Below are 54662 nucleotides of genomic sequence, written 5' to 3' on the forward strand. Positions count from 1 at the left end.
CCGGTGTCCGGCACGACGATCACGCAGGTCCCGTAGGAGTCTTCGGGCTTGAACGCCTCGGGCATGCCGAAGAAGCCCAGCTGGAGATCCTCGCGCTTGAGCAACACGTACGGGTTCGGCCGAACCTGGTAGTAGATCCGGCGGAAACCGAGCATCGTGTAGAAGTCGACCATCTCGTCGATGGAGCGGCAGGGAAGCAGCGGTATGGCGATCTCGTTGGCCATCGGGAGAACTCCTATTCGCCGGCCATGGTGAACGCGCCCTCTTCCAGGCGGCGGATCATCCGGTCGGTCCACTGGGCGCCGGCGTCGGCGGTGCTCAGCCACAGGGTCAGCACCTCGCCCACCGGGCCCCAGGTCGCCAGATCCGTACCCTCGGGCAGGTACGCGGTAATGCTCGCGCGCCACTCGCGCATGGCGCGGGCCCGCCGGCGCAGCAACGCCAGGGCCCGCTCCCGGGGAAGGTCCTCGATGAGGCCGACAGCGGCGCCCAGCACGTCCAGGCTCGGCTCGCGGTCGGCCAGCGCCTGACCCAGCAGGTCGAGGTACTCCCGCTCGCCCTCCTGGGTCAGCTCGTACTCGATCCGCGGCGGCCCCCCGGCCTCGGAGGCGACCGTCTCGTGCGTCACCAGCAGGCCCTGACCGGCCATGCTCTTGAGCGCGTGATAGACCGAGCCCGAGGTGGCGGTCGACCACTCGTGCGCGCCCCACGACTCCAGATCCGCGCGGACCTGGTAGCCGTGGGCGCGCCCGCGCCTGCGCAGCGCGCCCAGGACCAGCAGCCGTACCGGCTTCATCGAACCCTCCCGAACCTTAGCTAGCCAAATTTGGCTAGTCGCTACCGGGAGCTTACCGCACTGATCTCTCGCTGTAGCCGAGCGAGAGGAGCACGGGTGTCTTGTTCGTACGGCGCACCGGGGTCGTCCGGGAGCACCTGCCGCAAGAGTTGGGCTACGGCTCGGGCATGACCTGCTGGCGACGCCTGGCCGAGTGGAACGCCTCCGGCGTCTGGTGCGCGAGCTGCAGATCCGCCCGCTGATCGCCCGCCGCGGCACCGAACACGGCTCCGGCTTGGGCAAACACCGCTACGTCGTGGAGCAGACCTTCGCCCTGCTGCGCGCCTTCCGCCGCCTGCGCATCCGCTGGGAGGTTCGCGCGGACGTCCACGAGGCCTTCCTCAGCCTGGCCTGCGCGCTCATTTGCCGGCGGCGACTTATCTCATTGCGTTAGGACCTCTTAGCGCTTGCTGTCTGAATTCGCTGGCCGAGATGCCGAAGGCACGGTGGAAGGCCCTGCTGAAGACCGAGGGGTGGGAGAAGCCCCACTCGGAGGCGATCGCGCGGATGGGGACATGACACAACGCCGGATCGGCCAGATCAAGACGCGCACGCTCCAGACGTTGCGCCTTGATCCATGCGGCCACGCTTAACCCCTCTTCCTGGAACAGCCGATGAAGGTAACTGGTGGAGATGTGATGCGCGGCAGCCAACGCCCGCGGTGTCAGATCCGGCTCACGCAGATGCCGCTGTACGAACGCCTGGATGCGCAAGATGAGGACATTCCGGTGGGACTGGCCGGTGGTGCTCACCCCGTCAACCTCCAGGGCGTGGAAAAGCAGCGCGGAGACCAAGCTGGCGAGCGTCATCCCCAACCGCGAGCCATCGACGGGCCGCAAGTTGTGCACATTCTTATTGATATTGGTGACGAAGTCGGTGAGCAGGCCGCCGATGCCCTCGGTGGCGGAGAGGGGACGGCCCAGCAGTCCGTCCAGGTGTTCGGCCGGCAGGTTCAGCAGGGCCTGGGGGACCGTGATGCACGTGGCCCGGAAGGCGGGTCCGTCGCCTGGAGGCCGCACGTCGCACGCGACCATGCGGGTGGGATCGTGGACGAACAGGTCTCCGACCCCCGAGCTGAACCGTCGGTGCTCCCAGATGATGTCCACTCGGCCCGCCAGAGGAATCAGGAGGTGGTAGGACTCTGCGGATCGTGGGCCAGTCTCGTGATCTGGCCGCGGGGTCTGCCGGATACGCATCGGGGCGACGGTCTTCGTCGTCAAGCGCAGGCCGCCGAGCGAGATCTCCCGTTCGTCCATGCGGACGCACTCGCTGCCCGATTCCATCACCGAGCCGGAGTCATGGCTCTGAGCACGGTATTCGCGAGGAAGTGCGGGAGCCAGGAGGGTGTCCTCGGTCATCTTGCCTCCCAAGGCTGGAAGGCCCACAGCACAGGGTGTCCCTCGCCGGGACCGGGCTTTTTGATCCCCGTATCCTTGACGTTGAGCAACCTAGGTCCGCCGAGTTCGTCGAACAACACTGCCCGGCTCTCTTCGCCCACATTCCCCCCTGTCTGCTCGAACATGGCGATGTCATCGCGCTGGAGCACCTGACCGCGAGCAGCCCGAATGCAGGTAGAGGCCGTACGCGACACCGTCGCCTCCACGACAGCGCCAGCCGGATCCTGGCCCGAGGGCAGGCCGTCCACCAGGTAGTCGGCCCACGGCCACGGGCCCGCCCCATCCACCAGGCGAAGCAAGCACGTGCGGCATGATGAGCGGCCGTCATTCTTCGCCTGGCGATCTCATCTCCTGCGGCGCTGCAACACTCGCATGCCCCCCGCTGAACTGGCATTTCCACGGCCACCACGCGGCTCAGTGGTATTCGTTGATCAAACCGGCGACTACTCTGCGGCGCGATCCGGCCTTTCCATCGGCACCACGATCGAGCCACAACGGCGGTCTGACGTTGCTCGGGAGAGATGATCAGGGGGCCAGGCGGTCGATGCGATCGCCCAGCCCCCGTACGTGTCAGATCAGCTCTGTCTTGTAGAAGATGCTGGCCAGGCGGGCCGTCTCGACGCCTGAGGCCAGGCCGAGGCACAGGCGAGGGGCACCGGAGACGATCTGGATGCCCATGCCCTCTGGCTCGCGATGGTCCAGAGACTGGCCGGCCACGCTGCGCGCCCGCTGGACCTGCTCGCCTGTACGCAGGTCCAGGCAGGTGATGTACGTGTTGCCGGGCGGCGGATTGTCATCCCCGTACGCCGTGCCGGTCAGCATGTAGACGAAATTCCCGTAGGCCGCGTACCCCTGGAAGGTGCCCAGGCCCGACGGTTGGGCGACGTCGAACAGCGCCTTTGGCGAGCCCGCTTTGACGTCCGCCAACGAGTAGACCGCGTAGCGGAAACCGCTCCCGTCCCAGTAACGCATGGCCAGCCGGTTCGTGGAGGGGTCGATCGCACACGTGGTGTTGTCCGAGTCCGCGATCGGTTTGTACTTGGTCAGCGCCGACGACGAGGTGGTCAGCGTCTGACCGTTGACGAACTTGAACCTGGCCAGCTTCGTGCCCCGGGAACTCTTGCCGTCACTCACCCCGTCCGTCTCCGTCCACAGGTAGGCCGACGTGCCCGACGGCTCGACCCCGAACTGGACGCCGTGGCCGAAACCCATCAGGTACATGTGGCCGAGGATTGTGCCGGTGAGGCTGAGCTTGGACAGGCACAGATGGCCCGCCGCGCCGGAGCCGGCACCGTTCTTCACTTGAAGCGTGTAGATGTGGCCGTTGCGGTTGTCGAAGGCGATCGACTGCAGGACGGTCTCGTCGTACAGAGCCTTCTTCCAGATCAGCGAGGTTGACGGGGCAGTCAGCTGGAACCGTCCCTCTGCGGCGGCCGCGGGCTTGGCGGCCAGCGCGGCGGCCGCGGCGACACCGGTGCCGAGCCTGAGGAGCCCTCGGCGGGAAACACGGACGTGAGAGGTCATCTCCCCTTGATCGCCTCCTTGGTAGCCGAGCCCTGCGTAGAGTCATGCCGGTTCGCCGGGCTGTGAGCGATCACAGCCCGTCCTGCCAGCCGAGGTTGACCGGGTCGCATTCGAGGTCGTCCGGCAGGCAGGAGTTGGACGGCAGAGCGAGCGTATGGAGGTGGCGGCTCCCACCCGTGGAGACAGCCCCATGCGCCACGCCGACGAGCACAGCAGCCGCAGCAAGCGACAGGATGGCTCTCTTCATAGAGGTAGAACTCCTCGCAATTTCCCGTGCCGGGCATCTGATGGAGTAGAGTTTCGGGCATTTGTCCCCGACGTGTCAGCATTTTCGGCTGGCGCGCACCGTGTCCTGCCAGCCTTGTTCCTCTCGGACCGTCAGCCGCAGTGGACGTTCGTCGCATACCGGATGGCTGAGCCGACGGCGCCCACCAGGTCGATGCACTTGCCCTTGGCGGAGGCGTAGACGGGGCCCGCGTAGTAGGCATAGTCGCCATCTTCATAGTCGGCCCAGCCGTTGCTCGAGGGCGTTGCGATGCCCACGGCCTTGTACGCCTTCTTGCCGTAGTTGCCGCCCGAGCCGTAGGCGAGGGCGCAGTTCTTTCCGGAACTGGCGTTGTAGTAGACCTCTAGCGTGCCCTGCTTCGTCCCGGACTTCGGGATGTTGTAGACACCGATCCGGCTGTAGCCGGTCCCACAGGGACCTGCCGCGGCGGCCGGAGTGGCGGAGGCGACAAGCCAGGTCGAGGCGACCAGCACGCCTACAACGGCGCCGATTTTTCTGCGAATAGGCATTTATCTTCATATTTCTGTTCGGGCCAGGGGTGACGGCGCGTCTCCCCGTCTTGCCCGAGCCATGATGACGACGGGCGCTGAAAAAACACTGAAATGGGGCTGAATCACCCTCCGTGTCCGCGGAGGGACGGGCGTCTCGAAGCTGAGCCGCGAGAAGAGTGCCAGTTGCCGGACGGGGCAGCGGGCGTGGGCAAGACCGCCCTGTGGCGAGCCGCCACCCCCATGTCAGATCCCTCGCTACCGAGCTGCGGCTCAGCACAGCGGAGTCCAGCGACGCGCTAACGCCGCAAATCCTCCGGAAAGCTGCGCAGACCCAGCCGGCGATTGATCATGGGCGCCATACTCCTCGTGGGAGACCTCGGCGCAGGCTTTCTGACAGGCCGCGTCACCACCGAAGAGCTGGATCTTCCCGAAGGGCAACGAAGATCATCTCGCCCCGGTAAGCCCTCCGCGCCGACCGGCCGCACGCCTTCCTCATCCGGGTCCGGAGCCGTACGACGCCCTGGAATTCCGTCCTGTCGTGCGCTTTCCCGCACTGCGGACTCTGATGTGACTCGTTTCGCTGGTCCGGCCTCTCACGCCAGGCCGACGACGGCGGCGGGTTGAAGTCCGGCAACCGGTCCGCGCGCGGTGAAGATATAATGCCGTCTCCGGAATCGCCGGACGCCAGCGAAGAGATCGTGGCTCGCATGCGACTCCCACCGCTCGGGTACCGACCGGGTAACGAGACTAGGCTCCGACATACTGGGATGTAGCCGCGAAGGGATCCGATCATCAGCAGCGACTCTGTCTCTCCGTGGGAAGACCGGTCAAAACCGGTGCGCCGCCGAGTCACCGAAGCAGCCGTCCTGAGCACCCAGGCCCAGAGCCCGGCAGACGTCGCCCAGTGGACCTGCCCGCATGGTCAGCATGCCGGGCACGGCTGCGTCGCCTGCTATCACGCCTGTGCTGACGTCGATCCGGCACAGCCACTGTGGGAGGTCGCGGCGTGGTTCACCACCGAGCGGCCGATCCCCATCAGGGCGCTGCAGGACGTGCACCGCCACGACCGCGACCTCACTCTCACCCAGCCGTCGACGCCTCTCGTCTACCTTCTGAGCGCACGTGTGAGAGCCGCCCTGGGCGCGGAGGCTGTGGCGGGAGTGGTGGGGTTCCTGGTGCAGAACCGGCACATCGTCGACGAGTTCACCGTGACGGAGATCCGCGCAGCCCACTCCTGAACGTCTCTATGCCAGGGGCAGCCGGCTGCTGCGGGTGAGCGCTGCGATCCCGGCCTTGGCGCCTCGGCGTTGATGAGGCGGTGCACCGCCTGGCCGACACGGTCGCCATGCTGCAGGGGGTAGGACAGGCGGCTGCGGCCGATGGCGGGACAGATGTCGGCGGCTGCGCGTACGCGCGCAGGCCCGGGCGCCGGTCGGCCAAGAAGACCGGCCCGCTCGTGCGGCCGGCCAGCAGCCGGGCCGTGGCCGTGGCCGTGGCGGTGGCGGTGGCGGTGGCGGTGGCCCAGACGCCCGGAGACGACCAGACTTCGCAACCCCCCAGGCGGCACACGGCCTGAAACGACCGGCTCCACGACCAGGACAAGCGCACGGCCCCCGGTCACCGCATGCGACGACAGCCGGGGAAGGGAACTGAACCGGTCGGCCCGGGGACGGGCAGGAAAGAATGGCGACCAGCGCGACAGCACGAACGGCACCTGCGGCAGCGGCGTCAGCCGAACGGCCTCGATCGCGTTGAACACCACCAACGGCGCGGCATCGGCCGGCGGCCGGCAGGCTCGAGCCCCGGCGACCTCAACGCACCAGCGCGCGGCCTGCTCGTGCGTCTCCTCCAGGCTGGTGAAGGTCCGACCGCGCCAGAAGCTGTCGCGGATATAGGGCGGAGGCTTACCCCGAAGTGTGGACACGGGTCGTCAGTGCCACCTGCGCACCATCGGCGCTGAGGCGCTGCCGGGCGTGCGGGAACGGAGATCGCCCGTCGTATGCCGGGGGCGGAGCCTGAGGAGCCCGCGTGGGCATCCGATCACGCCACCATCGGCAGACCGCGGTCCAGGCCAGTGATGCGCAGCAGCCGGGACATGAACGGTCGGGGCGCGGTCAGGGCCACGGTGATGCCCATCGACCGGGCGCGGTGCTGGATGCCGACCAGGACGCCCAGGCCACCGGCGTCGCAGAACGTGACCCCGGACAGGTCGAGAATGAGCAGGCTTGTGCTGTAGTGCAGCGTGTCCATGAGTTGCCGGCGAAGCGCTGCGCTGGTGAAGATGTCGATGTCGCCGGACAGGCGGACGGTGGTCGGCCTCGATGGGTCGGCCACGCCGAGCGGGGCGGTGTCGATGACGGTCATGGAATGTCTCCTCATTGGAGAAGCTGAAACGGGATGAGATGCCTGCCGGTCGGAAAGCCGGTCTGCCGCCGGAACGGGCGGTGCTTGAACCGTTCGATCCGGCTGGCAGGCGGCCGGGTCACGCCGGCGCTGACGGCCGTGCGATGGAGGAGGGCGCCTCCTGGCCGGTGACCGACCCGCCCTCGTTCTCCCAGCAGGCCAAGCTGCCGGCGGCAATCGCGCACACAAGCGCGGCGGGCTCGGGCGGCAAGCGCGCGTGGATGAGGATGTCATCGGCAGTCAAGCCGGCGGTGTCGTGAGCGGTGAGCTTGAGCGTGGCCTCAGCGGGGCCGGCGGCCGTATCCGGCGGGATGATCAGCAGGGCGACCGGCTCCGCGGCGGCGAAGAACAGAACGACCACGTGAGGGTCGTCGTGGCGGAACCAGCCGATGCGGACCTGCCGCCCGCGTGCCGGGATCCGACTCGGGATGTCCTGCCACGCGTCCCGGGACACGCCGACCATCAGCGTGGTCCGCCCCAGCCGCTGGTCGACGGCGGCGATGAGACCGGGCAGTTCGGCGGTCGCGTCGCGGGAGTAAGGCCACCAGGCCCCGTCCACCACGGCTCGCCGGTCCAGCACCGGGTGGAGACTGAGCCGTAGCACGGAATCCACCCGAGGGATCGCCGATGAGACGGGGCTGAGCGGTGCGGGTTGAGAAAGAAGTGTCGGCGTCATGGTCTTCTGACCTGTCCGGGCCCCTCGAAAGGGGCCGGTGGTGGTTCGCCGGGGGCGACGCCGACCCGGCTGCCAACGCTCGAAAAGACCTCGGTCTCTTCACTCTACCTCGTACTGAGCGAGTGGCTTCCGGAAAAACATCCTCAGAGGTCCCGCAGCCGGCCGGAGCGGCTTCCGGAAACGCAAGCCGGTCGCGGGGGCCGTGCCGCTGTCCGCGCCCTACGCCGCCATCCTGGCCGGCTACACCGCCGCACTCGAGCGCGCCCCGCTGGCCGACTCCACCAGGACCAAGTACGCCTCCCGGTTGCGCGGCGTACGCCTCCCGGTTGCGCGGCTACCTGGCCTGGCTGGCCGACCAGGCCGACGCCGGCACCCTGGACGGCGACCCGCTCACCGACCCCATCGCCGCCACCGGCGCGGTACGCGACTTCCGCCGTCACCTCAAAACCGGCCGCCGCGCCCCGAACACCATCGACACCTACCTGTCGGCCATCGACGACTTCTACACCCGCCGCGGCCTCGGCCAGATCCGTATGCTGCCCGTCCATGCGGACCTGCGCCAGGCCCTGACCGACTGGCTGACAACTCGCGCCGATCGGAAGGGGGCCGACACCCACGCCGCGCTGTTCCTCAACCACCGCGGCGCCCGGCTGAGCGACCGCGCTGCCCGCGACATCATCACCGGCTTCGGCGCCGCCGTCGGCCTCCATGACGACCCCGCCGAGCTCTTCAGCCCACATGTCCTGCGCCACACCTTCGCCACCCAGCTCATCCGCGACGGCAAGGACCCCATCCTGGTCGCCGAACTGCTGGGCCACGGCTCGTTGGACACCACCCGCCGCTACGTCCTGCCCGCCGAAGCCGACAAAGCCGCCGCCTTGGACACCGTCGTCACCGACCAATGGACAGCCCGCTCGGCGACGCTCGCCCTGGCGCTCCATCTCACGAGACCGCCTCACGACTCGTCATCACCGATCCTGCCCGGGCACGACGATACGGCCACCACGCTGCCGTCGGCCGTCACAGGCGCGGCCATCCCTATCAAACTATTCTCAGCGCCGATGGCTGTTCCTGGGTTCCGCGACCCCTGCGCCTGCCGAAAACTCCGTCAACGACGGTGAAGCGGCACGTTAATACCCGTCAAGGACTTCGCTGACCGATTCGATCGGGGCACTGCATCCACCCAGGACGAAGACAACGACGACCGCCGTTACACCGCTCATGATCAGGACGGACACCATCAGATCATGAACCGGAGCCACTAGTCCGAGTTAACCAGCAGAGCCCTACAGGGTTCGCTTGGTCGAACCCAGGCTACAGGCCAGGCGGCCGGTCTTTATAAGGTGTCGGAGCCATATCCGGCCCATGGTGCGCAACATTATTACGAAGAAGATACTCCTCGAAAACGGGCGTCGGGCCGAGAAGCTCCGCTGCGGTGGCCGCTGACCACTGCGCCTGTCGTTGTACGTTCCGCACGTCTACCACTGCAATGGCGCCGTAGCTCGTCGCCACGAGGCCCTCACGTTTCCACGTCTGGATGATCCGCGTGGTGGACGCGTCGCTGATTCCCAGCCAGCGTGCGAGGTCAGCCTGGGTCAGCGGCGGCGCCAGCACTGGAGTGTTGCTCCCGGGCACGTTCCGTTCCCCGAAGAGCAGCCGCAGCGCGAGCAGCAGCCAGGCCAGGCGGGAACGCGGTGTGTGGAACATCCGCAGGCGAAGGCCCACCTCGAGCCTCGTCGTCTCACGCACGAGCCGGGCGAGTTCGCGCCGTACCAGGGGGAGATCGCTGCAGAGGAGCGGTACGGCTCCCGCCGGGACGCGCAGCAGCTGCACGTCCTCGGTCGCGACCACGCGCATCCCCGCCGCTCCCTCTCCCGAGCTGTAGATATCGGGATCGAACTGGTGGGCTGGGATGGCCAGATCCCCGGGGCCGGCGACGGCCAGGACGACCCGCTCGCCTGCAACGACCTCCACCCGAACCCAGCCCGACAGGATGATGACCAGATCGTTGTCCCGGGTGCCGGGCAGTGCCTGTCGGCGCGGAAGCCGTTCCAGAGCGGCCGTCTCCAGAATGACTGTCTGATTGACCTGTCCCAGCCGGCTCCAGAACGGCATTCGCTGCGCCGGGAACGGGCGCGCCGCGGTTGCCATCACCCATCGCCGTAGAGAGCCAGCAGAATCGGTGGAATCGCCGCCAGCAGGAGACTCGCGGCCATGAGCGCCCGCACCAGCCGGGCGGGTGCGGTTTTAGCGATGCGTGTCGAAATAACTGCAATCATGCAGACGATCGCCAGGACCACAAGCCCACCGACGACCACAGAAAGGGACGAATTCATACTATCCTTGCCATTGGAGAAGGGATAACACCTCGATGCGCAGGCATTCGAACGGTTGCCGAGCGTCCAGTGCGGGTTGGTAAGTCCCGCATCCGGAGAATACCGATCGATTCGCGAGAATGCACCCTTTCGCCGTCGGAGATGACCTACGAACATAAAGTCGCCCGCAACCAGTGCACTTATGCCAGAATTCTCTCCTCTGAGAGGATTGTCGGGATCGACAAACTTGCACTGTGATGAATGAATGCCAACCCTGGGTGGAGAATTCTATTCCGCCATCAGATAGCATCTCGTCGTTCTCGATTGGAGAAACGCTTGCCGAGCGTCCACATCGAGGCCCGGTGGTCTGTCCGGTGTGGTGCCGGGCAGACCACCGGGCACAGCCGACCGGGCGAGACCCTCAACCCAGCTGTCTGGCCGGGCCTAGCCCGTCCGGCGGACCTCCCTGGCTCCTGATCGCTGATCCGTGAGGCGCGGCGGGCCAAAACACCCAGGCACGGCGAGGAGGTCCACGACTATCTGGTCGCACAAGTCCCGCAGCTGGAACGCATGTACGGCAAGCTGGAACGCATGTACGGCAAGCGGCGCCGTACTCTCACCCACCTCGGCTTCACCACCGCGGCATCCGGCTTCGATGGACGCCCACCGACCGCCGACGCTCCCTCGCACCTTTCCGGGCCAAGGACGCCACCAGAGATCGCACGGCGAAGCGACCAGCAACCGACCGTCTCGCAGGTGCGCGCGTGGGCTCGTGAACAAGGACTTCCGGTCGCCGACCGCGGCAGGCTCCGTCCCGAGGTCTGGGAAGCCTGGCATGCCGCCGTCGGCATCATGTCTGAGGAGAAACCGTGACACTACGCTGAGGGTGCGACTCAGGTAACGCGGCCGAAGGAGTCGAGCGACGGTGAGCGTGGACCTCGAACACGAGCCCATTCATGACCTCGCCCGCCGGGTCATCCGGTTGGCCGAGGAAACTCAGCACGCCGCTCAAGTGCTCGAACGCCGTCTCGATGCGATGGAACGCCGCACAGTAGCCGCTGGTAGAGCCGAACGTCTCCTGAGCATTGCTCTCTTGCCCGAGGGTGATCACAGAGGTTCCCTGCGGAAGTATCGTGTGCTGCTGACCCACCACCGGCCGGAGCCGAATGGATCCACGCGTTCCGCCGCTGGGCCGGGTGAGAGCATGAGCGAATACCAGTACTACGAGTTCCTGGCCATCGACCGGCCACTCACCGACCGGCAGCAGGTCGAGGTCCGCGCCCTGTCCACCCGGGCCCACATCACCGCCACCGGCTTCACCAACGAGTACCACTGGGGCGACTTCCGCGGCGACCCGTCCCGCATGGTGGAGCGTTACTACGACGCCCACCTGTATCTGGCCAACTGGGGCACCCACCGGATCATGCTCCGCCTCCCCAGGCCGTGCTGAACCCCAAGCGGGCCGAACGCTACTGCGTAAGCGACCAGGTCAGCGCCTGGACCAGCGGCGAACACCTCATCCTCGACTTCACCAGCTAGGCAGAGGAGGAGTACCGGGAAGACGACGTCGAACGCTCGCTGTCGGCGATCGTCGGCATCCGCGCCGAACTGGCCGCCGGCGACCTGCGGCCGCTCTATCTGGCCTGGCTGTCGGCGTACGGGACCTGGGAGCGTGACGAGGACGCCTTCGACTACAAGGAGGAGGACGAACTGGAGCCGCCCGTCCCGCCGGGGCTGGGCTCGCTCAGCGCGCCGCAACGGGCCCTGGCCGACTTCCTGCGCCTGGACCACGACCTGCTCGCGGCCGCCGCCAAGGCCAGCCGGCCGGCGCAACCCGTACAGCACGATCGAAAGGCCCTGGCCATCCGCGATGAGCACGCCGGTCCCTTCACCCAGCGCCTCACCCACCTCCGGGAACGACACCAGGGCAAGCCCAGCCTCATCAAGCGACTCAACGACGCGGGCCTCATGGCCGAGTGACCGGCGATTTCCAGGCCTGGCGATCAGCGATCCGAGCCACCGTGAAGGACGCCGTCAAGCCGGTCTCGCCGGTGGATGTTCAGGTCGATGATCCGCTCGGTAGCCGTGATCGGATCCGGGAGGGTACGCAGCGGGGCCGCTTGGGCCAGAGCTTGATGGGCTCGGTGCTGGTTGAGGAAGCATTCGTACTCGCGCAGGGTGTGACGCAGGTGGCGTTCGTTCCCCGCAGGCAGCGGTCCAGCAGCTCACGGCGGCACGAACAGCGACGCTCAGGCCGGCCGTCGGTAGCACAGCGGATCCGGGAGGGTACGCAGCGGGGCCGCTTGGGCCAGAGCTTGATGGGCTCGGTGCTGGTTGAGGAAGCATTCGTACTCGCGCAGGGTGTGACGCAGGTGGCGTTCGTTCCCCGCAGGCAGCGGTCCAGCAGCTCACGGCGGCACGAACAGCGACGCTCAGGCCGGCCGTCGGTAGCACAGCGGATCCGGCGGGTACCGGATCAAAGCAGCTCCAGCTCGCCAATCGAATGCAAAGTAAGGACGGTCAAGGGACGCCAGGGCATTGCGGTAGGCGCCATGAGCGCCGGGTTACCTGGCCGGCGCTCTGCGGTAGGCGGTCGCCAGGCCTCCTGCGGGTGCATGGTGTCCGCTGAATCAGGTGCCCGTCGGTGAGGGCTCCGTGGGCGTCGGCCCGCCGGGGGTTCCCGGATGCGGCCCTGGTGTCATGCCGGGCATGCCAGGCATGCCGGGCACTTGCGGGATGCAGGGCGTGTTCTGCTGTCCGAACCACTGGGCCAGGTACTGCCGCATCGCGCGGACCTCCGCCCACTGGTCGTCGCGCACCTTGCGGGCGAAGTCGGCGACCTCGGCATGCTGCGCCTCGCCGTGCATGAGGAGCTGCTGCGACATCATGATCGCCATCATGTGGTGCGGGATCATGTGCTGCAGGAACGTCTCGTCGAGCTGATCTCCCGACAGCCCCGACAGGTCGGGCATCGTGGTTCCGCTCGGGCTCGGCGCCGGGCTCTGCCGGTACCACTGCTCCAGCCAACCCTTCATCTTGCCGACCTCGGCAGTCTGCGTCGTGACGATGGACTGCCCGAGCTGCCGCATCTCGGGCCTGTTGGACCGCCGCAGCTGCCGGGCCGCGGTGATGGCGTCCTCGTGGTGCGGCACCATCTGCGACAGGTAGTCGTACTCACTGGTGATGGGATGCATCTGCCCCATGCCCGGGCACGTTGGCTGCGGACCCGTGGGAGAAGGACTTGGGGACGGCATCGGTGGAGATCCCATGGCCACCGCGGTGGCCCCCGAACCCATGGTGATGGCGCCCAGGAATGCCCCAGCGGCGATCGCGGTCTTCATGGAGCGTCGCTTCATGCGTCCCCCTAACGCTGATTCGACACCTACTTCCACGGTAATCCCGCTGCTCTGACCGGCCGATGTCAGGTCCGCCGACCCCTTATTGGTGTGCCCATCCGGAGCCGCCCGCTCCGACGCTGTACTCGGGGGCCAGGTAGACGCTGGTGCCGAGGCCGAACAGAACGCCGCGTCCGGACAGGTCGGTGAGGATCTGGTTGGCTTCGGCCACGTTGCGGGCGGAGCGGTCGGACTTGGTCACGGTGAAGGCACTTCGAGCCCCTGCTGAAGGAGGTTGATTTCACCGACGTCGAGCTAGCAGCTTGATCGCGGGCGTGGGTCGGTGCGCCGTGGCGAGCGTCATCGGGCGGCGCGTGGCCTGCCCGCCCATGGTCAGCTGCTCGGCCCCCTCTTCGACAACGGAGGTCCCAATAGCCCCAGGGGTTACAAGGTCGCGCTGTCGGTGAAGAACAGCAGTCCGGGCTGACGCGCGGCCGGTCAGCCCCTTTGACCGCTCGTCCTTAAGTCTCGGACCGGTCGCACAGGAAATGTCTATCGAAGGTGTGACGCATCCGTTGGCTGGTCCGCGACAGGCTCGGCACATGAACATCACACGCGCTCTGGCCGCGGCCATCACCCTGGTGGCCGTCTGTCAGTCTCCCGCCACGGCCACTGCCAGGGAAGGCGCTTTGAGCTGGGGTGACTGCCCGGGAGGTGGCGGCGCCATGGGCATGCGCTGCGTCACACTGCGGGTTCCGGTGGACTGGTCGAAGCCCGGCGGTCGCACGATCGAGCTCAAGCTGGGCCGGCTGGCCGCCACCGGATCCCGCCCGGCCAGGGGGACGGTGCTGGCGAACTTCGGCGCGGGCGCACCGGGGATCGCCTACCTTCGCGACGTGCCAGGCGTGTCGACCGCGTTCACGCAGCTCCGGCAGAGCATGGACATCGTCACCTGGGACCCGCGCGGCTACACCAACGGCTACAGTACGCACCTGCCCTGCCAGATCAAGAGCAAGACCGATCCCGAGCTGCCTGACGATCAGGCGGGATTCGACAGAATCGCGGCCGGCAACCGGGCGGACGCCGCCCCTTGCCACGACCCCGATCCCCAGCTGTTCGACAGCATCGGCTCGGTCACGCACGCCCGCGACATGGAGGCGATCAGACGCGCCCTCGGCGAGTCAAAGATCAATCTCTTCATGGGCTCGTACGGCGGCACCTTCGGGCAGGCGTACGCTCACCTGTTCCCGAAGCGCATCCGGACCATGGTCCTGGACGGGACAGGCAACATGAGCGATCCGGAAAAGGAGAACGCGGCCAGGGCGCGCGACAGCGAGCGGCGGCTGCGGCGATTCATCGCGTGGTGCGCGGACGAGCCCTCCTGCGTGCTGCGGGGCAAGGACGTACCGCGCCTGTGGCAGGATCTGGTGGCGCAGGCGGACCGCGTACCGCTCCAGCCCGGCGGCTTCGACGGCGTCAAACTGCAGGACTACCTCGGACAAGCGCTGATCTCCCAAGGACCCGAGCGGTGGCCGGCCATCGCCGAGGCCATCGCCGCCGCCGGACGTGGCGACGCGTCCAAGTTCGCCGCCTTCCCCGCGCTCGGTGGACCGAACCCGGACTTCATCGCGTGTCAGGACATGCCGCGACCTGCCAGTTATGCCGCGCTGAAGGCCGCCATGAAGCGGCTGCGCGCCGTCGCGCCCAACACCGGGACGGGTGGCACGACGGTGACCAGGCTTCGCTGCCTCGGCTATCCATCGCCGGTGACCTTCCCTACCGGGCCGCTGCCCAAGACCGTGCCGCCGCTGCTCGGCGTGGGCACCTGGGTCGACTTCCCGGGCACCGAGCGGGTCGTCCGCCAGGTACGGGGAAGCCGGACGATCTACCATGACGGGCCGGGCCACGAGATCTACCTCTCGGGCAACGCCTGCGTCACGGAGAAGGTGAACGCGTACTTCGTCGACAAGATCCTCCCTGCTCCCGGGACCGAATGCTGATGCCCGGGTTTGCCCTGGCAGGCGGGTGTGGCCCAGGGTGAGCCGCATGCCACCTGAGCACAGAGGCCGGCTCCGGGCGTTCCCCATGCCAGCAGGCACCCGTCGCCTTCCGCAGCCCACCCGCCGGCCGGCGGACGGGAGCCGCCGCCCGCGAAGGTGGCGGCTTCTGCCGGTGATCCCGGGCATCCCGTCGATGGCTGCGGATGCCCTGCTGGCGCTCGCCTCCGCGATCGCCGTCTACGCGGCGGCGAGCTGGGAGCGGGCACTGTGGGACCTGAGCGGGGCGAGTGGAGGAGTCACCGCGCCGCCCGTGCCAGGTGGGCCGGGCGTGGGCATTCCACTGGTGCTGGCCGCCTTCAGCGTGGGCGTGGCCGCGCCGCTGGCGCTGCGGCGCCGGTTCCCGGTGAGCGTGGCGCTCGTCTCGGTAGCGGTGGCACTGCTCGGCACGGGGGTGCCTGGATGGTCGGGGCGGCTGGTGGCGGCCGTCGCGCTCTGCTCGGCCACCTATCATCGGCCACGGCAAGCCCCTGTCCTGCTTCTCCTGTCCGTGGCATCGGCCCTGACGCCGATCCTGTTCGCCACCCCGCTCCCGGGCGGCGCCTGGCCACCCGGGTTCCCGGCCCGGGTCAGCCCCACGCCCCTGGCGCAGGGCGTGCTGATCGCCGTCGCGCCGATCGCCGTCGGATACGCGTTGTACCTGCACCGAGAACGTGCCGAGCAACAGGTCCTGCTGCACCAGGCCCAGGCCGCCCGCGTTGTGGCCGAGGAACGGGCCTGGATCGCCAGGGAGATCCACGACGCCGTCGGCCACCACCTGACCGCGATCCGCATGCAGGCGAACGCCGCCCGCCACGTCCTGCCCGACGCGCCTCCACCGGCCGCACGTGCCCTCGGTACCGTGGCGGATCTGTCCGCCTCCGCGTTGCGCGACGTACGCCTCCTCCTGGCGGCGTTGCGCGACGAACACCGGCCCACCGGCGCCACCCTCGCCGACGTACCCGCACTCGCCGACCGGCTGTCGGCCCCCGGCTGCCGCGTTCACGTCACGATCGACCGGCACGTAGCGGCCGGCCCCCTACCGGCCCTGGTCGACCACGCCGGCTACCGCCTCGCCCAGGAAGCCCTGACCAATGCGGTACGGCACGCCGCCGCGACCCGCGTGGACGTGCGGATCCACCAGGGCCTGGACACCGTGACCATCCTCATCGAAGACGACGGCCAGGGCCGCCCGCCGTCCAGCCGCCCTTCGGCCGGGAGCGGCCTGCGCGGCATGCGGGAACGCGCCGACCTGCTCGGCGGGCGGCTCGACATCGGCCCCCGCCCGCCGCACGGCTGGCGCGTCGAGGCCGTCCTGCCCACCCACAGCGGAGGATGACATGACGATCCGGATACTGATCGCCGATGACCAGCCCGAGGTCCGCTCCGCGCTGCGGCTCGTACTCGACGCCGAGCCGGACATCGAGGTGGTCGCCGAGGCGGGCGACGGGTCCCAGGCCGTGCGCGCGGCTCACCGGCATCGACCCGACGTCGTCATCATGGACATCCGTATGCCGCGCATGGACGGCCTGGCCGCCATCGAAACCCTCACCGGCGCGGGTACCGTACCCACGATCATCGCCCTGACCACGTTCGACCTCGACGAGTACCTGTTCGGCGCGCTCCGAGCAGGAGCCGCCGGCTTCCTGCTCAAGGACACCGACCCGCGCCTGCTGCTCGACGCCGTCCGCGCGGCCCACCAGGGCCACGGACTCATCGATCCCCAGGTGACCAGACGGCTGATCCATCGCTTCGCCGCCCTCAGCCCCAAACCGGTCACCCCGGCGTACGACCAACTCACCGCCCGCGAGCGGGAAGTGCTCCACCACCTGGCGCAAGGGCTCAGCAACGCCGAGATCGCCCGGGAACTCTGGATCGAGGAGGGCACGGTCAAGACGCACGTCAACCGCATCCTCGCCAAGCTCCGCCTGCGCACCCGCGTACACGCCGTGATCTACGCCCACCAGCATCGCCTCTGACCCCTGCCTGCGGCCGATCACGTGGGAACGGCTTCACAACCGCAGCAGCCCGCGCCCGCGATCATCCTCCGCCGCACCGCAGGTGGTCTTCATCCAGCACACGCGCCACGAGGCCTCCCGTCCGCTCACCGCGGGCCTGATCACAAGCGCTGGGCGGACAGTACGCTGGGATCCAGACCGATGCAGGTCCGCCACCCCGCTGACGGCCAGCGACACCGATGAGACGTCGTGGCCATGGCTGCCGGGACTGGTGGTGGGCATGATCGCCCCGGGCGAGTGGGAGATGCCCCCGAACCGCATCCCGAACCTCGCCAACCAGCCGAAAACCTGGACCACCGAGCCGAATACCGGCGGCGCCATGCCCTCGACAGGGGCTCTGGCTTCTCATCCACAGCCTGTGGGGAACCGTGCCGGCCCCCGGTCGGCACTCGATCATCCCACTGACGTCGGTAGACATGCTGAGATCTTGTCTGCGTGCCCCAGCCTTGGGCACCTGCATTTCGGCCCCGCTGCCCATCAGTCACCCCACCTTCAGTGAGAATGCTCAACCTTCGCTGCGACAGAACACCCGGTGTCGGTTGCAGTTGAAGCTGTCGGTGTTCGCGTGTTGTTGTTGGTGCTCGTGTCGATGTTCAGGTGGAGTTGCCGGATTCCGCCTTCGGTGTCAGTCCCGGGCGGTAGCGTGCGCATCGCATATGCCACCCACTCGATTCCGTACCGGAGCTGATATGACCGACGCCTACTCGCCCATTCCCGAGCTGAACCTGCTCAAGGAGTTCTCCGACGGCCCTGGAGATGCCTACTTCTCGAACGGGTTCGAGTTCTACGAGTACGACCGACCCAACGCCGGCTTGGTGGAGTGGCTGTGCTTAGAGGGGCGGGAAGAGGAGGTACGAGCCCACCTCGACCGGCTCACGCCCTTCGCGCAGGCCACCGGCTCGGGTTCGTTCTACGCCCTGTGGCACTGCGACGACCGCACCGACTTTGCCACGCTTCCTGTCATCCGCTTCGGCGACGAAGGTGATCTCGACATCATCGAGGGCCTGCGCAACCTGTTCCGGCTGCTCGCGATCGACGACGAGTCGTTCACCTCTTGGGACGAGGAGCGCGAGGCGGACCCCGACGAGGAGCACTCCCCTGGGCACGAGGCGTACGTGGCTTGGCTGAAGGAGACGTTCGGCCTGACCCCGCCCACCGAACCGGAAGCGGACGAGATCCTTGAGTCGGGAGGCAAGAAGTACGGCGCCCGGTTCGTGGACTGGCTGGAGAAGTTCGGGTCCCAGGAGATCGACTTCGACTCGTGGCGCAAGGAGCTCCGCGGCTCCTGAGTAAGTCTGCGACCCGTTCGTGATGACCACGCCACACCAGTCACAGGGCTCAGGACCAGGCGACGACATTCAGGTGCTGAAGATCCCGCCGCGATCGCCTCGCGCGAACGCGTTCGCCGAGCGATGGGTACGGACGGCGCGCACGGAGTGCACCGATAGGCTGCTGATCTTCGGCTTCGCTGCCGGTGGGCCGGATCGAGCGCCGTCAAGTCCTCGGCGGGCTGATCAGTGAGTACCAGCGTGCTGGGCGCCACCAGCTCGCCCAGTCCCATCGCCTTGTCCGACCGATGTTCAGCCGGTGGCGCCTACGCCGGGCGTACGGATGCCGCTCCGCGCTGGGTGACCACCACGAGCACGATCATCACCGCCGCGATCAGTGGCAGCGGCAAGCCGGTGAACGGCGTCGCCAGCACCGTGGCCACCCCCGCGAGATAGGTGCCGTCCACCAGTGTGCCCGGACGATGCGGCCGCACATGCACCAGCCACAGGCTGGCCAGGAACACGGCCACCGGTACGGCGACCACCGCCCCGGCACCGAAGGGACCGATGTGGGCCTCATGCGTGTCGAAGTCGACGCTCACCGCCAGGCCGGCGCCGATCGCCGCAGCTGAGGAGAAGATCAGATAATGGCCGTAGCCCCAGGAAAACGCGGCCTTGCTCGATGTCAGGAACAGGTGGGCGGTCCGAGAGAAGTACAGCCACCACATCGCGAAGACGATGACCATGCCGCTGCAAGCCACCAACAGCAGCGGGACCACGTCGAGCCGCCGGTCCAGTCCGGTCTGGATGGCGATGGTCGCGGCGAGGATGGACTCCCCGAGGACAATGATCGTGAACAGGCCGTAGCGCTCGGCGATGTGATGCGGATGCCAGGAGGTCGACCAGAACCGCTCCGCCCAGACCGGCACCGCCAGTTCGGCGAGCACCAGCACGAGGAAGGCCGTCAGTCCCAGCTGCTCCGGCAAGGCGAGCCGGGCAATCCAGCCGACCTGGACCACCGCCACGCCGAACGCGTACCGCAGCGCGCTACGCCGCCCTTCGGCGTGCCCGTGGGCGGCGCGCAGCCAGAGCAGGACCAGCGCCACACGCATGATCACATAACCGAGCGTGACCAGCTCGAAGTCCCTGTCCTGGAAGGCCCGCGGGGTGCCGGCGGCGAGGAGGAGCACCCCTGCCATCTGCACGAAGGTCAGCAAGCGATACGACGCGTCGTCGGTGTCGTACGCGGAGGCGAACCAGGTGAAGTTCATCCACGCCCACCAGATCGCGAAGAACACCATGGCGTAGCCGAGCACGCCCGTGCCCGCATGCCCTTCGGACAGCGAGTGATGGAGGCTGGCGGACGCCTGCGCCACGGCCACCACGAAGCACAGATCGGACAGGAGCTCCAGCGGGGTGGCGACCCGATGCGGCTCGGCGGGGTCACGCCCGGCCATCCTGCGCCAAAACGGCGCCCCGCTCCCACCATCATGTGTACTGGTCATCACCGCGTTCCTCCTGGTATTGCGCCTCCCTCATCGTGGCGTAGCGCGGGGAGTCCGCGAGCCATCCGATCTAGCCGGGCTGGTAGGGAGCACGCACGACAACCTGGCCAAGGCCATCGCCGGCGAGCGGTATGAGTCCCAGACCATGTATCCGACCTTCGCCAAGCGCGCCAAGGCGGCGGGCGACAGTCAAGCGGCGGAACGCTTCTCGCACAACGCCGAAGACGAGGCCGGACACGCCCGCGCCTTCCAGAAGGCACTGGATCAGCTGTCCTGAACAGCCTCCCAGTACGGGCTCACCCGCGAGGAGGTGACCAAGGCCCCGGCCGCTCGATGTCAGACGCCGATGGCCGCCAGCACCGCCTGCGACCATCGGCACTTCTCATCAGCCGCGATCGCCGGCGCCTGGCGCCGGGCCGGGCAGGAGGCGGACATGTTCTTCGGCCTGCCCTTGCACCCGCTGGTCGTCCACGCCGCCGTCGTATGCGTGCCGCTCGCGGCGCTCGGCACCATCTTGATGGCGTTCTGGCCCGCCGCGGCGCGCCGATTGTGGCCGGCGGTGCTGTTCGTCGCCACCATCGCACTGGCCGCCGTGCCGCTGTCGATCAGCAGTGGCGAGACGTTGAAGGACAAGGTCGGAGAGAACGCACTCATCGAAGCCCACGAAGAGAAAGGCGAGCAGGTATTGCCGTTCGCCATCGTGCTCTGGCCGGCTGCGCTGGGCATCTCCCTGACACCCCGCAGCCGCCGTTCTGATCGCGTAGCAGAGTCCCAGCTCACAGCACAAAACCGTGTTTTCGAGCGGGATGCCCTAGGCGCGGTAGATCTCGGACAGCTTGACTTAAAGAATCCACCTGCAGGGGTCTCGCCCGCACCCAGGACAGATGTAGACAGAGAGCGTGAAGCTCCCAAAGGGACTCCCGCGCCGGCTGCCAGATCTCTCATCGTTGGACAGTCGGAAGCTCGTCGGCGTCCCGCTGATCCTGATCGCCCTGATCGTGCTCACCGATCTCGTGACCCCTCCGAACGTTCACCTCGGACCGCTGCTGGTGGTCGCCCCCGCGATCACGGCGTCCTTCGCCAGCCCTCGGCTCACCGCCGCCATCGGCGCCCTGGCCATTGCGGCCGAAGTCCTCGTCGGCATACACGATAAGGCGTTCGAAAGCTTGAACGTCCAGGTCGGGTTGGGCGGCCTGGTCGTGGTCTCGGCCCTCGTCGTGCTGTTCGCCGTGGTCAGGGATCGCCAGCGGCGCGAGCTGACGCAGGTCCGCTCCGTGGCCGCGGTGGTGCAGACGGCCCTGCTGCGGCCGGTTCCTGAACGTCTCGGGCCGCTCCACCTGGCCTCCGCCTATCTGGCCGCCGAGGCCGAGGCCCAGATCGGCGGTGACATCTACGCCGCCGTCCGAACACCGCACGGCACCCGGCTGATCATCGGGGACGCTCGCGGCAAGGGCTTGCCCGCGATCTCCGAGGCCGCCACCCTGCTCGGCGCGTTCCGCGAGGCCGCCCGCCGGAGCACGGAGCTACCCGATCTCGTCGCCGACCTGGAAGACAGCTTCGACCTCACGCAGAGCCAGTCCGAGGCGGCGGAGCAGGTGTACGCGGAGAGCTTCGTGACGGCCGCGGTCATCGAGATCCCCGACGAGCGACCGGTGCTGTCGATCGTCAGTTGCGGCCACCCGCCGCCACTCCTGCTGCGCCAGGGAGGGGTCATCTCCCTTGAGGCCAGCCGGCCCGCGCCACCCCTGGGCCTTGCCGCGCTCTGCGACCCGCGGTACGTGCCCACCGACTTCCCCTTCGAGCAGGACGATCTCCTCCTGCTCTACACCGACGGCGTCATCGAGGCCCGCGACACCACGGGCGCCTTCTTCCCTCTGGAGCAAAAGGCCGCCTGCTGGACCGGGGAGCAGCCGGCGGGCCTGCTCAAGCGCATCTGTGACGACCTGCTCGAGCACGTGGGCGGGCGCCTCGGCGACGACGCCGCCCTCATCGCGATCCGCCGCATCCCCGAGGCGTGACCCCGGCCCGCCGGAGTCCGGGCATCCGCATCACCCCGACCGCGCGCCGGCCGACAGGGCTGGACCAGGATGGTGCCTCGCCTTTCTCGGTCCGGGAAGCGATTGGGCCCAGATCAGAGCAAGGATGAGCAGCCGACCTCGACCAGGCGCACGCCGAGCTCGCCGCCGGCGACCGGGGGTAAGGCCCGTCGACCGGGTGGGAGCCCGTTCTCGCCGCGATCGGGACGCCGGAGGCGCACCTGACCGCGTCGCTCGTCAGCCCCTGCCGGGCTGCAGCCGGGTCGCCAGGCCCCGGCAGCGATCGCGTGCGCCGGCTGCACCGCTCCAGAACCGAGGGCGTCCGCGTCGATTGCGGGACGCTGGCCGTACCGCTGGACTGGAGCAACCCCAGCGGCGAGAAGATCGGACTCGCGCTGGCCCGGCGCAAGGCCACCGACCCCTCTGCGCGGATCGGCTCACTGCTCGTCAACCCCGGCGGGCCCGGCGGCTCGGGCAAGCAGATCGTGCTGCGCGACCGGCTTCCCTTCTCCTCGCAGATCACCAGCCGCTTCGACATCGTCGGCTTCGACCCGCGCGGAGTGGCGGGCAGCCACCCCATCCCGTGCTCACAGGAGCTGGCCGCCCAGGCCTGGACCACCCGGGACTCCTTCAACGAGTTCGTGAAATGGTGCAACAAGACCTCCACCTGCGCCCTGCACGGCACCGACATCCGCACCCTGTGGGCCGACCTGCTGGCGGCCTGGCCGACTTCCTGGCCACCGTCGACAGCGGCGAAGGCCAGGCGAAATCGCTGCTCACCCCGCTGGTCGGCCAGGACGTGGTCAACGACGCCACCCAGGTCTTCTGCCTGGACTACCTGCTGCCGGTTCGCGACTATCGCGAGCACGCGGCGCACCTGGCCAGTTCCCGCCGCATCGCCCCCGACATGCAAGCCGAGCCCGAGGCACTCGCCACCATGGCCGCCTGCCTGGGACAGCAGGGCCCCATCCCCAACCCCCAGCATCCCCTTCGCGTCTCCGGCCCCACCCTCCTGATCGCCAACGCCCTGCACGACCCCGCCACCGGCTACAACTGGGCGGTGAGCACGGCCCAGCAACTCGGCCGCGCCGGAAGGCTGTTCACCTACGGAGGCTGAGGCCACCGTATCTACGACCACGGCCAATGCGCCGTAAACGGCATCGACCGCTACCTCGTCTCCCTCGAACTACCCGCCCCAGGCGCTCGATGCCCCGCCATCCCACCCACCCAGTCCAAGGTCTCCACCTGCAAGCCACTCCCCGGCCCCGTTCCTGGCCTCCCCGGCTGGGTCCGGTCCTGACCCCATGACGCGTTCAGGGGAGAGGCAGCGGTACATCAACCGGCTCACGCCCGTATCCGGGCCATCGGTGAACGTGCCGTTGCGACCTTGAAGTCCTGGAAGGTTCCTACAAGCGCTTCCCCGAATTGGCGGATCGAGGTGAGCAGGATCCATGCCACCAGGATGACCACGAGCGAAGTTGTCAGCAGCCCCTGCCACGATCACCTCGATACGACTTCCGTGGAAGGCGCAGGGATGAGCAGCGTGATGGCGGCGACCTACGAATGGCTCTGCGAGGAGTTCACCGACGGTGCCGACGAGATATGGCTCTGTGCCGGCTTCGTACGGGAGCTGCCCCCGCAGGAAGCCTTGCGACGGATCCACGTCACCCCAGGCTCTCCGAGCGGTTCGGGGCAGGGCGTTGCGGCCTACGCGGCCAGCGGCGGAACCGTCCTGATCGAATACGGCTGGGCGAGAACCGTCTACGACAAGACCCAGCTGCTGTCCGCAGGCACCTCCGCGGCCGCGATGTACGTGAACATCAACAACGACGGCTTCACCTACTGCGTCGACGGCCGGCAGATCACCACGTTCAGCTTGTACGCCTATTCCCTTCGGAAGGGGGCCGGCCCTGACCGGCTCCAGACGGATGTCGAGGACCTCGGCATGGACATCGACGGCGACCAGCTCGAATTCCCCGACGATCCCGTCTCCAGCGCTCTGGCCCTTGCCGCACGTGCCACAGGCGTTCACCTACCCTCCTCCCGTTTCGCCCGTCCGGTTCTGATGGGATCCACCGACCACCTCTACCCCTCAGCCGCTGGCGCCCTTGGCTCATGAAGATCCGGAATTCTTCCCATACTTCGACGGTCGATATATAGTCGGGGCCGTGATCGGCATGACGGAGGCGACGTACTTCATCCTCGTCGCCTTGATGGAAGAACCGCTCCACGGATACGGGATCATCAAACAGGCCCGAACCCAGTCGCTCGGCGAGGTGGACCTCGCCGTCGGCACCCTCTACAGCGCCCTCGACCGGCTCTCGGAGACCGGCTGGGTGCGGCTGGACCGCGAGGAGACCGTCAACGGGCGTCCGCGGCGCTACTACCGGATCACCGACGATGGCGTGCGAGCCGTCCGTGCTCAGGCGGCCCGGTTGCAGCGTGCCGCCGCACTCGTCCTGCGGCCGAGCGGGGTGACGAGCGTATGAACGACGTTCTCGAACTGCGGTACCGCCGCCTCCTGCGCGCCTACCCCAAGGAGTACCGCGCCGAGCACGGCGAGGAGCTGATCGGCACGCTGATGGAGGCGGCCCGGCCCGGGGCCCGACGGCCGTCACTCCGCGAGACGCTCCATCTCCTCGCCGGCGGGTTCACCGTCCGCGTCCGGGCCACCCGCACGTCCGGCGTGCCGGCGTGGACCGACGGCCTGCACCTCGGCGCGCTGATCGTGGCGGTTGTCACCTTCGCACAGCTTCCCGTCCTGCCGTACATCAACTACCCGGCGTGGGCGGCGCTCGGGATCGTCCTGATGGTGGCGCTCGTGCGGGGATGGCTGCGCCTCGCGGCTCCCCTTGCGGCGATCGCCGCGGTGGCGGCGAGCTGGCCCATGATCCCGTGGCTCGGCATCCCGGTGTTCACCATGGGTCCGATGTACGGCGACCTCGCGCCGGTCGCGCCCTACTGGGTGGTCGCGGCCGCGTCGGCGGTGCTCGCCGTTCGGCGGGCAGGGAAGGGCCGATGGTGGGGCGCGACGATGCCCGGCCGGTCCCCTCGGTGGCTGCTTGTCCCGCTGGCCGGCTGGGCGCTGCAGCTCGCGCAGGTGCCGACGTACGAACCCGTCTGGGTCGTCTCGCGGGCCGGTGCAGAGGTGGCGGCCCTGCTGCTGGTGCTGGCCGCCACGCTGGCCGCCAGGGACGGCCGCTGGGCGCTGGCGGCGGCCGTCTACCTGCTTCCCGGCCTGGTCTACCTGGCCGAGAACCTGCTTGTGACGAGCGCCCGGGGCTTCCTGTACTGGAGCGTGCTCACCGCTCTCGTCGTGGCCTCCTTGGTCGCCGCCCGTCGGGTGCACGCCAAGGCGTGACCGCCGCCTCATGCACCACACAGGTTGGTGGAGCCCGGACACGCGATCGCCTACGGTTCCCGTTATGCGGACTCCCGCGTTCACAACCGATGTGCTCGTCGGCAGGCAAGAGTTACAGCAGCGCGTCGACGAACTGACCGGCACTGCTCGTACGGGACAGGGCGGCGCGCTGGTGCTGGAAGGCGAGGCGGGCATCGGCAAGAGTGCCCTGCTGGAATACGCCCGACATGCGGCGCCCGGGTTCCGGGTGGTCCGGACGTCCGGGTCGGAGTTCGAGCAGGAACTTCCGTACTCCGCGCTGCACCAACTGTGTGTGCCGATGCTGAAGCACCTCGTCGAGCTGCCGCAGCTGGCCGTCCGCGGTCTGAGCGACGAGGACGCCAAGGTTCTGCTGACGACGCGGAGTCCATTCCCCCTCGATGATCAGCTCCGGGACCGGCTCGTCGCCGAGGCCCACGGAACCCGTTGGCGCTGTTGGAGCTGCCCCGCGCCGGTGGTTTCGTCCCGCCCGAGGTGTCCTCGGTGCCGACCCGGATCGAGTACGGCTTCCGAGCCCGGCTGGCCGGTCTGTCCGCCGAGGCCAGGCTGCTGCTGATCGTGGCGAGCGCCGACCCGACCGGCGACCCTGGCCTGCTCTGGCCGGCCGCCGGTCAGCTGAACCTCGATGTGGCACCGGCCGGAGCGGAGGCGGACGCGACGGGACTGGTCGAGTTCGGTACCCGCGTCCGCTTCTGCCACCCGTTGGCACGTTCGGCGGTCTACCGCGCCGCCGACGCCGGCGAACGCCGCGCGACGCACGAGGCGCTGGCGGCGGTCACCGACCCGATCACGGCGCCGGACCGCCGGGCCTGGCAGCGCGCCCAAGCCAGTCCCGGCCCCGATGACGACGTCGCCGACGAGCTGGAGCGGTGCGCGAGGCGTGCCCAGGCACGCGGCGGCGTGGCAGCCGCGGCGGCCTTTCTCGAGCGCTCTGTGGCGCTGTCGCTGGATCCGGAACGCCGGATCGTACGAACTCTGCGCGCCGCCCAGGCCAGTTTCGCGTGATGCCGATCGCCGACACGGTGAGAAGACTCCACAGGGCCCACCGCCAGCGGCGGCGAACGGCCCGTGACATGGTCGCAGTGGACACGCGAACTCCAATACCTGCGCGGGAACGAGAAGGAAAGGGCGCAATGCGCGAAGTCGGCAGCGGCTGGCCTTCGCCGGCGCGGAAGGTATGACCCTACGTTCGGCACCTATGAACGGGAGCATGATGATCTACCACAGCATCCGCATGAAGGCCAAGGCGGGCGTGACGCAGGTTGAGCCGCCGCTGTGCGTAGGCGTCTGCCGTGGGACATCTCGGGAGTGACTCAGCGCTGCCGTACGCGCCACCGCCTGGCCGTGCACTTCCTCATGCTGTCGTACGCAACGGGCCGCCGTACCGGTCGGCCAACCGGCGGCCCAGCTGCTGCATCGGCTGTTCCAGGAAGCGGTGGCTCAGCCAGCTGAGCGGCATCACGACCCCGAGCACGACCACGCCGATGCCGATCTGCGCCGGCAGCGGCGCCCAGCGCATCTCCCCGACCAGGTGCATGACGACGAGGAGGACCGGCAGATGCACCAGGTAGAGGGAGTAGCTGATGACGCCGAGCCGGACCAGCACGGCGGGCACGCGACGGGCCCGCAACGCCATCGCACCCGCGAAGGTGACGCCGGCCAGCACGATGGTCAGGCTCCACACCTGCGGCCGCACCCACCACCAACCCGCGTTCAGCGCCCACATGGGAGTCGACGCCACCAGCACCGCGGCGATCGCCACCGGCCACAGCCGGCCCTGCCCGCGCTCCCACCGATGAACCGCCGTGCCGACGAACATCACCGCCAGGACCGCCGCGCCGAACCACGGCACGCGACTGCTCATCAACAGCAACGCCAGCGCCATCACACCCAGCACCACCACGCCGACTCTGACGGCACGCCCGGACAGCACGCACGCCATGCCGACCGCGAAGACGGCCAACGACGCCCAGGCCGGCCACGGCCCCGACAGCGGCGCCCCGGACAGGACGAGACCGGCCACAGCGCCGATCAGCGCGAACACGACCGGAAGCAGGCCCTGCCCGTCGCGCACGCCAACGACGAACAGCGCGGCCGTCAGCAGGTAGAAGACCATCTCGTACGACAACGTCCACATGGTGTTCAGCACGCCGCCCATCCCCACCACGTCCATCAGCATCGTGGCGTGCGCGGCCACCGCCGAAGCGTCCCTGGGCACCTCCGGACGCAGCGGGATCCACGGCGACAGGACCGCCACCAGGCCGATGACCGCCAGGTAGAGCGGATACAGGCGGAACACGCGGCCGATCCAGAACGCTCGCACGTCACCGTGCCGTTCGAGCGAGTGGGGGATGATGTAGCCACTGACCAGGAAGAAGACCAGCACCCCGTATATGCCCAGGTTGAACGCAGTCGGGCGTAACCAGGGCATGGCCCAGGTCGTCAGATGCTCACCCACCACCGCGAGGGCGCCGATGCCGCGCAGCGCGTCCAGCCATGCGAGCCGAGAAGGCGTCGGCTGAGTAACTCGGCGGGCATCCGGAGGGGCAGTCACCATACGGCCAACGTATCGGAGGTGGCGATTCCTCGAACGGCTCATCGACCGCAGCCGGTGCTGCCCTGCGTCGTGCTGTCCGGGGTTCGCGGGGTCCTCGACGGCAGCTTCTCGAGGACGGCTGCATGAGCGTCAAGTGATCGGGTAGGCCGGGCGTTATGTCGGTTTCGCGATATGAAGGCTGGTTGCTGGCCGGGCGCTACCGCCTCCAGGCCGAGCTGGGACGCGGCGGCATGGGCAGGGTCTGGCGCGGCCACGACGAGTTGCTGGACCGCCCGGTCGCCGTCAAGGAGGTCACCCTCGATGAGCGGCCGCCGTCCGAACGCGAGGCTCTGCTCAGCCGTACCATGAGCGAGGCCCGCCTGGCCGCCCGCCTGTCCCACCCGCACATCGCCACCGTCTACGACGTGGTGGAAGCCGACGAGCGGCCGTGGATCGTGCTCCAGCTCGTCTCGGCCCCCACCCTGGCCCGCGTGCTCGCCGGGAGGGGGCCGCTGCCGCCCGCCGTGGTCGCCCGGATCGGCCTGCAGATGCTGGACGCCCTGCAGACCGCGCACGCCGCCGGGATCGTGCACCGCGACGTCAAACCCGCCAACATCCTGCTGGAGGCAGGTCAGAGCCACGCCGTGCTCACCGACTTCGGCCTGGCCACCAGCCTGGAGCGGCCGGTGGATCTCACCGGGGCGGGCGTCGTGGTCGGCACGCCCGCCTACATCTCCCCCGAACGCGCGCGCGGCGGCCCGCCGACACCGCAGACCGACCTGTGGTCGCTGGGCGTGACGCTGTACGCGGCGGTGGAGGGACGCCCGCCCTTCGAAGAAGGTGGTGCGCTGGCCACGATCAGCGCCGTGCTGACCGCGGACCCGGCCCCGTTCGAGCGCGCCGGGCCGCTGGCACCTCTCCTCGCGGGCCTGCTGCACAAAGACCCGGAGCGCCGCATGAGCATCGGCGCCGCCCGCCGGCATCTTGAGCAGATCTCCGCCTCGCCTCCTGACGGCCTGCCACAAACCGGGGACATCGTGCCCGCCGCCGTACCGGCAACCGGTGCGCCGGGCCTGCCGTCGTACCCCGGCTTGCCTGCGACGAGCGGTGGCGCCCTGCCTGACATGGGCCACCGCCGGTCTCAGCGCACCCGCCTGCCCGGCCAGGAGCGGCGCGCGCAGATCCGGTCTCAGCGCGCCCGTCTGCCCGGCCAGGAGCGCCGCGCGCAGCTACGGCACGTGGCCGTAGCGGCCGCGCTCGCGGTCGGCGCGCTGGCCGCCGGCTTCTGGGCGGACGCCCCACCCGGGCCGCCCGCAGCCGTACAGCAACCCAGCGACCGGCTTCGGACCACACCTGCCGCGCCCCCCGCCACACCGGCGCCCGAGCCCACCACAACGGTCGCGACGGCATCTCGCCCCGGAGCGTCGCAAGCTCAGCAGGTCTCGATACGGCGCCGCGCCGCGCACGCCGGCGCGCCCGCGGCTCAAGCCTCGGTGCCCCCGGGCCAGGCCAAGAAGGCGACCACCGTTAGAGGTCACGTCCCAGCCGGGCACAGCGCCGAGCACCCCGGCAGAGGCAAGGGCAAGGGCAAGGGCAACGGCCGACACTGACGCGAGGTGAGGCAGGAGTTCCGGGCCGTCACGGTCGACGGCATGCAGCGGCAAAGGCAAGGCCCTGCCGCCGGCGAACAGGCCGGACCGGCCTGTTCAGGCGACGACAGGTTCGCCGCTCAGCGCGACACCGGCCCGGCGCAGTTCGTCCAGTGCGGTGCGCGTGGTGTCGGCAGCGACGCCGGCCGTGTAGTCGAGCAGGACCCGCACCGCGAAGCCCGCGCGCGCTCCGTCCAGTGCCGTGGCCTTCACGCAGTGATCGGTCGCGATGCCGACGACATCGAGTTCGGCGATGTCACGGGCCTTGAGCCAGGCGGACAGTGTCGTGCCGTCCTGGGTCGAGCCCTCGAAACCGCTCTTGGAGGCGGAGTGAGCGCCCTTGTAGAAGACCTCGTCGACGTACCCGGAGTCGACGGCGGGCGCGAACTCCGGATGGAACTCGCCTCCCTCACTACCGACGACGCAATGCACGGGGAATGAGTCCCGGAAGTCTGGGTTGTCGGAGAAGTGGGCGCCCGGGTCGATGTGGTGGTCACGGGTGGCGACGACGACGGCATACTGCCCGTCGGCGCTCCGGACCAGCTCGGCGATGGCGGCGGCTCGATCCGCGCCGCCCTTCACCGGAACGCTGCCGCCCTCGCAGAAGTCCTTCTGCACATCGACGATGATCAGTGCACGACTCACGGAAAATCCCCTTTCCTCTGGTACGCCTCTCCGACGGACACCCTTCCGCCGGCGGGCGGGCACACCACTCGCCGACCGGCGGGGCGCGCCCGGCAACGCGGTTCACCGCTCCAGATCCGGGCCACATCCGCCTGATTATGACAGTGAGTGCAGTTAGCATCACTATATGTGTTCACGCCTGGGAACAGAAGGCAGAGTCTTCCGGCCGCCGTGACGGACCCTCCGCGCGCGAAGCCCTGGCCGCGATCTCCTCCACGCGGGCCCGGGTGGCTCGCAAACGAGCGGCCGGGGTCGCGCTCGACCGCTACAGCGCCACGCCCGGAGCCCGCCGGGTGAGCACGGTCCACGCGCTGACGGGCCTCGCCCTGGTCCTCTCAGCGGCGGTGCTGGAGTGGGGCTTTGACGTCATCGGCGCCCTCGCGGTGGCCGGCATGTTGCTCGGGGTCCTCACTGTCGTCATGGGCCATCGCGTCGACGAAGCGGTACGGCGGGATTTGCGAGCAGGGCATGACCAAACCGCTGTTTGACGAGATCATCCACGCCCCCAACCGAGCGCGGTGCTGGTTTCGCTCGATGATCGAGTCCATCCGTGGCATCCGAATCCCGGTCAGCGCGGTGTGGATGCCGGCCTCGGCGAGGTGCCGAGCGCGGTGAGCTGGTCGGCTGCGGGGAAAGACTGCCGTAGGTCGTTCATATCGGCCATTTCTCGTTCGCATGAACAACGGTGGTGCCGGGCCGACCGGCCCGGCACCGCGGCTTTTGATCCCTTCCCGCAGGTGCGTCCCCTCCGGTCAGCCGAGCTGCGTCGGGTCGTGCACCGGGACGCACGGCTTGACAGTGCCCTCGATCACCGACGCCTTGAGCTGCGACTTGAACGGCCCCTTCGGGTTCTCGGTGAACTCCAGCGCCACCGTCTGCCCCTTCCCGACGTGGCGGGGATCGATGACGAAACCCTTCGGCCCCGGCCTGGCGACCTTGTAGTGCACGGATTCGCGCCACTCCTCCGGAGTGTCGTATCCGCCGCCGACGAGCGTGCCCCGGTCGTTCTGGCACTTCATGTAGGGCTTGAGGTACGTGACGTCGGCGTTCACGCCCAGATCCTTGAGGTCCTGCTCCAGCTTGTCGGCGTCCCTGAACTCCTTGAGCTCCACCGTGATGGTGCCGTTGGCGTTCTCGCTCACCGCGTACGCCGGCTCAGGCCCGGTCAGCAGCGGCACCGCCACCGCCGCCACGGCCGCCAGCCCGGCCACCGCCGCCCCCGCGAGCAGGCGGCGGCCGACGCGACGGCTGCGTTCGTTCCGCGCGGTCATCTCCGCTTTGAGGTCCATCAGCAACTGCTCCTCGAATCTCATCGTGGGATTCCTTCCGTGACGAAGGGCAGGTCGCGAAGCGTCTTGCGGGCGCGGTGCAGCCGCACCATGGCGGTCCCCGGCCGGATTCCCAGCGCTACCGCCGCCTCTGACGGCGTGAGCTGCTCCAGAACCACCAGTTCCAGGACAGCGCGCTCCCCTTCGGGTAATCCGGCCATGGCCTCGAAGGCCGCCCGGGCGGGCCGTTCCGCGTCTATCTGCTCTTCCAACCGGGACACGTCGTCTCCGTCGAGCGGACGCCGCCCGCTCACACGATGTGTGAGCTGGGACTCCCGCAGCGCCCGCCGCCGCTCGGACGACAGCGTGTTGCGCGCGACGCCGTACAGCCACGCGATCTCGCTGCCCTTGCCCGGGCGGTACGTGTGCGCGGAGTCGAACACCGCGAGGAACACGTCGGCCGCCAGGTCGGCGACCGTGTGCGGGTCGTCGACCCGGCGTGACAGGAAACGTGTGACAGCGTCGATGTGCCGCCGATAGAAGGCCTCGAACGCCACAGGGTCGGTAGCGAGCTTCCCCCGTTTGAGACGCACCGGCCTTGCTCCCTTCGTCGATCTACACCCGTACTTGGTGAGAACCGGCTGAAGGCTTACAAATCAACGGGCCAGGACATTCTGGTTGTCGATGGCGCTGCCCCGAGATGCGACGGTGAGGGTCGGCGGCGAGCGCAGGTCGGCCTCGGGCTTACGTGCTGCTGGGCTGGGGAGGACGGGGTCAGCGAGGGTCCAGTAGGGCCGGCTCCGTGCCGAATCCAACTGCCAGGCGGCCGTCCGGCGGCACTGCGACCGCGTGCACCGAGCGGTCGTGGTCGATCAAGGGCTCCCCGACCTGCTGCCCCGTTGCTGCGTGGCCGCGATCGGGCGGCGGCAGACGTACGTGCGCGCGGGCGGCAGGTTGCGCCAGACGGTTCTGGTCGTCAGCACCTCGTCGAAGGCCGCGCCCAGCCGCCCGCGGAACCGCCTGCCCGGGCCGAAGCGGGTGCCGGTCAGGTAGGCGATCGTGGTGAAGCTGCCGCCGGACGCCAGGACGCGCGAGATCGCCTCGAGGATGCGTCCCTGGGCCCGTTCCGGGATGAGCGTCCACGGCAGCGCGCTCACCACGGCGTCCACCTCGCCCTCGCCGATGCGTGAGCCCAGATCGGCGGCGTCCATGTGCAGCACCTCCAGCCACGGACGGGTCTCCGCCAGATGATCGACCATCGCGCGGTCGGTCTCCACCGCCACGAACCGCGCCTGGGCCGGCAGCCGCGATCTGATCAGCTCGCTGATCGCACCGGTCCCTGGACCCAGCTCCAGCACGGTCGGCGCGCCGCGCTTCGGCACCACCTCGACCAGTTGCGCGGCCAGCGGTTCCGAAGTGGGGGCGAACGCGCCGATCACCAAGGGCCTGCTCACAGCCGCCTTCAGGAAGACGCCAAGATCAGATCGCATGCTTCGACGCTAGTGACGCGGCGGTCCGGCCGACTCCTGCCTGGTGGCGATCTCCCTCCTCCGTCCATGAGCCGGGCTCGGCGGCCGACAGGCCGGACTGTCGTCCTCCAGGAGGACGTGCCTAGCGATCGTCAGCGTGCCTGACCTCGGGAATCCAGCCACCCGCCAGGACCATGGCGCGCTGGCGGGCGGACAGGCGGTGCCGGAGGATCACGCCACCGGCGTCGATCTCGTCTCCGGTCTCCACCGCCTTGCGCAGCCCGTCCAGCCGCAGCTCGTCGCCCTGGGCGATGCGGTCGTAGCCGGCTTCGTCGGTGAACTCCAGCGCCAGGACGCCGAAATTGGCGAGGTTCTGCCAGTGGATGCGGGCGAAGGACTTGGCGATCACGACCCGGAGCCCGAGGTAGCGGGGGACGATGGCGGCGTGTTCCCTGGAGGAGCCCTGGCCGTAGTTGCGCCCGCCGACGATGGTGTGCGGACCCGCGGCGCGGGCCCGCCGAGGGTAGGTCTCGTCGAGCTGTCCGAAGGCGAAGTCGGCCAGCGCCGCGATGTCGCTGCGGTACGGCAGCGCCCGCGCCCCGGCAGGCAGGATCTCGTCGGTGGAGACGTCGTCACCGACCTTGAGCAGGACCGGCAGGGTGAGCGAGTCCGGCAGCGGGTCCAGCTCGGGAAGCGAGCCGATGCTGTCGGCCTTGACCAGGGTGACCTGGCGGGCCTCCGCGATCGGCAACGGTCTCTGCAGCGGGGTCGTGACGGCGCTGGCGATGCGCGGCTGCCGTATCGCCGGGAGAGCCAGGTCGAGGTCGCGCGGGTCGGTGATGGTGCCGGTGAGCGCCGCCGCGGCGGCGGTTTCCGGCGAGCAGAGCCAGACCAGGTCGTCGTGGGTGCCCGAGCGGCCGGGGAAGTTGCGGGGGAAGGTGCGCAGGCTGTTGCGGCCGACGGCGGGAGCCTGGCCCATGCCGATGCAGCCCAGGCAGCCGGTCTGGTGGATGCGGGCGCCGGACTCGATCAGCGCGGTGAGCGCGCCGGTCTTGATCAGGTCGGCCAGGACCTGTCGCGAGGTCGGATTGATCTCCAGAGACACCTGCGGATGCACCTGCCGGCCGCGCAACATCTCCGCCACCACGGCGAAGTCACGCAAACCCGGATTGGCCGACGAGCCCACCACGACCTGGTGGACCGGCTCGCCGACGACCTGCCGCACCGGAAGCACGTTTCCCGGCGAGCCGGGGCCGGCGATGAGCGGTTCCACCGCGGACAGGTCGATCTCGTCCCCTATGTCATATCCGGCGTCCGGATCGGCCGCCAGCTCCACGTAGTCGCCGGCCCGTCCCTGGGCGTCCAGGAACTCCAGGACCCGCGCGTCGGAGGGAAAGACGGACGTGGTGGCGCCCAGCTCGGCGCCCATGTTGGCGATCACGTGCCGGTCCATCGCGCTCAGCGCGCCCAGCCCCGGGCCGTGGTACTCGATGATCTTGTGTACGCCGCCCGACACCCCGTGGCGGCGCAGCAACTCCAGAATGACGTCCTTGGCGCTCACCCAATCCGGCAACGCGCCCGCCAGCCGTATCCCCCAGATCCGTGGCATGGTCACATGCAGCGGCTGCCCGGCCATGGCCATCGCCACCTCCAGACCGCCCACGCCGATCGCCAGCATGCCCAGCGAGCCGGCGGCGCAGGTGTGGGAGTCGGCGCCGGCGAGCGTCCGTCCCGGCACGCCGAAGTGCTGCATGTGGGTGGGGTGGGAGACGCCGTTGCCCGGCGGCGAGTACCAGATCCCGTAGCGCCGGCAGGCCGAGCGCAGGAACAGGTGGTCGGCCATGTTGCGCTCGTCGGACTGCAGGAGGTTGTGGTCGACGTACTGCGCCGCCACCTCGGTGCGTACCCGGTCCAGGCCCAGCGCCTCCAGCTCCAACATCACCATCGTGCCCGTGGCGTCCTGGATCAGTGCCTGGTCGACGCGCAGCCCGATCTCCTCGCCCGGCCGCATCTCGCCGGCGGTCAGATGCGAGCTGATCAGCTTCTCGGCCAGATTCACGCCTCCACGCCCCCATGGATGGCTTTGTCGGGAAAGCTCCAGGTCACCCTGCCCTCGGGCGCCGGTGTCAATCGGCTTCCGGCGTGTGACGTGCTGTCATGGCATGCGCGGCGCGCGGTTCTCCAGCTGCAGAACGCCCAGAGCATGAGCGACACCCCGGCGATGAACTCGCGCGGCACCACGCCGACGCCCGGCGGAAGGTTCAGCAGCTGCGCCCCGGCCAGGACGCTGATCGCGGCAGCGCCAGTGCCCCGCCGGGGAAGAGCCTGGCCGGCATCGCCGTGGCGACCGCGACGGACTGGGTGCCGACCACCCACACGAACCAGTTCCCGTCCGCCTGGTGACGTTCGCCGGAGACGATCAGCCGGAGCGGCACGCCGTAGCTCAGCACCGCCAATACCGCCGGTGCAGCAGCCTCCATCCGTACGCCAGAGCCAACGTCACGAAACCGGCTCCCGCCACCACCAGCAGCGCCGCGGAAGCCACCCGCGTGCCGCCCTTGTCCAGCGCCTTGGACACGATCCCGGTGGCCATGACGAACGCGAACGCCTCCGTACGGAAGCGCTGCGCCAACAACCCCAAGCCCGCCCGGCGCCCCGGCGGGCGCCGTCCATCGGTCGCTGAGTCCACCGTGTCACCTCGGTCCCCGCTGCCCGGACGGTCGGGAGTCGCCGGGCGGAATTGCACGATACACAGAGTCACGCGCACTCGGCGAGGTAGCGAAGCCCCGGTTCCCAGCAAGAAACCATATTTCCGGGCGGGACACCCATCGGTCCGATTGCTACGTTGATCGTGATCCACCGAATCAGCCGAACGACTGGCAGGGTGATGCACTTGCGCGAAAATACCCCACTCGACGGAGCATCTGCCGTAAGTCGTCGCACGCTCCTCCGAACCGGTACAGGGATAGCGGCCGCCGCCGTCAGCGGCGGCCTTTCCTTGTTCGCGGCCGAGCCGGCGTCCGCGACCGTCCCGACATCCCAGCGTTTCGTGTTCGAGGGGGCCGGCGGCGATCCCGTTGTGCGGGCCACGCTTCACCAGCCTTACTGGGCGATGCAGTCCTTCGCCTTCGACCACGTCCACGGGCACATCTACTTCGCGCAGAGCAAGGTCGGGAGCACGAACGGCGACCTCTGGCTGACCAGGACCGACCTGAGCGGCAAGGTGCTGGGCGCCATGGCGCTCCACGGGTTCGACCACGGTTCGTCGATGGCGATCCAGCCGGACACGTCCGGCTCTCCGTATGTGTGGCTCGCGGGCGACTGGAGGAGCCTGTCCCCCGGTACGGCCCCGAACAGCCACACGATCTGCCGCATCAAGTACAGCGACGGCGGCCTGCTCGACTACGCCGAGGACGCGGGGATCCGGAACTTCCCGGTCCGCCTCTCCGATTTCCGGGACTGTCCGAGGCCGTCGATCGATCCCTACACCAACCGGCTGCTCGTCCGGTACATGGGGACGACGAGCCCGTGGCGCCTCGCGCTGTTCGACCTCTCCGCCGTCCTCGACAAGGGCATCAGCGACAGCACTCCCGTCCTCACCATGCGCGCCCTCCCGACCAACGCCCAGCTCGGTCTCTCCGACTCCGACCTCTTCCAGGGCGTGACCTCGTACGGCCAGTACGCGTACCTCTCCTACGGTGGTCCGCCCGCGCAGCCCTCGGACCCGGCCAAGCCGTCCTACCTGGTCCGTCTCGACATGAACAAGACCGGGGGTTCGGTCGAGGAGGTGTACCGGACGAGGGCGGGCGAGTCGCTGCCCGGTCGCGAACCTCAGGGAATGGCGATCTGGCGATCGCCGGACGGCCCGCGCCTCGCGTTCGGCTTCTCCAGCAAGATCAGTGGCAGTCCTGACCAGTTCCAGGCGACCGTCTTCTACAAGAGCCAACTCACCGGGTAAGCCGCGTCCGGCGGGTGGCGGTGAGGTAGGTGACCGCCGCCCCGAAGACCAGCAGGGCGGTCCAGACGTTGAAGCGCAATCCCAGGAGGAGAGGGGCGGGGTCCACGCGCAGCCACTCGATCCAGGCGCGGCCGGTGGTGTAGGCCGCGGCGTACAGGGCGAACACCCGGCCACGGTCCAGCCTGAAGCGGCGCTCGGCCCAGAGGACGAGCCCGGCCACGCCGAGGTTCCACAACGACTCGTAAAGGAAGGCCGGGTGGTAGGTGGCCGTGGATTCCATGCCCGGCGGCCGGTGGGCGGGGTCGATCTCGAGCGCCCAGGGCAGGGTGGTCGGTCCGCCGTACAACTCCTGGTTGAACCAGTTGCCCCAGCGGGCGATCACCTGCCCGAGCGCGATCCCGGGCGCGACGGCGTCGGCGAAGTCGCGCAGCGGGATGCCGCGCCGGCGGCAGGCCAGCCACGCGCCCAGCGCGCCGCCGGCGACGGCGCCCCAGATGCTGATCCCGCCCTCCCAGATCGCGAAGGCGCGCAGGGGGTTCCTGCCGGGACCGAAGTACTGCTGCCAGTCGGTGGCCAGGTGGTAGATCCGCGCACCGACCAGGCCGAACGGCACGGCCCAGGTGGCGATGTCCCCCACCGCGCCGCGCTCGCCGCCGCGGGCCGTCCAGCGGCGCTGGGTGACCCAGATGCCGACGGCGACGGCGAGCACCATGAGCAGGGAGTAGGCGCGGATGGGCAGCGGGCCGAGGTGCCAGACGGCCTGGGACGGGCTGGGGATGGCTGTCACGCCGTCGAGTCTCGCTCCGGTGCGGCCGCGCGCACATCGAGCGGGGCACCGATCGCCCGGTCAGTCGACTGGTTGATGCCGGACTGGCAGGCGACTGATTATCGTCGGTGCTGTGGAGTCCTGGGAGCGGTCCCGGCGCCGGTGGCAGCACGCCTTCTTCGCCTCGTGGCTGGTGCTGACCTCGGCCGGGCCGCTGATGGAGGTGGGCCAGGTCCTGCCGGTGGCGCTCGTGGCCGGGCTGGCCGCCTGGTACGCGGTGTGGTTCGTGCTGCGCACGCCTCCCGCGGGTGAGGTGCCCCTGCCGTACGTGGTCGGCGGCGGGCTGCTCTGGCTGGGGCTGTTCGCGATCGACTCGTCCTTCCTGGTGGTCTGCCTGAGCGTGCTCGTGCCGTACTGCCTGGACGCCGTGCGCATCGGGCTGGTCGCGGTGCTGTCGTGCGCCGGGGGCTGGTTGTGGCACAGCTACCACGAAGGCGGGTCGATCACCTGGACCGAGATCGCCATCACCGCGCTGATCGCGATCAGCGCGGCCGCCTCGGTCGGATACTTCCATTCGGTGGCCCGGCAGAGCGCCGAGCGCAAGGAGCTGATCGACCAGTTGCAGGCCGCGCAGGAGGCGCGGGCGGCGGCCGAACGGCAGGCGGGCGTGGCCGCCGAGCGGCAGCGGCTGGCCCGCGACATCCACGACAGCCTGACCCAGGGGTTCGCGAGCGTGGTGATGCTGCTGGAGGCGGCGCAGGAGCGGTTGCCGGACGACCGGCACCTGACGCAGGCGTTACGGGCGGCCAGGGAGAACCTCGCGGAAAGCCGCCGCGTGGTGCGGGCGCTGCGGCCCGGGGAGCTCGACGACGGCGGCCTGCCGGAGGCGCTGCGGCGGCTGTCGGGCCGGCTGTCCGACGAGACCGGCATCGACGCCCACACCGTGATCACCGGGGCGCGGCGGCCCCTGGACGCGCACGTCCAGGTGGAACTGCTGCGCGTGGCGCAGGAGGCGGTCGCCAACGCCCGCCGCCACGCCCGCGCCGAGCAGGTCACCCTGACCCTGTCGTACATGGAGGACCTGGTCGTGCTGGATGTCCACGACGACGGCGACGGCTTCGATCCCGAGCGGGCCACCGCCGGCCACGGCCTGCTGATCATGCTTGAGCGGATGGAGCAGCTCGGCGGCACGCTCCTCGTGGAAAGCGCGTCCGGGGAGGGCACCACGATCGTGGCCAGCCTCCCGGTGGCGGCGCGATGACCGCGCCGGGCGCGATCCGGGTCCTGATCGCCGACGACCACCCGGTGGTCCGTGACGGCATCCGGGCGATGCTCGGCACCCAGGACGATCTGGAGGTGGTCGGCGAGGCGGTCTCAGGCTCGGACGCGGTACGGCTGGCGCGTGACCTGCGGCCGGACGTCACGCTGATGGACCTGCAGATGCCCGAGCTCGACGGCGCGTCAGCGATCAGCCGGATCCGCGAGCACGACCCCGGGGCAAGAGTGATCGTCCTGACCACCTATGACACCGACAGCGACATCTCCCGCGCCATCGACGCCGGGGCGATCGGTTACCTGCTCAAGGACACCCGCCGTGAGCAGCTGTTCGACGCCATCAGGGCGGCGGCCCGGGGGGAGAGCGCCCTGTCGCCGGCGGTGGCGACCCGGGTGTTGTCGTGGGCGCGCGCCGACGCGCCCGGCGCCCTCAGCGGCCGGGAGATCGAGGTCCTGGGCGCGGTCGCCCAGGGGATGAGCAACAAGGCCATCGCCGCCCACCTGTGCATCAGCGAGGCCACGGTCAAGACCCACCTGCTGCACATCTTCGCCAAGCTCGACGTCGACGACCGCACCGCCGCCGTGACCGTGGCGGCCACGCGGGGGATCATCCGGCTGGGCGGCTAGAAGAGGTCCCTTCGTACTCGCTGCTGAGCGGTCGGGGCCCCGTAGAGCGGGGCCGCCCTCGTAAGTGGCCGCCGTGGACAACTGTGGGATCAGCTTGACCGGGCGCGGGCCGCGTATCGCCTCTGAACTGGCGTTTCTCGCCGTCGGACGGCGCGTCCGCCCGTACGGACAAGCCTGTCGAACAGGCTGACAACACCGATCTCCTACCGGACACGCGGGCGAACCGAGACGTTGGATCCCGCCACCCAGGAATCGCCCCACCCCCTGAACCAGGAGTACCAATGAAGCTGCCCTCACGCGCCGCTGCCCTCATGGCGGCCGTCCTGTTCGCTTCGCCGACCGGAGTGTCCGAGGCGTCGGCGGCACAGAGGGCTGACGCTGAGGCCCTTCCGAGCCTGAACATGGAAGCCGCCGTCAAGGCGGCCCAGATCGACCCGCGGCGGCCCGACAGCACGCTGACCCCGGGTGCCAAGGCCAGCGTGCTCCTCGTCGAGCAGGCGCTGCGAGACCTGCGTCTTCTCGACGCGAAGTGGGTGGACGGCTACTTCGGCACCACAACGGTCACCGCCTACGCGAACTACCAGAAGTCGCTCGGCCTCAGCGGGCTCGACGCCAACGGCCTGCCGGGCAAGACGTCGCTCACCAAGCTCGGTACCGGCCGCTTCAAGGTCACCGACGTCATCGATCCGGGCGCCCGGGTGTCCACCGGCGGTTTCGTCGTCAACGCCCGCACGCGAAGCATGCTGGCGGAGGCCAAGCGGCTGCTCGGCCGCGACCTCAAGCTGGACCAGGGTTCGTACAACCCCGGTGGCGACCCCACGTCGGCGGGCACCCACGACGGCGGCGGTGTCGTCGACATCTCGGTGAAGGGGATGAGCTCCGCCACCCGCACCGCCGCCGTCCGCACGTTGCGCCAGGTCGGCTTCGCGGCCTGGCTGCGCAACCCCCAGCAGGACGACTGGCCGTGGCACATCCACGCCGTCGCCATCAGCGACACGAGCCTCTCCGGCCAGGCCCAGCACCAGATCGGTGACTACTACCTCGGCCTGAACGGACTCGCCGGCCGTGGCCCGGACGACGGCCCGAAGGTGAGCATCCGCACCTGGGAGGAGTACCGGCGCCGCTGACTCGTCCGTCCGAAACCACACTCCGCAAACAGAAAGAGAGAACAACATGAGAACGCTCGCCAGGATCCTCACCGCGACGACCGCCGCGATGGCACTCAGCGGGACGGTCCTCGCCACCGCGACGCCCGCCTCGGCCGCGGAGCGCGACGGCGTCTGCGACACCGGCGAATTCTGCTACTACTTCAACAGCAACAACCAAGGATCGGTCTCCGACTTCACCGGATCGATCGACGACTACGCCACCACCCAACCCACCTGCTACGACTTCAAGGGCCCCGGCGAAGGCAAGGGCAAATGCATCAAGAACGCCGCCGCCTCCGTCTGGAACCGCAGTAGCAAAACCGTCCGCGTCTACTTCAACAGCGGCCACACCGGCACCTACCAGGACTTCGCCGCAGGCGCCAAGGGCAACCTCAACGCCACCCTCAAGAACCAGAACGCCTCGCACCAGTTCAGCCCGTCGTCATCACCGACGCGCAGCAACATGTCGACCTCGCTCTACAAGGCCAGCGCCTCGATCACCTGCGGCTTCGACGGTTACACCTCCACCTCCGGCCGGCACGAAGGCATCGACATCGCCCGCGGCATCGGCTCGAACGTCTACAACCTGGTGGCCGGCAAGGTCATCAACGTCGTACGCGGATCCACCGGCAGGGCGGGACTTTCCACGATCGCCGTCTACAACGCCGCAGCGAACAAGACGGTGATCTACCTGCACTCCGCTCCGGTGTCCTCCCTGCGCGTGGGCCAGCAGGTCAGCCGCGGCCAGGTCATCGCCACCGAGTCGTGGCGCGGAGTGTCGAGCAGTTCATCCGCGCACACCCACGTCGAGATGCGTCTCGGACAGCAGACGCGTGCGGCCAAGAGCGTCGGCGACCCGCACCTGGAGAACCCGAACCCGACCTCGTTCTGGAACTCCCAGGGCTACACCGTCCGATAGCGCTTCGCGGTCACCGACATGAAGAGGAAGACACCTGTGCCTTTACGAACTGTCCGGCTGATCTCGCGGCTCGCCGCGGCGACCGCCGCGATGACGCTCGGCGGGACGGTCCTCGCCACCGCGACGCCTGCCTCGGCCGCGGAGCGCGACGGCGTCTGCGACACCGGCGAATTCTGCTACTACTTCAACAGCAACAACCAAGGATCGGTCTCCGACTTCACCGGATCGATCGACGACTACGCCACCACCCAACCCACCTGCTACGACTTCAAGGGCCCCGGCGAAGGCAAGGGCAAATGCATCAAGAACGCCGCCGCCTCCGTCTGGAACCGCAGTAGCAAAACCGTCCGCGTCTACTTCAACAGCGGCCACACCGGCACCTACCAGGACTTCGCCGCAGGCGCCAAGGGCAACCTCAACGCCACCCTCAAGAACCAGAACGCCTCGCACGAGTTCCTGAGCTCCACATCGCCGACGCCGACCGGGTGCAAGACCGACGGCTCGGACACCAAGCTGCCCACGACGATCCTCGTGTACCGGAAGTCCCTCGATCGCGTGGAGCGGGTGGAGTTCAAGACCTACGTCAAGAACGTCCTGCCCAACGAGTGGGTGTCGAGCTGGCCGAGCGAGTCCCTCAAGGCCGGGGCGATGGCCGTGAAGAACTTCGGCTGGTACTGGGCGCTGCACTCCAACCGCAAGACGGCGGACGGCCGGTGCTTCGACGTCTATGACCACACGTCGAGCCAGGTGTACAAGCCCGGCTCCGCGAAGGCGGTGACGAACGCCGCAGTGGACGCGACCTGGGGCACCCGGCTGACCCGCAGCGGGAAGATCTTCCGGGCCCAGTACTGCTCCACGACGACGGCGTGCGGCAATTGGGTCGACGGCGACTGGATGTCGCAGTACGGCTCCCGCGACAAGGCCCGAGCCGGCTGGAGCTACTCCAGGATCCTCCAGCACTACTACACAGGGATCGTTCTCGGCTCCTGACTCCCCTGAGACCGTCCGACTCTGGTTCCCCGCCGTGCCACGCGCGTCGGGGAACTAGAGTCCGTCGACGATGATCTGGAAGTTGATCGGCCGGCTTCCGGGGAACACGACCGCTCCGGAAGCGTCCACCATCTTGAATCGCACGTAGCACAAGCCAGGCTTCCTGGCCGTGGTGATGTCGGTCTGGATGTCGACCGTCTGGCCAGGCAGCGTGTCCTTGATCGGCACGTCGGCGATGGTCTGGCACTGGTCGGCCTGCTGCGTGAGGTCGAGGCGACGCAGCGAATATCCCTTCCACGGCACGGTCCCGGTGTTCTTGAGCCGCCAGACCTTGGTCATGGTCTTGCCGGGACGGACGCGCGTGCAGTCGTTGAGCGTGACGTCCTCGATGAACACGGCCGCGTCGCCCTTGTACAACGGCGGGGCCCAAGGCGGGTTGGTCGAACGCACCGGGCAATCGGCTGGGGTCAGCGCGGCAGCCGAAGGGCTGCCGGTCGGATGCAGGGTGTGCCCGCCGGGCGTGGAGCCGCGATTGACGACGGCCACGACGAGGGCCGTCGCCCCCAGGATGACACCCACTGCCGCGAACGCGGCCGATCGGCTCAGCCGTAATCGTCGCCTGCTTTCCGGCGCAGCCGGCAGAGGCTGGACGTCGCCCGCGAACTCGCCGGACGGTGGCGGTGGTGGAGGGGAAGGAGGCACGGATGCCGAGGTCTCGCCGGCCGGCGGGAGGACTCGTGACTCGACGGCGAGGCGCACGGCACTACGCTCCACGGCGCCTGCGGCCAAGACTGCGAGTTCACCGGACGGACGGTCCAGCGAGGGGTCCCCGGCGCTCGTCGATCTGACCGCCCGGTTCGCGCTCTCCCAGAGTTCGCGGTACGCGGCCGGGTCCGCGTCGCACGCCTTGACGAATTCGACGGTGGTCTCCCAACTCGGGAGCCGATTACCCTTGGTGGCTTCATGCAACGTCGTGTGAGAAATGGCCCCCGACCGACCGGACATCTCACGGAAAGGTGGGTTGCCGACCGCGTTGCGTAACTCCCGCAGGATCGCCGCAAAGTCCTCGATTATCTCCGCCCGTGCACGCCTGTCGTCCACCGTGCGAAGGTAACAGCACCCCCGGGCGTCACTCAACTCGAACCGGAATCGGCCCGAAGCCGGGCAAGATGAGCCTGCAATAGGCCGAACAGGCCCGCAACCTGCCCAAACTCTCTGCCCCATCCAATAATGATGGACATAGACGATTACGGTATGAATCGAGTCGGTCTCGGCGGCGTATGGTCAGGTCGACCATTCCCCAGGGTCCGTGACCGCGCCGGGACAGTACGTAACAGAACGGCGCGGGACAGGCTTTAAATACGGTGCGACAGGAGTGGATATTTCTGTCGGCTTTTAACCTGCTCGCACTGCCGTCCCACCTCGCCGCAGCGCTCTTCGGGCACCACTTCACCGACCTCCACGAGCCCTGGCGCGCCCTGTTCGCCACTCCCGCCTTCGCCCCGCAGCCGCACCTGCCCTTCGCCGAACGCGTCGAGCTGACCTACCGGCGGCTTCGCGACGTCAACGCCGCCATCGACGACGTCGCCAAATTCGTCGACGATCCCCAGCGCCTTGCCGCCTTCCACGAATGGGCGGGCGCGGTCGACGGAGGGCTGGCCGCCATCGCCGGCATCCACTACAACCTGTTCCTGGGCAGTCTCGCCGATCACGGGCGCCCCCTGATCGGGTACGAACGCATCGGCACCTTCCTGTGCACCGAGCTCGGCTACGGCAACAACGCCGCCCAGCTCGAGACCACCGCCGTACGCGACCGGCACGGATTCGTCCTGCACACCCCCGGTACGGCCGCCGCCAGTTCATGCCCAACACCAGCCCCGCCGGCGGACCCAAGACCGGCGTCGTCTCCGCCCGGCTCCTCGTGGAGGGCGCCGACGAGGGCGTCATGCTGTTCCTCGTCCCCATGGACGCGCCCGGCGTGCGCGTCCAGCTCCTGCAACCGCGCATCGGGCCCCCGATCGACCACTGCCTGACCACGTTCACCCACGTACGCCTCGGCCCCGACGCGCTGCTGCAAGGCCCCCAGGGTCGTTTCGACTCCGACGGGACCTTCCGCAGCGACATCGGCAACCGCCGCCTGCGCCTGCTCGCCTCCATCGCGCGCGTGACCACCGGCAAGTTCTGCATGAGCGCCGCCGCCCTCGGCGGCGCCCGGCAGGCGCTCGCCCTCGCCGTCCGCTACGCCCACATCCGCCGCGCCGCGGCCCTCACCGGCCGCAACGCCACCCAGGTGCCCCTGTGGAGCTACCGCTCCCACCACGCCCCGCTGCTTGAGGCCCTCGCGACCGCGTACGCCGCCACGCTGCTCCACCGCACCGCGCTCACCCGCTGGGAACACGCGCGATCTTGCTCAGCGGGCGCGGAAGGAAGACGAGATGCTCTATTGCCGGTTCTGCGTCCAGGTCTCTCCTGGGGCGGCCGAGAGGTGGCGCAGCGTGGCCTCGATCCAGCCGTACGCGATCGCCTGCTCCGATGGCCGCGGCCTGTCCTCGATGATCGACACCAGCTCCCACAGCCTGGCCGCGCGCGGGTCGTGCTCTTCGAACGTGCGCAGCAGCCCCTCGCGGCTCTGCCCCATCACCGCCAGGATCCGATCGAGGATCGGCTCGGATTCGGGTGAGCCGGGCTCGATGCCCGCCCGCGAGGCGGTCAGCGCCTCGCGCATGATCTGGACGTTCATCTCGTGCCAGGCGTCGAAATCGCGGTCCTCCTCCCAGAACTCCGCGCTCTGCCGGCGCAGGGTGTCGCGGTAGTCCTCGTCGGCGAGCAGGCCGGCCAGCTCCAGCCAGGCGTCGAGCTGCGCGACGGTCGGCTCCTCGGGCAGCTCGGGGAGCATGGCGTCGCGCATGTGGGTCAGCCACTCGTGCCGGGCCTCGACGCCGCCGCCGACCTCGTCGACGAACTCGTCCAGCAGGATCTCCATCTCGGCCGTGCCGAGCCGGCCGAGGGCGTGGAGCCGGCTCAGGTCCTCCTCGGCGGGATCGCCGTCGCGGGCGAGCGTCGCCCTGAGCACCGCCCTGGTCCGCTGGAGCGACTTGAGCTGCGTCTCGACCGCCTTGAGGTGGAGATCGAGAACGTCCCTCAGCGCGCGCTCGCCGAGCGAGCGGATCGTGGCCAGGTCGACCCCGATCTCCCTGAGCGTGCGGATCAGCTCCAGCCGCGCCCGGTCCTCGTCGCCGTAGAGCCGGTAGCCGGAGGGAGTGCGCTCGCGCTCGGGCAGCACGCCCGCATCCGAGTAGAAGCGGATGGTCTTCACAGGGAGGCCGGTCAGCTTCGCCAGGCGGCCGATCGTGTAGCTCATAATTCCCTTGAGTCTCCAGTAACTGGAGACTTTAGCGTAGCCGACATGGCGAAGCAGAAGATAGCCAGGGTCGTCACCCTGCACATTCAGGCCGGCGAGGCGGGCCCGGCGAACGTCGGCAAGGATCTCGGCCCACTCGGCATCAACCTCATGGAGTTCTGCCGGCAGTACAACGCGCAGACGCAGGACCGGCGCGGGTTCGTGATCCCCGCGGTGATCACCGTGTACGAGGACAGGTCGTTCGAGGTCGTCACCAAGCAGCCGACCACCGCCTCGCTGATCCGGCGCGTCGCCGGGCTCGACGGCGGCAGCCCGCGCCCGGGCCACCAGAACGGCGGCTGGATCACCCGCGCCCAGCTCCGCGAGGTCGCCCAGGCCAAGCTCCCCGACCTCAACACCGCCGACCTGGACCAGGCCGAGAAGATCGTCGCGGGCACGGCCCGCTCCATGGGCCTCACCGTCCGGGATTAGCGGACGCGGACAAACCTGGTGCGCCGGAGCCCGCCCGGCCGGATCATGGTCGGCATGGGAAGCTGCGTTTTCTGCGAGATCATCGCCGGGCGCGCCGAGGCCAGTGTCGTCCATGAGGACGACAGCGTGGTGGCCGTCCTGGACCACAAGCCGGCCACGGTCGGCCACGTGCTGGTGATCCCGCGCGTACACGTGGCCGGGCTGGCGGACGCCGATGACGCCATCGGCACGGCGATCTGGCGCGCCGCACGGCGGGTGGCGGGCGCGCTGCGGGCATCGGGGCTGCGCTGCGACGGGGTGCGGTTGTCCCTGGCCGACGGGGAGGCCGCCGGTCAGGACGTCTTCCATCTGCACCTGCACGTGGTGCCGCGCTTCCCGGGAGACGGCGTCGTGGTCACCGCCGACTGGAAGAAGCGGTCACGCGAGCTGCTCGACCAGGATGCGGCGCTGATCCGGGACGCCCTTGCGTGACCGCGGCGAAAACACCCCAGCGCCACGCCGCCCTTTTGTCCAAGAAAAGACGGCTCGATAATCGCCTGTTTTGATCATTTCCATCTTTTTCTCCAAGTCGATCCCCAACGCGAGTTATCTCGCCTTCGAGCGGGTACCTCAAGCTCGCACCATCAGGGGGATGTGACATTAAGTCCGATTCTTCCGAATCCGACCAACAGGGGGAGAAACAGGTGATTAATCACCGAAGCACGAGGAGCGCGCTGGCCTTTGCTCTGGCAGCGGCGGCGGTCAGTGGATTCGCGACTCTTACGTTTTCGGCGTCGGCGGACGCCACTGTCGTCACCGGCGTTCACAACACGACAGCAACCGCCATCAACCGCGCCACCGATCCACGGTCGGACAAGAACGAGAAGCCGACCCGCGCAGTCGACACGGCCTTCCAGGGCGAGTCGGACGGCCCCAAGAGGCAGCCGACCAAGTTCGTCGGGATCATCCGCGACGACAGGGTCGCGATCAGGGACCCGCGGACGAACCCGCAGTGGCACGAACTGACCTCGCTGCTGCCGCAGAACTTCGGCCGCCTGGTCGACATCTCCCTGGCCGCGCCCGACGAGGGCACCACCGTGCACGTCACCGTGCTGAACGAACACGGCAAGGTGGCCCAGACCAAGTGCACGGTCATCCCGACCCCCGGCACGAAGGGGACGCCGGAGTGGCCTGACAACTGCACCGAGTTCGTCGACCTCTCGCGGGGCTGAGCAGCCTGAAGCATCACCCATGAATGCCGCGCCCGGAGAACCTGCCGGGCGCGGCATTTCATTGCACCCTTTTGCTACATGTCTGTGACCGTAGGGCACTCCAGATTCACCGATTGCACGATTTGTCACCCCCAGCGACCGCGTCATTTTGGGCGAATTATGCGCGGAAAACATGCTTTAGGGTCACTCGATGTTCGACCTGGACGAAACGGCCGCAGGGCAGGCAAAGTCATCGGTGTAATGCAAGGAGCACGCCGAAAGGAAAACGCATGAAGAGCTACGAGAAGCCCCGTCTTGTGGCGGCCGGATCCTTCCGCAAGGCCACCGGGCTCCTGTCACTGCACGGCAACGACCGCCTGATCTTCAGCAAGAACTGAGTTCATGCCCGACGGCGGCATGCTGAGCCGGCCGCACCACGGCGAGGCGTACTTCGTGGTCATCCCCGACCACGAGGCCGCGCCCGCCGTGGCGGCGGCCCTGCGTACGGCGACTGCCCGCGCCATCACCCACGCCTCCGGACGGCCCTGGCTGGTCGGGCACTGGTCCGACGAGGAGATGACGGTGGCCGAGGCGGGCGCCACCAGGCTGGCGGTGATCGGCCGCTGCGCGATCGACGCCGAACGGCTGGCCGTGGAGGCGAGCCGGCTGCGTGACCCGGCGCACCTCGACCGGCTGGCCCGGACCCTGCCCGGCAGCTTCCACCTCGTCGCCGCGCTGGACGGCCGGTTACGCGTCCAGGGCACCGCGTCCGGACTCCGGCTGGTCTTCCACACGCGCGTCAACGGGCTCACCGTCGCCTCCGACCGCGCCGACGTGCTGGCCGCCGCCACGGGCGCCGAGCTCGACGTGCGGCGCCTGGCCGTACGGCTGCTCTGGCCGGTGCCCCATCCCCTGCCGCACCTCCCCCTCTGGCCGTCGGTCACCGCCGTCGAACCCGGCCATCACCTGACCGTCGCGGCGGACGGGGCGACCGCGGCGCACCGCCGCTGGTGGACGCATCCCGAGCCCGTCCGTACGCTGTCCGGCGCCGCCGAGGACGTCCGGCGGGCGCTCGACGACGCGGTCGGCGTGCGCACCAAGGCGGGCGGCACCGTGAGTTTCGACCTGTCCGGAGGGTTGGACTCCACCTCGCTGTGCTTCCTGGGCGCCGCCCGGCAGGAGGCGCACCTCATCGCCTCCACCTGGCCGGGCCGCGACCCGGCCGACGACGACCTGCCGTGGGCCCGCCGCGCGGCGGCCCACCTGCGTGGCGCGGAGCATCTGGTCTGGCCGGCGGAGGAGTCGCCGCTGGTCTACGAGGACCTGCTGAGAATCGACGACACGCTGGACGAGCCGACCATCGGCGTCATGGACCGCGCCAGGGTGCTGGCGCACCTGCCCCGGCTGGCCGCCAGGGGCAGCAGGCTGCACGTGACCGGCATCGGCGGCGATCACGTGGCCTGGTGCTCGGAGGCGAGCTACCACCGGCTGCTGCTCAGGCGGCCCATGCTGGCGATCGGGCGGCTGCGCGGCTTTCGCGCGCTGTTCCACTGGCCGTACGGACCGATGCTCCGGACGCTGGCCGACCGCCGCTCCTACCGCCGCTGGCTGACCGGCTCGCTCGCCGACCTGCGCGCCCCGCTGCCGCCGCCGGTGACCGGCGCGCTGGGCTGGGGGATGCCGCCCCGGCTCTTCCCGTGGATCACTCCGGACGCGGGCCGCATGGCCGCCGAGGTGCTCGCCGAGACCGCCCCGTACGCCGAGCCGCTGGGAGCCGACCGGGGGCAGCACGCCGACCTGCACGCCATCCACGACACCTGCCGGATCATCCGGCAGTGGGACCAGATGAGCGTCCGCGCGGGACTGCCGATGACCTCCCCCTTCCTCGACGACCGGGTGATCGAGGCGTGCCTGTCGGTACGCCCGCAGGACCGGGTGACGCCGTGGCGCTACAAACCCCTCCTGACGGCCGCGATGCGCGGCGTCGTGCCCGAGGAGTGCCTGCGGCGGACCAGCAAGGCGGAGGCCTCGCTCGACGCCGCAGAAGGACTGCGCCGCCACGGCCCCGACGTGCAGGCGCTCTGGGCGGACTCCCGGCTGGCCCGGCTCGGGCTGGTGGACACCGCTCTGCTCAAGGACCTCACCGCGCACCCCGACACGCCGGGACTGCGGGAGGCGATCCTGTACTCGACCATCGGCTGCGAGGTCTGGCTGCGGACCCTGGAGCCGTTCGACAAGGAGGACGGCCGATGAGCCTGCGGCTGAACGCCGATGTGTCCACCGCCGACACCGACTACGGCATCGTGCTGCTCAACCAGCGCAACGGCGACTTCTGGCAGCTCAACCCGAGCGGCGCGCTGGCCGTGCGGCGGCTGCTGGACGGCGACACCCCGGAGCGGGCCGCCGCGGCCTTGGCGGCGGAGTTCGAGGTCGGGCAGGAGGAGGCCCTGGAGGACGTGCTGGCGCTGCTGGAGCAGCTGCGGGCGGCCGGGTTGGTGGCGCCGTGACCGTTCCGAGCGCGCTGGAACGGCCGCAAGGCATCCCGTGGCGGGCCAGGCTGGCGGCGCGGATCGCGGTGGGGGTGGCGTTCTCGCTGGCCGTGCTGCCGCCGCGGCGCCTGCGTACCGTGCTCGCCCTGCTCAGCCGGCGGGCCGGGCCCGCCACGTACGCCGAGGCCAAGGCCGCCAAGGACGCGGTGCTCGCGGTGAGCCTCACCTGCCTGGGCGTGCACGGCTGCCTTCCCCGGTCGCTGGCCACCGCCCTGCTGTGCCGGATGCGGGGCTCGTGGCCGACCTGGTGTACGGGTGTGCGGGTGAGACCCCCGTTCGGGGCGCACGCCTGGGTCGAGGCGGAGGGCAGGGCGGTGGACGAACCCACCCCGGACGGCTACCTCGCCCCCTTGATCACTGTCGCCCAGGGAGGTCAGGAGTCGCGCGGGACCACCAGGCCGGATTCGTAGGCGAAGACCACGAGCTGGGCGCGGTCGCGGGCGCTGAGCTTGGCCATGGCCCGGTTGATGTGGGTTTTCGCGGTCAGCGAGCTGATCGCCATGTGGTCGGCGATCTGGTCGTTGGACAGGCCCCGCGCGACCAGGGCGACGGCCTCGCGTTCGCGGGCGGTCAGCTCCTTCAGCCCCGTGCCGGTGGCGGCGCGGAGCGGCTGGGTGACGTACCGGTTGATCAGCTTGCGGGTGATCGACGGCGCGAGCAGGGCGTCACCGCGCGCGGCGACGCGTACGGCGTGCAGGAAGTCCTCCGGCACGATGTCCTTGACGAGGAATCCGGCCGCGCCCGCGCGCAGCGCGTTGAAGACGTACTCGTCCAGGCCGTAGTTGGTCAGGATGACGACGTGCACCCCGGCCAGTGCCGGGTCGGCGGCGATGCGCCGGGTCGCCTCGATGCCGTCCAGGACCGGCATCCGGATGTCGATGAGCGCGACGTCCGGCAGGTGCCGTCTGACCAGGGCCAGGCCCTCCTTGCCGTCGGCGGCCTCGGCCACCACCTCGATGTCGTCCTCCAGGTCGAGCAGCGCGCGGAATCCGCTGCGGAGGAGCGGCTGGTCGTCGACCAGCAGGACCCGGATCACGACGTCCGGTCCACGGGAAGTTCGGCCTGGACGGAGAAGCCGCCCTCCTCGCGCGGCGCCGCGCGCAGGCGGCCGCCGAGGGCGGTGACCCGCTCGCGCATGCCGAGCAGGCCGACGCCGGGCGGCGGGGCGGTGTCCGGGGTGGCCCTGCCGTCGTCGTCGATGCGGACCGCGAGGGCGTCGGGACGGTAGTCGATCCGGACCGACGCGGTCGCGGCGGCGGCGTGCCGGGCGACGTTGGTGAGGGACTCCTGAACGATCCGGTAGACGGTCCGGTCCACCGCGGCCGGCACGTCATGGCGTTGTCCCCCGATCGTCAGCGTGGCGTCCAGGCCGGTCGTCCGGGCCCGTTCGACCAGTTCCGCGACGTCGTCGAGCCCACGCGGCGGGCTGGTGTCGTCGTCGCGCAGCGCCTCCAGGGTCGCGCGCAGCTCCCGGGTCGCCTCGCGTCCGGCCTCCTGGATCGCCAGCAGGGCCTCGGGCACCGGTTCGCCCCGTTTGCGGGCCACGTGGACGGCGACCTCGGCCTGCACCTTGATGATCGAGATCTGGTGGGTGAGCGAGTCGTGCAGCTCCCGCGCGATGTGCAGCCGCTCCTCGTCGGCGCGGCGCCGCGCGGTCTCCTCCCGGGTGCGCTCGGCTTCGTCCGCCCGCCGCTCGGCCTGCCGCAGCGCCTCGCCCGCGGCGCCGGCCGCGACCAGCCAGGCCAGCTCCAGGGCGCCCCGGGCCTGCGCGAACGCCTCGCCCGTGTCGTGCAGCCCCGAGGCCAGGGCCGCGAGGGGCAGGACGGCCAGCATGGCCAGGCTCGCCGCCACCGTGACGGTACGGTGTCCCGCCCGCACGGCCGCGTACACCGCGAACAGGTACGCGACGGCGGGCACGTCGAACCCGGCCGCCTGGTAACCCGCCGCGCACAGCCCGGTGACGGCCAGGACGGGGACCGGGGCCCTTCGGCGCGCGGCCAGCGCCAGGCCGCCGGCCGCCAGCAGCGCGTAGCCGAGCAGGTCGGGGTAGGTGGCGGAGTGCTGCCCGGACAGCCCGGTGACCAGCAGCGCCGCGGCCACGCCCACGGCGATCGCCCAGTCTGTGACCCCTGCCGGGACGCGGAACCGTCCTGTGCTCATGCGCGCACCTTAGCCGGATGCGGCCGCGGGCGACTCCTGCGCACGGATGACCGGCCGCCTACCGCAGCCGCGGTACTCGCCCGGCTTCTGCGGCCCCCGCGGTAGCCGGCTGCGGCACCGGCGGCAGCGCGAACAGCCCACGTCAGGCGGACGACCGGCGACGGGTCCTGCCGACATGCTCAGGTCACATCCGGTCGTAGGAGAAGGAGCACCTCATGTCTATCCGTCATCTGCTCGCCACGGCCCCGGACGTCAGTTCCTATGACCTGACCCCCGGGCGTCTCTGGTCCTTGGTGGCTATCGTGCTGGGGCTGGCCGGCGTGGTCCTCGGCGGGCTGGCCCTGGCCCGCCCCACCGGTCGTACCAGGGCCGTCGTGGCCCTGGCGGCGGGGCTGGCCGGCGCGGTCGTCGGCGGGCTGGTCGTGGCCGCCGCCGAGGGTGGCCCCGGCACCGGCTACGGGATAGTCGGGGGTTACGTCGCCCTGGTGGTGGGGCTGGTCGGCGTGGCGCTCAGCGGGCTGGGCCTGGCCCGCCGCCCTTCCCGGTCACGGTGAAGGTGTGGATGCCGGCGCCCACCTCGCGCATGGCGCTCCCGGGCAGGTCCACCTCGGCGACCGTCCCTGGGGGCACGGTCGCCGTGACCGTGAGCGTCTCGCCGTCCCGTTCCCACGAGACGGACGCGAGGCCGTACGGGGTTTCGAGGCGGGCCGAGGCGTGGGTGAGGCCGCCGCCCGGCCGAGGGGCGATGCGCAGGCGGCGGTAGCCGGGGGCGGCAGGGGCGAGTCCGGCGACGGTGCGGTGCAGGAAGTCGGCGACCGCGCCCAGCGCATAGTGGTTGAACGAGGTCATCTCGCCCGGGTTGACCGTGCCGTCCGGCAGCAGGCTGTCCCAGCGCTCCCAGATCGTGGTGGCGCCCATCGTCACCGGGTACAGCCAGGACGGGCACGCGCGCTGCGTGAGCAGCTCGTAGGCGGTGTCGTACGCCCCGACCGAGCAGAGCGCGTCGCAGATGAGCGGCGTGCCGGCGAAGCCCGTGCTGATGCGGTGATCGTCCTGGACGACCAGCTCGACCAGGCGCCGCCCGGCCCGCTCGCGCTGCGCGGGCCCCTCCAGCAGGTCGAAGGTCAGGGCCAGGGCGTAGGAGGTCTGGCTGTCGCAGGCCAGCCGGCCCGACGGGGTGACGAACTCGCGGCGGAACGCGGCTCGTACGGCCTCGGCCAGCTCGCCGTACCGTGCCGCGTCGGCATGGTGGCCGAGCAGCGCCGCCGTGTCCGCCAGGACGCGAGCCGTGCGGGCGTGGTAGGCGGTGGCGACCAGCGCGGGGTCCGTACGCGTCTTGCCCGGCTTGTCGGGGGGCGCGGCGGGGTCGAGCCAGTCGCCGTACTGGAAGCCCTCGTTCCACAGGTGGTCGTCGCCGGCCAGGGACGTGACGTGCTCCACCCACGCCTTCATGCTGGCGTACTGCGCGCGCAGCAGGCCGAGGTCGCCGGAGCTGCGGTAGAGCACCCACGGGACGAGCACCGCGGCGTCACCCCACACCGCGGCGGAGCGCGGCGGGAACTTCAGCGGCACCCACGGCACGTACGGCGGCACCGTGCCGAGGTCGGCCTGCTCGGCGGCCAGGTCGGCCAGCCAGGACGCCAGCGCTCCCGAGCAGTCGTACAGGAACGCCGCGGTCGGGGCGAAGACCTGGAGGTCGCCGGTCCAGCCCAGGCGCTCGTCACGTTGGGGGCAGTCGGTGGGCAGGTCGACGTAGTTGCCGCGCATGCTCCACCGGACGTTGTCGTGCAGGCGGCTCAGCAGCGGGTCGGAGCAGTCGAACGCGCCGATGGGCCGCAGGTCGGTGTGGCAGACCACGGCCTGGACATCGGCGGGGCCGAGGTCTCCGGGCCACCCGTCGACCTGGGCGTAGCGGAAGCCGTGCGTGGTGAAGCGGGGCTCCCACTCCTCGGGCCCGTCGCCGCCGCGCAGCGTGTACTGGTCGAGCGCGGCCGCCTGGCGCAGCGGCCGCAGGGCGAGCGCGCCGTTCTCCAGGACCTCGGCGTGCCGGAGCGTGACGGTGTGCCCGGCCGGGCCCTGCACGCGGATGCGCAGGCGGCCGGCGAGGTTCTGGCCGA

The 54662-nt window shown here is 69.5% G+C and carries 62 protein-coding genes and 4 pseudogenes (2 of these 66 cut by a window edge); 35 read left to right on the forward strand and 31 right to left on the reverse strand.

Going from position 1 to position 54662, the window contains the following annotated elements; all coding sequences use genetic code 11:
• Both H4W80_RS32395 and H4W80_RS32400 read right to left on the reverse strand, forming a co-directional pair.
• On the reverse strand, positions 1-224 hold the 5' portion of the coding sequence (locus H4W80_RS32395) for a VOC family protein (protein ID WP_192788545.1). It extends 496 nt beyond the left edge of the window; 224 of the gene's 720 nt are visible here — the first part of the coding sequence; it begins with the start codon at positions 222-224; its stop codon lies off the left edge, out of view.
• An 11-nt stretch (positions 225-235) separates the two neighbouring features.
• Entirely contained in the window at positions 236-796 is a 561-nt protein-coding gene (locus H4W80_RS32400; RefSeq protein ID WP_192788546.1) for a PadR family transcriptional regulator, read from the reverse strand.
• Between the two features lie 95 nt (positions 797-891).
• On the opposite strand from H4W80_RS32400, the pseudogene H4W80_RS64690 reads away from it, so the two are divergent.
• Together H4W80_RS64690 and H4W80_RS61320 are read left to right on the forward strand one after the other, a co-directional pair.
• Positions 892-1017, forward strand: a pseudogene (locus tag H4W80_RS64690) (transposase); the annotation flags it as partial.
• Positions 993-1229 (forward strand): annotated as a pseudogene (locus tag H4W80_RS61320) (transposase); the annotation flags it as partial. The pseudogenes H4W80_RS64690 and H4W80_RS61320, both read left to right, overlap by 25 nt.
• On the opposite strand, the gene H4W80_RS32415 reads toward H4W80_RS61320, so the two are convergent.
• The 5 genes from H4W80_RS32415 to H4W80_RS32435 all read right to left on the reverse strand — a co-directional run bounded on the left by H4W80_RS32415 (position 1213) and on the right by H4W80_RS32435 (position 4551).
• Complete coding sequence (locus H4W80_RS32415; RefSeq protein WP_192788548.1) at positions 1213-2193, reverse strand: helix-turn-helix domain-containing protein; 981 nt, start codon at positions 2191-2193, stop codon at positions 1213-1215. The pseudogene H4W80_RS61320 and the gene H4W80_RS32415 sit on opposite strands and share 17 nt — an antisense overlap.
• Positions 2190-2531: a hypothetical protein gene (locus H4W80_RS32420; RefSeq protein WP_192788549.1), complete on the reverse strand. Its 342-nt coding sequence runs from the start codon at positions 2529-2531 to the stop codon at positions 2190-2192. Before H4W80_RS32420 ends, H4W80_RS32415 begins: the two co-directional genes overlap by 4 nt.
• A 271-nt stretch (positions 2532-2802) precedes the next feature.
• Entirely contained in the window at positions 2803-3756 is a 954-nt protein-coding gene (locus tag H4W80_RS32425) for a phage baseplate protein (RefSeq protein WP_192788550.1), read from the reverse strand.
• Between the two features lie 70 nt (positions 3757-3826).
• Positions 3827-4003 (reverse strand): hypothetical protein, encoded by a 177-nt coding sequence (locus tag H4W80_RS32430; protein ID WP_192788551.1) that lies wholly within the window; start codon positions 4001-4003, stop codon positions 3827-3829.
• A 131-nt stretch (positions 4004-4134) separates the two neighbouring features.
• On the reverse strand, positions 4135-4551 hold the full coding sequence (locus H4W80_RS32435) for a hypothetical protein (protein ID WP_192788552.1): 417 nt from the start codon (positions 4549-4551) through the stop codon (positions 4135-4137).
• A gap of 818 nt (positions 4552-5369) precedes the next feature.
• Here H4W80_RS32435 and H4W80_RS32440 point away from each other — a divergent pair.
• Positions 5370-5771, forward strand: coding sequence for a hypothetical protein (locus H4W80_RS32440; protein ID WP_192788553.1), 402 nt, complete (start codon positions 5370-5372; stop codon positions 5769-5771).
• 80 nt (positions 5772-5851) lie between these two features.
• Positions 5852-6109, forward strand: a complete 258-nt coding sequence (locus tag H4W80_RS32445) for a hypothetical protein (protein ID WP_192788554.1) — start codon at positions 5852-5854, stop codon at positions 6107-6109.
• A 464-nt stretch (positions 6110-6573) separates the two neighbouring features.
• Here the strand turns inward: H4W80_RS32445 and H4W80_RS32450 are convergent, their stop codons facing one another.
• Positions 6574-6897: an STAS domain-containing protein gene (locus tag H4W80_RS32450; RefSeq protein ID WP_192788555.1), complete on the reverse strand. Its 324-nt coding sequence runs from the start codon at positions 6895-6897 to the stop codon at positions 6574-6576.
• A 118-nt stretch (positions 6898-7015) separates the two neighbouring features.
• Positions 7016-7612 carry a DUF5994 family protein gene (locus tag H4W80_RS32455; RefSeq protein WP_192788556.1) on the reverse strand — a complete coding sequence of 199 codons (597 nt, stop codon included), beginning with the start codon at positions 7610-7612 and terminating at the stop codon, positions 7016-7018.
• A gap of 326 nt (positions 7613-7938) precedes the next feature.
• On the opposite strand from H4W80_RS32455, the gene H4W80_RS32460 reads away from it, so the two are divergent.
• Positions 7939-8733: a tyrosine-type recombinase/integrase gene (locus tag H4W80_RS32460; RefSeq protein WP_225963794.1), complete on the forward strand. Its 795-nt coding sequence runs from the start codon at positions 7939-7941 to the stop codon at positions 8731-8733.
• Positions 8734-8926: 193 nt separating this feature from the next.
• Here H4W80_RS32460 and H4W80_RS32465 read toward each other — a convergent pair whose 3' ends face one another.
• Positions 8927-9763, reverse strand: coding sequence for a Crp/Fnr family transcriptional regulator (locus tag H4W80_RS32465; RefSeq protein ID WP_192788557.1), 837 nt, complete (start codon positions 9761-9763; stop codon positions 8927-8929).
• Entirely contained in the window at positions 9763-9948 is a 186-nt protein-coding gene (locus tag H4W80_RS32470; RefSeq protein WP_192788558.1) for a hypothetical protein, read from the reverse strand. The genes H4W80_RS32465 and H4W80_RS32470 overlap by 1 nt, the downstream gene beginning before the upstream one ends.
• Before the next feature lie 549 nt (positions 9949-10497).
• Here H4W80_RS32470 and H4W80_RS32475 point away from each other — a divergent pair.
• Both H4W80_RS32475 and H4W80_RS61325 read left to right on the forward strand, forming a co-directional pair.
• Positions 10498-10800, forward strand: a complete 303-nt coding sequence (locus tag H4W80_RS32475) for an Lsr2 family DNA-binding protein (protein WP_192788559.1) — start codon at positions 10498-10500, stop codon at positions 10798-10800.
• A gap of 331 nt (positions 10801-11131) precedes the next feature.
• A complete protein-coding gene (locus H4W80_RS61325; protein ID WP_225963795.1) occupies positions 11132-11377 on the forward strand; it encodes a hypothetical protein in 246 nt (81 codons plus the stop codon).
• Between the two features lie 1180 nt (positions 11378-12557).
• Here the strand turns inward: H4W80_RS61325 and H4W80_RS32490 are convergent.
• Together H4W80_RS32490 and H4W80_RS32495 are read right to left on the reverse strand one after the other, a co-directional pair.
• On the reverse strand, positions 12558-13130 hold the full coding sequence (locus tag H4W80_RS32490; protein ID WP_192788561.1) for a DUF305 domain-containing protein: 573 nt from the start codon (positions 13128-13130) through the stop codon (positions 12558-12560).
• A 235-nt stretch (positions 13131-13365) separates the two neighbouring features.
• Positions 13366-13524, reverse strand: a complete 159-nt coding sequence (locus tag H4W80_RS32495; protein ID WP_225963796.1) for a hypothetical protein — start codon at positions 13522-13524, stop codon at positions 13366-13368.
• A gap of 340 nt (positions 13525-13864) precedes the next feature.
• Here H4W80_RS32495 and H4W80_RS32500 point away from each other — a divergent pair, with 340 nt between their 5' ends.
• The 4 genes from H4W80_RS32500 to H4W80_RS32515 all read left to right on the forward strand — a co-directional run bounded on the left by H4W80_RS32500 (position 13865) and on the right by H4W80_RS32515 (position 18605).
• On the forward strand, positions 13865-15262 hold the full coding sequence (locus H4W80_RS32500; RefSeq protein ID WP_192788562.1) for an alpha/beta fold hydrolase: 1398 nt from the start codon (positions 13865-13867) through the stop codon (positions 15260-15262).
• Between the two features lie 193 nt (positions 15263-15455).
• Positions 15456-16637: a sensor histidine kinase gene (locus H4W80_RS32505; RefSeq protein ID WP_192788563.1), complete on the forward strand. Its 1182-nt coding sequence runs from the start codon at positions 15456-15458 to the stop codon at positions 16635-16637.
• Position 16638: 1 nt separating this feature from the next.
• The gene (locus tag H4W80_RS32510) at positions 16639-17277 is read left to right on the forward strand and encodes a response regulator (protein ID WP_192788564.1); all 639 of its coding nucleotides are present in this window, start codon (positions 16639-16641) and stop codon (positions 17275-17277) included.
• 728 nt (positions 17278-18005) lie between these two features.
• Positions 18006-18605 carry a hypothetical protein gene (locus H4W80_RS32515; RefSeq protein ID WP_192788565.1) on the forward strand — a complete coding sequence of 200 codons (600 nt, stop codon included), beginning with the start codon at positions 18006-18008 and terminating at the stop codon, positions 18603-18605.
• 305 nt (positions 18606-18910) lie between these two features.
• Here H4W80_RS32515 and H4W80_RS32520 read toward each other — a convergent pair whose 3' ends face one another.
• Positions 18911-20041, reverse strand: a complete 1131-nt coding sequence (locus tag H4W80_RS32520) for a low temperature requirement protein A (RefSeq protein ID WP_225963797.1) — start codon at positions 20039-20041, stop codon at positions 18911-18913.
• Between H4W80_RS32520 and H4W80_RS32525 the strand changes: the two genes are divergently transcribed.
• Positions 20001-20366: a ferritin family protein gene (locus H4W80_RS32525; RefSeq protein ID WP_318787167.1), complete on the forward strand. Its 366-nt coding sequence runs from the start codon at positions 20001-20003 to the stop codon at positions 20364-20366. The two genes, H4W80_RS32520 and H4W80_RS32525, sit on opposite strands and share 41 nt — an antisense overlap.
• 59 nt (positions 20367-20425) lie before the next feature.
• Here the strand turns inward: H4W80_RS32525 and H4W80_RS32530 are convergent, their stop codons facing one another.
• A complete protein-coding gene (locus tag H4W80_RS32530) occupies positions 20426-20815 on the reverse strand; it encodes a hypothetical protein (RefSeq protein WP_192788567.1) in 390 nt (129 codons plus the stop codon).
• Between the two features lie 221 nt (positions 20816-21036).
• On the opposite strand from H4W80_RS32530, the gene H4W80_RS32535 reads away from it, so the two are divergent.
• The 7 genes and pseudogenes from H4W80_RS32535 (at position 21037) to H4W80_RS61340 (ending at position 26530) form a co-directional block, all read left to right on the forward strand.
• The gene (locus H4W80_RS32535; protein WP_225963799.1) at positions 21037-22107 is read left to right on the forward strand and encodes a PP2C family protein-serine/threonine phosphatase; all 1071 of its coding nucleotides are present in this window, start codon (positions 21037-21039) and stop codon (positions 22105-22107) included.
• A gap of 718 nt (positions 22108-22825) precedes the next feature.
• Entirely contained in the window at positions 22826-23242 is a 417-nt protein-coding gene (locus H4W80_RS63865) for an alpha/beta hydrolase (RefSeq protein ID WP_318787168.1), read from the forward strand.
• A gap of 345 nt (positions 23243-23587) precedes the next feature.
• Complete coding sequence (locus tag H4W80_RS32545) at positions 23588-24244, forward strand: DUF6461 domain-containing protein (RefSeq protein ID WP_192788568.1); 657 nt, start codon at positions 23588-23590, stop codon at positions 24242-24244.
• Positions 24245-24302: 58 nt separating this feature from the next.
• Positions 24303-24614, forward strand: coding sequence for a PadR family transcriptional regulator (locus H4W80_RS32550; protein ID WP_192793868.1), 312 nt, complete (start codon positions 24303-24305; stop codon positions 24612-24614).
• Entirely contained in the window at positions 24611-25486 is an 876-nt protein-coding gene (locus H4W80_RS32555; protein WP_192788569.1) for a hypothetical protein, read from the forward strand. Before H4W80_RS32550 ends, H4W80_RS32555 begins: the two co-directional genes overlap by 4 nt.
• 64 nt (positions 25487-25550) lie before the next feature.
• Positions 25551-25802 (forward strand): annotated as a pseudogene (locus tag H4W80_RS61335) (AAA family ATPase); the annotation flags it as partial.
• A 149-nt stretch (positions 25803-25951) separates the two neighbouring features.
• Complete coding sequence (locus tag H4W80_RS61340; RefSeq protein ID WP_225966532.1) at positions 25952-26530, forward strand: hypothetical protein; 579 nt, start codon at positions 25952-25954, stop codon at positions 26528-26530.
• Positions 26531-26879: 349 nt separating this feature from the next.
• Here H4W80_RS61340 and H4W80_RS32565 read toward each other — a convergent pair whose 3' ends face one another.
• Positions 26880-28082 (reverse strand): acyltransferase family protein, encoded by a 1203-nt coding sequence (locus tag H4W80_RS32565; RefSeq protein ID WP_192788570.1) that lies wholly within the window; start codon positions 28080-28082, stop codon positions 26880-26882.
• Between the two features lie 155 nt (positions 28083-28237).
• Here H4W80_RS32565 and H4W80_RS32570 point away from each other — a divergent pair, with 155 nt between their 5' ends.
• Positions 28238-29671 (forward strand): serine/threonine-protein kinase, encoded by a 1434-nt coding sequence (locus H4W80_RS32570; protein ID WP_192788571.1) that lies wholly within the window; start codon positions 28238-28240, stop codon positions 29669-29671.
• 96 nt (positions 29672-29767) lie between these two features.
• Here H4W80_RS32570 and H4W80_RS32575 read toward each other — a convergent pair whose 3' ends face one another.
• The 8 genes from H4W80_RS32575 to H4W80_RS32610 all read right to left on the reverse strand — a co-directional run bounded on the left by H4W80_RS32575 (position 29768) and on the right by H4W80_RS32610 (position 35820).
• Positions 29768-30355, reverse strand: coding sequence for an isochorismatase family protein (locus H4W80_RS32575; RefSeq protein ID WP_192788572.1), 588 nt, complete (start codon positions 30353-30355; stop codon positions 29768-29770).
• A 374-nt stretch (positions 30356-30729) separates the two neighbouring features.
• Positions 30730-30942, reverse strand: coding sequence for a hypothetical protein (locus H4W80_RS61345; RefSeq protein WP_225963801.1), 213 nt, complete (start codon positions 30940-30942; stop codon positions 30730-30732).
• 204 nt (positions 30943-31146) lie between these two features.
• Positions 31147-31707: a hypothetical protein gene (locus H4W80_RS32585; protein ID WP_192788573.1), complete on the reverse strand. Its 561-nt coding sequence runs from the start codon at positions 31705-31707 to the stop codon at positions 31147-31149.
• Positions 31704-32255 carry an RNA polymerase sigma factor gene (locus H4W80_RS32590; protein ID WP_192788574.1) on the reverse strand — a complete coding sequence of 184 codons (552 nt, stop codon included), beginning with the start codon at positions 32253-32255 and terminating at the stop codon, positions 31704-31706. The genes H4W80_RS32585 and H4W80_RS32590 overlap by 4 nt, the downstream gene beginning before the upstream one ends.
• Before the next feature lie 279 nt (positions 32256-32534).
• The gene (locus tag H4W80_RS32595) at positions 32535-33152 is read right to left on the reverse strand and encodes a class I SAM-dependent methyltransferase (RefSeq protein ID WP_192788575.1); all 618 of its coding nucleotides are present in this window, start codon (positions 33150-33152) and stop codon (positions 32535-32537) included.
• Positions 33153-33273: 121 nt separating this feature from the next.
• Entirely contained in the window at positions 33274-35190 is a 1917-nt protein-coding gene (locus H4W80_RS32600; RefSeq protein WP_318787169.1) for an aconitate hydratase, read from the reverse strand.
• A gap of 202 nt (positions 35191-35392) precedes the next feature.
• Positions 35393-35581: a hypothetical protein gene (locus H4W80_RS32605; protein WP_192788576.1), complete on the reverse strand. Its 189-nt coding sequence runs from the start codon at positions 35579-35581 to the stop codon at positions 35393-35395.
• Complete coding sequence (locus H4W80_RS32610) at positions 35575-35820, reverse strand: hypothetical protein (RefSeq protein ID WP_192788577.1); 246 nt, start codon at positions 35818-35820, stop codon at positions 35575-35577. Before H4W80_RS32610 ends, H4W80_RS32605 begins: the two co-directional genes overlap by 7 nt.
• A 423-nt stretch (positions 35821-36243) precedes the next feature.
• On the opposite strand from H4W80_RS32610, the gene H4W80_RS32615 reads away from it, so the two are divergent.
• Positions 36244-37089: a phage baseplate protein gene (locus tag H4W80_RS32615; RefSeq protein WP_225963802.1), complete on the forward strand. Its 846-nt coding sequence runs from the start codon at positions 36244-36246 to the stop codon at positions 37087-37089.
• Here H4W80_RS32615 and lgt read toward each other — a convergent pair.
• Positions 37079-37876: a prolipoprotein diacylglyceryl transferase gene (gene lgt / locus H4W80_RS32620; RefSeq protein ID WP_192788579.1), complete on the reverse strand. Its 798-nt coding sequence runs from the start codon at positions 37874-37876 to the stop codon at positions 37079-37081. The two genes, H4W80_RS32615 and lgt, sit on opposite strands and share 11 nt — an antisense overlap.
• A 112-nt stretch (positions 37877-37988) precedes the next feature.
• Between lgt and H4W80_RS32625 the strand changes: the two genes are divergently transcribed.
• The 5 genes from H4W80_RS32625 to H4W80_RS32645 all read left to right on the forward strand — a co-directional run bounded on the left by H4W80_RS32625 (position 37989) and on the right by H4W80_RS32645 (position 42814).
• Positions 37989-39116 carry a sensor histidine kinase gene (locus H4W80_RS32625; protein ID WP_192788580.1) on the forward strand — a complete coding sequence of 376 codons (1128 nt, stop codon included), beginning with the start codon at positions 37989-37991 and terminating at the stop codon, positions 39114-39116.
• Positions 39113-39757: a response regulator gene (locus H4W80_RS32630; RefSeq protein WP_192788581.1), complete on the forward strand. Its 645-nt coding sequence runs from the start codon at positions 39113-39115 to the stop codon at positions 39755-39757. The genes H4W80_RS32625 and H4W80_RS32630 overlap by 4 nt, the downstream gene beginning before the upstream one ends.
• Positions 39758-40158: 401 nt before the next feature.
• A complete protein-coding gene (locus tag H4W80_RS32635) occupies positions 40159-40884 on the forward strand; it encodes a peptidoglycan-binding domain-containing protein (protein WP_225963803.1) in 726 nt (241 codons plus the stop codon).
• Between the two features lie 46 nt (positions 40885-40930).
• Positions 40931-41824 (forward strand): peptidase inhibitor family I36 protein, encoded by an 894-nt coding sequence (locus H4W80_RS32640; RefSeq protein ID WP_192788583.1) that lies wholly within the window; start codon positions 40931-40933, stop codon positions 41822-41824.
• Between the two features lie 36 nt (positions 41825-41860).
• Positions 41861-42814, forward strand: a complete 954-nt coding sequence (locus H4W80_RS32645) for a SpoIID/LytB domain-containing protein (protein WP_192788584.1) — start codon at positions 41861-41863, stop codon at positions 42812-42814.
• Positions 42815-42868: 54 nt separating this feature from the next.
• Here the strand turns inward: H4W80_RS32645 and H4W80_RS32650 are convergent, their stop codons facing one another.
• Positions 42869-43915, reverse strand: coding sequence for an NBR1-Ig-like domain-containing protein (locus tag H4W80_RS32650; protein ID WP_192788585.1), 1047 nt, complete (start codon positions 43913-43915; stop codon positions 42869-42871).
• Between the two features lie 254 nt (positions 43916-44169).
• The gene (locus tag H4W80_RS32655; RefSeq protein WP_192788586.1) at positions 44170-44634 is read right to left on the reverse strand and encodes a hypothetical protein; all 465 of its coding nucleotides are present in this window, start codon (positions 44632-44634) and stop codon (positions 44170-44172) included.
• A gap of 365 nt (positions 44635-44999) precedes the next feature.
• Here H4W80_RS32655 and H4W80_RS64695 point away from each other — a divergent pair.
• A pseudogene (locus H4W80_RS64695) lies at positions 45000-45206 on the forward strand (acyl-CoA dehydrogenase family protein); the annotation flags it as partial.
• A 48-nt stretch (positions 45207-45254) separates the two neighbouring features.
• On the opposite strand, the gene H4W80_RS32660 reads toward H4W80_RS64695, so the two are convergent.
• Complete coding sequence (locus H4W80_RS32660) at positions 45255-46175, reverse strand: MerR family transcriptional regulator (RefSeq protein WP_192788587.1); 921 nt, start codon at positions 46173-46175, stop codon at positions 45255-45257.
• A 45-nt stretch (positions 46176-46220) separates the two neighbouring features.
• On the opposite strand from H4W80_RS32660, the gene rplK reads away from it, so the two are divergent.
• The 7 genes from rplK to H4W80_RS32695 all read left to right on the forward strand — a co-directional run bounded on the left by rplK (position 46221) and on the right by H4W80_RS32695 (position 50795).
• Positions 46221-46646, forward strand: a complete 426-nt coding sequence (rplK, locus tag H4W80_RS32665; RefSeq protein ID WP_192788588.1) for a 50S ribosomal protein L11 — start codon at positions 46221-46223, stop codon at positions 46644-46646.
• A gap of 54 nt (positions 46647-46700) precedes the next feature.
• Positions 46701-47117, forward strand: coding sequence for an HIT family protein (locus tag H4W80_RS32670; protein ID WP_192788589.1), 417 nt, complete (start codon positions 46701-46703; stop codon positions 47115-47117).
• 212 nt (positions 47118-47329) lie between these two features.
• Positions 47330-47857 carry a hypothetical protein gene (locus H4W80_RS32675; RefSeq protein WP_192788590.1) on the forward strand — a complete coding sequence of 176 codons (528 nt, stop codon included), beginning with the start codon at positions 47330-47332 and terminating at the stop codon, positions 47855-47857.
• A 269-nt stretch (positions 47858-48126) separates the two neighbouring features.
• Positions 48127-48234, forward strand: a complete 108-nt coding sequence (locus H4W80_RS32680) for a keywimysin-related RiPP (RefSeq protein ID WP_192788591.1) — start codon at positions 48127-48129, stop codon at positions 48232-48234.
• Between the two features lie 4 nt (positions 48235-48238).
• Complete coding sequence (locus tag H4W80_RS32685) at positions 48239-50089, forward strand: lasso peptide isopeptide bond-forming cyclase (RefSeq protein ID WP_318787170.1); 1851 nt, start codon at positions 48239-48241, stop codon at positions 50087-50089.
• Positions 50086-50343 (forward strand): lasso peptide biosynthesis PqqD family chaperone, encoded by a 258-nt coding sequence (locus tag H4W80_RS32690; RefSeq protein WP_192788592.1) that lies wholly within the window; start codon positions 50086-50088, stop codon positions 50341-50343. The genes H4W80_RS32685 and H4W80_RS32690 overlap by 4 nt, the downstream gene beginning before the upstream one ends.
• Positions 50340-50795, forward strand: a complete 456-nt coding sequence (locus tag H4W80_RS32695; RefSeq protein WP_192788593.1) for a lasso peptide biosynthesis B2 protein — start codon at positions 50340-50342, stop codon at positions 50793-50795. The genes H4W80_RS32690 and H4W80_RS32695 overlap by 4 nt, the downstream gene beginning before the upstream one ends.
• On the opposite strand, the gene H4W80_RS32700 is transcribed toward H4W80_RS32695, so the two are convergent.
• Together H4W80_RS32700 and H4W80_RS32705 are read right to left on the reverse strand one after the other, a co-directional pair.
• A complete protein-coding gene (locus H4W80_RS32700; protein WP_192788594.1) occupies positions 50759-51421 on the reverse strand; it encodes a response regulator in 663 nt (220 codons plus the stop codon). The two genes, H4W80_RS32695 and H4W80_RS32700, sit on opposite strands and share 37 nt — an antisense overlap.
• A complete protein-coding gene (locus tag H4W80_RS32705; protein ID WP_192788595.1) occupies positions 51418-52545 on the reverse strand; it encodes a sensor histidine kinase in 1128 nt (375 codons plus the stop codon). The genes H4W80_RS32700 and H4W80_RS32705 overlap by 4 nt, the downstream gene beginning before the upstream one ends.
• A 215-nt stretch (positions 52546-52760) precedes the next feature.
• Between H4W80_RS32705 and H4W80_RS32710 the strand changes: the two genes are divergently transcribed.
• Complete coding sequence (locus H4W80_RS32710; protein ID WP_192788596.1) at positions 52761-53099, forward strand: DUF6223 family protein; 339 nt, start codon at positions 52761-52763, stop codon at positions 53097-53099.
• Here H4W80_RS32710 and H4W80_RS32715 read toward each other — a convergent pair.
• Positions 53056-54662 carry the 3' portion of an alpha-L-rhamnosidase gene (locus H4W80_RS32715; protein ID WP_192788597.1) on the reverse strand. Its footprint extends 985 nt past the window's final position, so 1607 of the gene's 2592 nt are visible here — the last part of the coding sequence; its start codon lies beyond the right edge, outside the window; its stop codon occupies positions 53056-53058. The genes H4W80_RS32710 and H4W80_RS32715 overlap by 44 nt on opposite strands.

The sequence above is a fragment of the Nonomuraea angiospora genome, from assembly GCF_014873145.1.
In the GTDB taxonomy this organism is placed as follows: domain Bacteria; phylum Actinomycetota; class Actinomycetes; order Streptosporangiales; family Streptosporangiaceae; genus Nonomuraea; species Nonomuraea angiospora.

Bases quoted from the DNA above. Each gene is read 5' to 3' on its own strand.
- H4W80_RS32400 (WP_192788546.1), bottom strand. From the start codon at position 796: ATGAAGCCGGTACGGCTGCTGGTCCTGGGCGCGCTGCGCAGGCGCGGG.
- H4W80_RS32415 (WP_192788548.1), bottom strand. From the start codon at position 2,193: ATGACCGAGGACACCCTCCTGGCTCCCGCACTTCCTCGCGAATACCGT.
- H4W80_RS32425 (WP_192788550.1), bottom strand. From the start codon at position 3,756: ATGACCTCTCACGTCCGTGTTTCCCGCCGAGGGCTCCTCAGGCTCGGC.
- H4W80_RS32430 (WP_192788551.1), bottom strand. From the start codon at position 4,003: ATGAAGAGAGCCATCCTGTCGCTTGCTGCGGCTGCTGTGCTCGTCGGC.
- H4W80_RS32435 (WP_192788552.1), bottom strand. From the start codon at position 4,551: ATGCCTATTCGCAGAAAAATCGGCGCCGTTGTAGGCGTGCTGGTCGCC.
- H4W80_RS32450 (WP_192788555.1), bottom strand. From the start codon at position 6,897: ATGACCGTCATCGACACCGCCCCGCTCGGCGTGGCCGACCCATCGAGG.
- H4W80_RS32455 (WP_192788556.1), bottom strand. From the start codon at position 7,612: ATGACGCCGACACTTCTTTCTCAACCCGCACCGCTCAGCCCCGTCTCA.
- H4W80_RS32465 (WP_192788557.1), bottom strand. From the start codon at position 9,763: ATGGCAACCGCGGCGCGCCCGTTCCCGGCGCAGCGAATGCCGTTCTGG.
- H4W80_RS32470 (WP_192788558.1), bottom strand. From the start codon at position 9,948: ATGAATTCGTCCCTTTCTGTGGTCGTCGGTGGGCTTGTGGTCCTGGCG.
- H4W80_RS32475 (WP_192788559.1), top strand. From the start codon at position 10,498: ATGTACGGCAAGCTGGAACGCATGTACGGCAAGCGGCGCCGTACTCTC.
- H4W80_RS61325 (WP_225963795.1), top strand. From the start codon at position 11,132: ATGAGCGAATACCAGTACTACGAGTTCCTGGCCATCGACCGGCCACTC.
- H4W80_RS32490 (WP_192788561.1), bottom strand. From the start codon at position 13,130: ATGGGGCAGATGCATCCCATCACCAGTGAGTACGACTACCTGTCGCAG.
- H4W80_RS32500 (WP_192788562.1), top strand. From the start codon at position 13,865: ATGAACATCACACGCGCTCTGGCCGCGGCCATCACCCTGGTGGCCGTC.
- H4W80_RS32505 (WP_192788563.1), top strand. From the start codon at position 15,456: ATGGCTGCGGATGCCCTGCTGGCGCTCGCCTCCGCGATCGCCGTCTAC.
- H4W80_RS32510 (WP_192788564.1), top strand. From the start codon at position 16,639: ATGACGATCCGGATACTGATCGCCGATGACCAGCCCGAGGTCCGCTCC.
- H4W80_RS32515 (WP_192788565.1), top strand. From the start codon at position 18,006: ATGACCGACGCCTACTCGCCCATTCCCGAGCTGAACCTGCTCAAGGAG.
- H4W80_RS32520 (WP_225963797.1), bottom strand. From the start codon at position 20,041: ATGGCCGGGCGTGACCCCGCCGAGCCGCATCGGGTCGCCACCCCGCTG.
- H4W80_RS32530 (WP_192788567.1), bottom strand. From the start codon at position 20,815: ATGCCCAGCGCAGCCGGCCAGAGCACGATGGCGAACGGCAATACCTGC.
- H4W80_RS32545 (WP_192788568.1), top strand. From the start codon at position 23,588: ATGACCACGAGCGAAGTTGTCAGCAGCCCCTGCCACGATCACCTCGAT.
- H4W80_RS32550 (WP_192793868.1), top strand. From the start codon at position 24,303: ATGACGGAGGCGACGTACTTCATCCTCGTCGCCTTGATGGAAGAACCG.
- H4W80_RS32555 (WP_192788569.1), top strand. From the start codon at position 24,611: ATGAACGACGTTCTCGAACTGCGGTACCGCCGCCTCCTGCGCGCCTAC.
- H4W80_RS32565 (WP_192788570.1), bottom strand. From the start codon at position 28,082: ATGGTGACTGCCCCTCCGGATGCCCGCCGAGTTACTCAGCCGACGCCT.
- H4W80_RS32570 (WP_192788571.1), top strand. From the start codon at position 28,238: ATGTCGGTTTCGCGATATGAAGGCTGGTTGCTGGCCGGGCGCTACCGC.
- H4W80_RS61345 (WP_225963801.1), bottom strand. From the start codon at position 30,942: ATGGACTCGATCATCGAGCGAAACCAGCACCGCGCTCGGTTGGGGGCG.
- H4W80_RS32585 (WP_192788573.1), bottom strand. From the start codon at position 31,707: ATGAGATTCGAGGAGCAGTTGCTGATGGACCTCAAAGCGGAGATGACC.
- H4W80_RS32595 (WP_192788575.1), bottom strand. From the start codon at position 33,152: ATGCGATCTGATCTTGGCGTCTTCCTGAAGGCGGCTGTGAGCAGGCCC.
- H4W80_RS32615 (WP_225963802.1), top strand. From the start codon at position 36,244: ATGCAGTCCTTCGCCTTCGACCACGTCCACGGGCACATCTACTTCGCG.
- H4W80_RS32630 (WP_192788581.1), top strand. From the start codon at position 39,113: ATGACCGCGCCGGGCGCGATCCGGGTCCTGATCGCCGACGACCACCCG.
- H4W80_RS32635 (WP_225963803.1), top strand. From the start codon at position 40,159: ATGGAAGCCGCCGTCAAGGCGGCCCAGATCGACCCGCGGCGGCCCGAC.
- H4W80_RS32640 (WP_192788583.1), top strand. From the start codon at position 40,931: ATGAGAACGCTCGCCAGGATCCTCACCGCGACGACCGCCGCGATGGCA.
- H4W80_RS32660 (WP_192788587.1), bottom strand. From the start codon at position 46,175: ATGAGCTACACGATCGGCCGCCTGGCGAAGCTGACCGGCCTCCCTGTG.
- rplK (WP_192788588.1), top strand. From the start codon at position 46,221: ATGGCGAAGCAGAAGATAGCCAGGGTCGTCACCCTGCACATTCAGGCC.
- H4W80_RS32670 (WP_192788589.1), top strand. From the start codon at position 46,701: ATGGGAAGCTGCGTTTTCTGCGAGATCATCGCCGGGCGCGCCGAGGCC.
- H4W80_RS32680 (WP_192788591.1), top strand. From the start codon at position 48,127: ATGAAGAGCTACGAGAAGCCCCGTCTTGTGGCGGCCGGATCCTTCCGC.
- H4W80_RS32685 (WP_318787170.1), top strand. From the start codon at position 48,239: ATGCCCGACGGCGGCATGCTGAGCCGGCCGCACCACGGCGAGGCGTAC.
- H4W80_RS32690 (WP_192788592.1), top strand. From the start codon at position 50,086: ATGAGCCTGCGGCTGAACGCCGATGTGTCCACCGCCGACACCGACTAC.
- H4W80_RS32705 (WP_192788595.1), bottom strand. From the start codon at position 52,545: ATGAGCACAGGACGGTTCCGCGTCCCGGCAGGGGTCACAGACTGGGCG.
- H4W80_RS32710 (WP_192788596.1), top strand. From the start codon at position 52,761: ATGTCTATCCGTCATCTGCTCGCCACGGCCCCGGACGTCAGTTCCTAT.